Source organism: Actinosynnema sp. NPDC059797, from assembly GCF_042732085.1.
In the GTDB taxonomy this organism is placed as follows: domain Bacteria; phylum Actinomycetota; class Actinomycetes; order Mycobacteriales; family Pseudonocardiaceae; genus Actinosynnema.
Genome location: NZ_JBHWIE010000001.1, coordinates 56526 through 112281, shown reverse-complemented (window position 1 = coordinate 112281; position 55756 = coordinate 56526). Strand labels below are relative to the sequence as shown.

The 55756-nt window shown below is 73.9% G+C and carries 57 protein-coding genes and 1 tRNA gene (1 of these 58 running past the window's edge); 30 read left to right on the top strand and 28 right to left on the bottom strand.

The features are described 5' to 3' along the window. The first annotated feature begins 83 nt into the window (after positions 1-83). A complete protein-coding gene (locus ACFV4N_RS00575; protein ID WP_499670354.1) occupies positions 84-1409 on the top strand; it encodes a UDP-glucose dehydrogenase family protein in 1326 nt (441 codons plus the stop codon). Positions 1410-1495: 86 nt separating this feature from the next. After that, positions 1496-3280, top strand: a complete 1785-nt coding sequence (locus tag ACFV4N_RS00570; protein ID WP_499670353.1) for a gamma-glutamyltransferase family protein — start codon at positions 1496-1498, stop codon at positions 3278-3280. 387 nt (positions 3281-3667) lie between these two features. Here the strand turns inward: ACFV4N_RS00570 and ACFV4N_RS00565 are convergent, their stop codons facing one another. After that, positions 3668-3991 (bottom strand): hypothetical protein, encoded by a 324-nt coding sequence (locus tag ACFV4N_RS00565; protein ID WP_499670352.1) that lies wholly within the window; start codon positions 3989-3991, stop codon positions 3668-3670. A 159-nt stretch (positions 3992-4150) separates the two neighbouring features. On the opposite strand from ACFV4N_RS00565, the gene ACFV4N_RS00560 reads away from it, so the two are divergent. Then, complete coding sequence (locus ACFV4N_RS00560; RefSeq protein ID WP_499670351.1) at positions 4151-5053, top strand: sensor histidine kinase; 903 nt, start codon at positions 4151-4153, stop codon at positions 5051-5053. Then, positions 4950-5609 carry a response regulator gene (locus tag ACFV4N_RS00555; RefSeq protein WP_499670350.1) on the top strand — a complete coding sequence of 220 codons (660 nt, stop codon included), beginning with the start codon at positions 4950-4952 and terminating at the stop codon, positions 5607-5609. The genes ACFV4N_RS00560 and ACFV4N_RS00555 overlap by 104 nt, the downstream gene beginning before the upstream one ends. 178 nt (positions 5610-5787) lie before the next feature. Here the strand turns inward: ACFV4N_RS00555 and ACFV4N_RS00550 are convergent, their stop codons facing one another. Then, positions 5788-6162, bottom strand: a complete 375-nt coding sequence (locus tag ACFV4N_RS00550) for a hypothetical protein (protein ID WP_499670349.1) — start codon at positions 6160-6162, stop codon at positions 5788-5790. A 384-nt stretch (positions 6163-6546) separates the two neighbouring features. On the opposite strand from ACFV4N_RS00550, the gene ACFV4N_RS00545 reads away from it, so the two are divergent. Further along, on the top strand, positions 6547-7848 hold the full coding sequence (locus ACFV4N_RS00545) for an alginate O-acetyltransferase AlgX-related protein (protein WP_499670348.1): 1302 nt from the start codon (positions 6547-6549) through the stop codon (positions 7846-7848). Between the two features lie 18 nt (positions 7849-7866). Here the strand turns inward: ACFV4N_RS00545 and ACFV4N_RS00540 are convergent, their stop codons facing one another. The 3 genes from ACFV4N_RS00540 to ACFV4N_RS00530 are packed head-to-tail and all read right to left on the bottom strand — an operon-like array spanning position 7867 to position 11690. Continuing rightward, positions 7867-9594, bottom strand: coding sequence for a methyltransferase domain-containing protein (locus tag ACFV4N_RS00540; RefSeq protein WP_499670347.1), 1728 nt, complete (start codon positions 9592-9594; stop codon positions 7867-7869). A gap of 12 nt (positions 9595-9606) precedes the next feature. Next, positions 9607-10497, bottom strand: coding sequence for a glycosyltransferase family protein (locus ACFV4N_RS00535; protein ID WP_499670346.1), 891 nt, complete (start codon positions 10495-10497; stop codon positions 9607-9609). Continuing rightward, positions 10497-11690, bottom strand: coding sequence for an SHOCT domain-containing protein (locus ACFV4N_RS00530; RefSeq protein WP_499670345.1), 1194 nt, complete (start codon positions 11688-11690; stop codon positions 10497-10499). Before ACFV4N_RS00530 ends, ACFV4N_RS00535 begins: the two co-directional genes overlap by 1 nt. A 43-nt stretch (positions 11691-11733) precedes the next feature. Here ACFV4N_RS00530 and ACFV4N_RS00525 point away from each other — a divergent pair, with 43 nt between their 5' ends. Further along, positions 11734-12966, top strand: a complete 1233-nt coding sequence (locus ACFV4N_RS00525; RefSeq protein ID WP_499670344.1) for an acyltransferase family protein — start codon at positions 11734-11736, stop codon at positions 12964-12966. Between the two features lie 37 nt (positions 12967-13003). On the opposite strand, the gene ACFV4N_RS00520 is transcribed toward ACFV4N_RS00525, so the two are convergent. The 3 genes from ACFV4N_RS00520 to ACFV4N_RS00510 all read right to left on the bottom strand — a co-directional run bounded on the left by ACFV4N_RS00520 (position 13004) and on the right by ACFV4N_RS00510 (position 14594). Next, positions 13004-13825 carry a hypothetical protein gene (locus tag ACFV4N_RS00520; protein WP_499670343.1) on the bottom strand — a complete coding sequence of 274 codons (822 nt, stop codon included), beginning with the start codon at positions 13823-13825 and terminating at the stop codon, positions 13004-13006. A gap of 260 nt (positions 13826-14085) precedes the next feature. Further along, entirely contained in the window at positions 14086-14346 is a 261-nt protein-coding gene (locus ACFV4N_RS00515; protein WP_499670342.1) for a Txe/YoeB family addiction module toxin, read from the bottom strand. Then, the gene (locus tag ACFV4N_RS00510) at positions 14343-14594 is read right to left on the bottom strand and encodes a type II toxin-antitoxin system Phd/YefM family antitoxin (RefSeq protein ID WP_499670341.1); all 252 of its coding nucleotides are present in this window, start codon (positions 14592-14594) and stop codon (positions 14343-14345) included. Before ACFV4N_RS00510 ends, ACFV4N_RS00515 begins: the two co-directional genes overlap by 4 nt. A 172-nt stretch (positions 14595-14766) precedes the next feature. On the opposite strand from ACFV4N_RS00510, the gene ACFV4N_RS00505 reads away from it, so the two are divergent. Then, positions 14767-16521, top strand: a complete 1755-nt coding sequence (locus tag ACFV4N_RS00505) for an ABC transporter ATP-binding protein (protein WP_499670340.1) — start codon at positions 14767-14769, stop codon at positions 16519-16521. A 10-nt stretch (positions 16522-16531) separates the two neighbouring features. On the opposite strand, the gene ACFV4N_RS00500 is transcribed toward ACFV4N_RS00505, so the two are convergent. From ACFV4N_RS00500 to ACFV4N_RS00480, 5 genes are all read right to left on the bottom strand, one after another. Continuing rightward, positions 16532-17230: a hypothetical protein gene (locus ACFV4N_RS00500; RefSeq protein ID WP_499670339.1), complete on the bottom strand. Its 699-nt coding sequence runs from the start codon at positions 17228-17230 to the stop codon at positions 16532-16534. Positions 17231-17295: 65 nt separating this feature from the next. Continuing rightward, entirely contained in the window at positions 17296-17739 is a 444-nt protein-coding gene (locus tag ACFV4N_RS00495) for a hypothetical protein (protein ID WP_499670338.1), read from the bottom strand. A gap of 102 nt (positions 17740-17841) precedes the next feature. Beyond that, positions 17842-18267 (bottom strand): OsmC family protein, encoded by a 426-nt coding sequence (locus ACFV4N_RS00490; protein WP_499670337.1) that lies wholly within the window; start codon positions 18265-18267, stop codon positions 17842-17844. Between the two features lie 124 nt (positions 18268-18391). Beyond that, positions 18392-18464 (bottom strand) — tRNA-Gly (locus ACFV4N_RS00485). A gap of 27 nt (positions 18465-18491) precedes the next feature. Further along, positions 18492-18890, bottom strand: a complete 399-nt coding sequence (locus tag ACFV4N_RS00480) for a DUF7674 family protein (protein ID WP_499670336.1) — start codon at positions 18888-18890, stop codon at positions 18492-18494. Between the two features lie 206 nt (positions 18891-19096). Between ACFV4N_RS00480 and ACFV4N_RS00475 the strand changes: the two genes are divergently transcribed. From ACFV4N_RS00475 to ACFV4N_RS00455, 5 genes are all read left to right on the top strand, one after another. Next, positions 19097-20620, top strand: a complete 1524-nt coding sequence (locus tag ACFV4N_RS00475; RefSeq protein ID WP_499670335.1) for a sigma-70 family RNA polymerase sigma factor — start codon at positions 19097-19099, stop codon at positions 20618-20620. A gap of 87 nt (positions 20621-20707) precedes the next feature. Further along, positions 20708-21142, top strand: a complete 435-nt coding sequence (locus ACFV4N_RS00470) for a DUF983 domain-containing protein (RefSeq protein ID WP_499670334.1) — start codon at positions 20708-20710, stop codon at positions 21140-21142. Between the two features lie 52 nt (positions 21143-21194). Beyond that, complete coding sequence (locus ACFV4N_RS00465; RefSeq protein ID WP_499670333.1) at positions 21195-22058, top strand: DNA-formamidopyrimidine glycosylase family protein; 864 nt, start codon at positions 21195-21197, stop codon at positions 22056-22058. 90 nt (positions 22059-22148) lie between these two features. Beyond that, positions 22149-22400, top strand: coding sequence for a hypothetical protein (locus ACFV4N_RS00460; RefSeq protein WP_499670332.1), 252 nt, complete (start codon positions 22149-22151; stop codon positions 22398-22400). Between the two features lie 193 nt (positions 22401-22593). After that, on the top strand, positions 22594-23853 hold the full coding sequence (locus ACFV4N_RS00455; protein WP_499670331.1) for a sensor histidine kinase: 1260 nt from the start codon (positions 22594-22596) through the stop codon (positions 23851-23853). A 15-nt stretch (positions 23854-23868) separates the two neighbouring features. Here the strand turns inward: ACFV4N_RS00455 and ACFV4N_RS00450 are convergent, their stop codons facing one another. Beyond that, positions 23869-24036, bottom strand: coding sequence for a hypothetical protein (locus ACFV4N_RS00450; protein ID WP_499670330.1), 168 nt, complete (start codon positions 24034-24036; stop codon positions 23869-23871). A gap of 71 nt (positions 24037-24107) precedes the next feature. Between ACFV4N_RS00450 and ACFV4N_RS00445 the strand changes: the two genes are divergently transcribed. From ACFV4N_RS00445 to ACFV4N_RS00405, 9 genes are all read left to right on the top strand, one after another. After that, positions 24108-24974, top strand: coding sequence for a S49 family peptidase (locus ACFV4N_RS00445; RefSeq protein WP_499670329.1), 867 nt, complete (start codon positions 24108-24110; stop codon positions 24972-24974). A 61-nt stretch (positions 24975-25035) separates the two neighbouring features. Further along, positions 25036-25890 (top strand): LytR/AlgR family response regulator transcription factor, encoded by an 855-nt coding sequence (locus ACFV4N_RS00440; RefSeq protein WP_499670328.1) that lies wholly within the window; start codon positions 25036-25038, stop codon positions 25888-25890. Next, positions 25890-26330: a hypothetical protein gene (locus ACFV4N_RS00435; RefSeq protein WP_499670327.1), complete on the top strand. Its 441-nt coding sequence runs from the start codon at positions 25890-25892 to the stop codon at positions 26328-26330. The genes ACFV4N_RS00440 and ACFV4N_RS00435 overlap by 1 nt, the downstream gene beginning before the upstream one ends. Continuing rightward, positions 26327-28120 (top strand): sodium/solute symporter, encoded by a 1794-nt coding sequence (locus ACFV4N_RS00430; RefSeq protein WP_499670326.1) that lies wholly within the window; start codon positions 26327-26329, stop codon positions 28118-28120. The genes ACFV4N_RS00435 and ACFV4N_RS00430 overlap by 4 nt, the downstream gene beginning before the upstream one ends. A gap of 98 nt (positions 28121-28218) precedes the next feature. Beyond that, the gene (locus ACFV4N_RS00425; RefSeq protein WP_499670325.1) at positions 28219-29097 is read left to right on the top strand and encodes a hypothetical protein; all 879 of its coding nucleotides are present in this window, start codon (positions 28219-28221) and stop codon (positions 29095-29097) included. Positions 29098-29392: 295 nt separating this feature from the next. Further along, complete coding sequence (locus ACFV4N_RS00420) at positions 29393-29743, top strand: DUF485 domain-containing protein (protein ID WP_499670324.1); 351 nt, start codon at positions 29393-29395, stop codon at positions 29741-29743. Next, positions 29740-31347: a monocarboxylic acid transporter gene (locus ACFV4N_RS00415; protein WP_499670323.1), complete on the top strand. Its 1608-nt coding sequence runs from the start codon at positions 29740-29742 to the stop codon at positions 31345-31347. The genes ACFV4N_RS00420 and ACFV4N_RS00415 overlap by 4 nt, the downstream gene beginning before the upstream one ends. A gap of 94 nt (positions 31348-31441) precedes the next feature. Further along, positions 31442-31780, top strand: coding sequence for a rhodanese-like domain-containing protein (locus ACFV4N_RS00410; protein ID WP_499670322.1), 339 nt, complete (start codon positions 31442-31444; stop codon positions 31778-31780). Position 31781: 1 nt separating this feature from the next. Beyond that, the gene (locus ACFV4N_RS00405) at positions 31782-32687 is read left to right on the top strand and encodes a DUF4328 domain-containing protein (protein ID WP_499670321.1); all 906 of its coding nucleotides are present in this window, start codon (positions 31782-31784) and stop codon (positions 32685-32687) included. Positions 32688-32726: 39 nt separating this feature from the next. Here the strand turns inward: ACFV4N_RS00405 and ACFV4N_RS00400 are convergent, their stop codons facing one another. Further along, positions 32727-33389, bottom strand: a complete 663-nt coding sequence (locus ACFV4N_RS00400) for a ribonuclease FAU-1 family protein (protein ID WP_499670320.1) — start codon at positions 33387-33389, stop codon at positions 32727-32729. Positions 33390-33553: 164 nt separating this feature from the next. Here ACFV4N_RS00400 and ACFV4N_RS00395 point away from each other — a divergent pair, with 164 nt between their 5' ends. Beyond that, a complete protein-coding gene (locus ACFV4N_RS00395) occupies positions 33554-34570 on the top strand; it encodes a glycerophosphodiester phosphodiesterase family protein (protein ID WP_499670319.1) in 1017 nt (338 codons plus the stop codon). 91 nt (positions 34571-34661) lie between these two features. Here the strand turns inward: ACFV4N_RS00395 and ACFV4N_RS00390 are convergent, their stop codons facing one another. Together ACFV4N_RS00390 and ACFV4N_RS00385 are read right to left on the bottom strand one after the other, a co-directional pair. Continuing rightward, positions 34662-34931, bottom strand: coding sequence for a hypothetical protein (locus ACFV4N_RS00390; RefSeq protein ID WP_499670318.1), 270 nt, complete (start codon positions 34929-34931; stop codon positions 34662-34664). An 87-nt stretch (positions 34932-35018) separates the two neighbouring features. Beyond that, positions 35019-36251, bottom strand: coding sequence for a cytochrome P450 (locus ACFV4N_RS00385; RefSeq protein WP_499670317.1), 1233 nt, complete (start codon positions 36249-36251; stop codon positions 35019-35021). Between the two features lie 92 nt (positions 36252-36343). Between ACFV4N_RS00385 and ACFV4N_RS00380 the strand changes: the two genes are divergently transcribed. The 4 genes from ACFV4N_RS00380 (at position 36344) to ACFV4N_RS00365 (ending at position 38401) form a co-directional block, all read left to right on the top strand. Next, complete coding sequence (locus ACFV4N_RS00380; protein ID WP_499670316.1) at positions 36344-36748, top strand: glycerophosphodiester phosphodiesterase family protein; 405 nt, start codon at positions 36344-36346, stop codon at positions 36746-36748. After that, the gene (locus ACFV4N_RS00375) at positions 36718-37050 is read left to right on the top strand and encodes a hypothetical protein (RefSeq protein WP_499670315.1); all 333 of its coding nucleotides are present in this window, start codon (positions 36718-36720) and stop codon (positions 37048-37050) included. The genes ACFV4N_RS00380 and ACFV4N_RS00375 overlap by 31 nt, the downstream gene beginning before the upstream one ends. A 15-nt stretch (positions 37051-37065) precedes the next feature. Beyond that, on the top strand, positions 37066-38010 hold the full coding sequence (locus tag ACFV4N_RS00370; protein ID WP_499670314.1) for a DUF5926 family protein: 945 nt from the start codon (positions 37066-37068) through the stop codon (positions 38008-38010). A 64-nt stretch (positions 38011-38074) separates the two neighbouring features. After that, on the top strand, positions 38075-38401 hold the full coding sequence (locus ACFV4N_RS00365; protein ID WP_499670313.1) for a DUF952 domain-containing protein: 327 nt from the start codon (positions 38075-38077) through the stop codon (positions 38399-38401). Between the two features lie 40 nt (positions 38402-38441). On the opposite strand, the gene ACFV4N_RS00360 is transcribed toward ACFV4N_RS00365, so the two are convergent. Both ACFV4N_RS00360 and ACFV4N_RS00355 read right to left on the bottom strand, forming a co-directional pair. Further along, a complete protein-coding gene (locus ACFV4N_RS00360; protein WP_499670312.1) occupies positions 38442-39002 on the bottom strand; it encodes a ferritin in 561 nt (186 codons plus the stop codon). 107 nt (positions 39003-39109) lie between these two features. Next, complete coding sequence (locus ACFV4N_RS00355) at positions 39110-40348, bottom strand: arginine deiminase (RefSeq protein ID WP_499670410.1); 1239 nt, start codon at positions 40346-40348, stop codon at positions 39110-39112. Between the two features lie 212 nt (positions 40349-40560). Between ACFV4N_RS00355 and ACFV4N_RS00350 the strand changes: the two genes are divergently transcribed. Both ACFV4N_RS00350 and ACFV4N_RS00345 read left to right on the top strand, forming a co-directional pair. Then, positions 40561-40914 (top strand): hypothetical protein, encoded by a 354-nt coding sequence (locus tag ACFV4N_RS00350; RefSeq protein ID WP_499670311.1) that lies wholly within the window; start codon positions 40561-40563, stop codon positions 40912-40914. 2 nt (positions 40915-40916) lie between these two features. Continuing rightward, positions 40917-42959 carry a caspase, EACC1-associated type gene (locus ACFV4N_RS00345; RefSeq protein ID WP_499670310.1) on the top strand — a complete coding sequence of 681 codons (2043 nt, stop codon included), beginning with the start codon at positions 40917-40919 and terminating at the stop codon, positions 42957-42959. A gap of 83 nt (positions 42960-43042) precedes the next feature. On the opposite strand, the gene ACFV4N_RS00340 is transcribed toward ACFV4N_RS00345, so the two are convergent. The 3 genes from ACFV4N_RS00340 to ACFV4N_RS00330 all read right to left on the bottom strand — a co-directional run bounded on the left by ACFV4N_RS00340 (position 43043) and on the right by ACFV4N_RS00330 (position 45898). After that, positions 43043-44254: an alpha/beta hydrolase family protein gene (locus ACFV4N_RS00340; protein ID WP_499670309.1), complete on the bottom strand. Its 1212-nt coding sequence runs from the start codon at positions 44252-44254 to the stop codon at positions 43043-43045. 111 nt (positions 44255-44365) lie between these two features. After that, on the bottom strand, positions 44366-45130 hold the full coding sequence (locus ACFV4N_RS00335) for a CPBP family intramembrane glutamic endopeptidase (RefSeq protein ID WP_499670308.1): 765 nt from the start codon (positions 45128-45130) through the stop codon (positions 44366-44368). Between the two features lie 9 nt (positions 45131-45139). Further along, the gene (locus ACFV4N_RS00330) at positions 45140-45898 is read right to left on the bottom strand and encodes a DUF2470 domain-containing protein (protein WP_499670307.1); all 759 of its coding nucleotides are present in this window, start codon (positions 45896-45898) and stop codon (positions 45140-45142) included. Between the two features lie 228 nt (positions 45899-46126). Here ACFV4N_RS00330 and ACFV4N_RS00325 point away from each other — a divergent pair, with 228 nt between their 5' ends. Both ACFV4N_RS00325 and ACFV4N_RS00320 read left to right on the top strand, forming a co-directional pair. Beyond that, positions 46127-46600: a hypothetical protein gene (locus ACFV4N_RS00325; protein ID WP_499670306.1), complete on the top strand. Its 474-nt coding sequence runs from the start codon at positions 46127-46129 to the stop codon at positions 46598-46600. A 62-nt stretch (positions 46601-46662) separates the two neighbouring features. Then, the gene (locus ACFV4N_RS00320) at positions 46663-47127 is read left to right on the top strand and encodes a hypothetical protein (RefSeq protein WP_499670305.1); all 465 of its coding nucleotides are present in this window, start codon (positions 46663-46665) and stop codon (positions 47125-47127) included. A gap of 49 nt (positions 47128-47176) precedes the next feature. Here ACFV4N_RS00320 and ACFV4N_RS00315 read toward each other — a convergent pair whose 3' ends face one another. The 6 genes from ACFV4N_RS00315 to ACFV4N_RS00290 form a co-directional block, all read right to left on the bottom strand. Next, positions 47177-48352, bottom strand: a complete 1176-nt coding sequence (locus ACFV4N_RS00315) for a VWA domain-containing protein (protein ID WP_499670304.1) — start codon at positions 48350-48352, stop codon at positions 47177-47179. A 129-nt stretch (positions 48353-48481) separates the two neighbouring features. Then, on the bottom strand, positions 48482-51127 hold the full coding sequence (locus ACFV4N_RS00310; protein WP_499670303.1) for a DUF5682 family protein: 2646 nt from the start codon (positions 51125-51127) through the stop codon (positions 48482-48484). Continuing rightward, positions 51085-52173 (bottom strand): ATP-binding protein, encoded by a 1089-nt coding sequence (locus ACFV4N_RS00305; protein ID WP_499670302.1) that lies wholly within the window; start codon positions 52171-52173, stop codon positions 51085-51087. Before ACFV4N_RS00305 ends, ACFV4N_RS00310 begins: the two co-directional genes overlap by 43 nt. Then, the gene (locus ACFV4N_RS00300; protein WP_499670301.1) at positions 52170-53597 is read right to left on the bottom strand and encodes a DUF5691 domain-containing protein; all 1428 of its coding nucleotides are present in this window, start codon (positions 53595-53597) and stop codon (positions 52170-52172) included. The genes ACFV4N_RS00305 and ACFV4N_RS00300 overlap by 4 nt, the downstream gene beginning before the upstream one ends. Next, on the bottom strand, positions 53594-54880 hold the full coding sequence (locus tag ACFV4N_RS00295; RefSeq protein WP_499670300.1) for an SWIM zinc finger family protein: 1287 nt from the start codon (positions 54878-54880) through the stop codon (positions 53594-53596). Before ACFV4N_RS00295 ends, ACFV4N_RS00300 begins: the two co-directional genes overlap by 4 nt. A 36-nt stretch (positions 54881-54916) precedes the next feature. Continuing rightward, positions 54917-55756, bottom strand: the 3' portion of a protein-coding gene (locus ACFV4N_RS00290) for a homogentisate 1,2-dioxygenase (protein ID WP_499670299.1). Its footprint extends 336 nt past the window's final position; only the last 840 of its 1176 coding nucleotides appear in the window; the start codon falls outside the window, past its right edge; it ends in the stop codon at positions 54917-54919.

Below are 55756 nucleotides of genomic sequence, written 5' to 3'. Positions count from 1 at the left end.
ACACCCGGGGGACTACCCATCTCACTCTCCGCATACAACTCTCGTTTGACCCGCGGTCAACTGGAACTGACACCGTCAACGTCATGTTCGTCCGGCGGATCGCGGTCGTGGGAACGGGTTACGTGGGCCTGACGACGGGGGCGTGCCTGGCCTCCCTCGGTCATCGGGTCGAGTGCGCCGACGTGGACGCGCTGAAGGTCAACCGGCTGCGCGCCGGTCAGGTCGACATCCTCGAACCGGGGCTGGCGGAGCTGGTCGCCGAGGGCCGGGCCGCGGGCCGGCTGTCGTTCGTCGTGGGCGCGCGGAACGCCGTGGCCGACGCCGAGGTGGTGTTCCTGTGCCTGCCGACGCCCATGGGCGCGGGCGGCGCGGCGGACCTGGGCGCGGTCGAGGCCGTGGCCGCGGAGATCCGGGACGTCCTCCCGCGCGGCGCGGTGGTCGTCTGCAAGTCCACCGTGCCGGTGGGCACCTCGACCCGCGTCGCCCGGCTGCTGGGCCGGGAGGACGTCGCGGTCGTGTCGAACCCCGAGTTCCTGCGCGAGGGCAGCGCGGTCCGCGACTTCCTGCACCCGGACCGCATCGTGGTCGGCTCCGACTCGCCGCGCGCGGCCGAGCGGGTGGCCGCCCTGTTCACCCGGCTCGGCGCGCCCACCGTGCTGATGGACGCGGCCAGCGCCGAGCTGGTCAAGTACGCGGCCAACTGCTTCCTGGCGATGAAGCTGTCCTACGTCAACGCGATCGCCGAGCTGTGCGAGCTGGTCGGCGCGGACGTCGCCGCGGTCACCGAGGGCATGGGCCGCGACCGGCGCATCGGGCGGTCCTTCCTCGCGCCCGGCCCCGGCTGGGGCGGCTCGTGCCTGCCCAAGGACACCCACGCCATGGTCCGGATCGCGGACTCGGTCGGCGTCGACTTCGAGCTGCTCAGGGCCACCATCGAGACCAACCACCGCCAGCAGCGGCGGGTCGTCGACAAGGTCCGCCGGGCGGTCGGCTCGCTGGCGGGCGCGCGGATCGGCGTGCTCGGCCTGGCGTTCAAGGCGGGCACGAACGACCTGCGCGACTCGCCGGCCCTGGCGGTCGCCGAGCTGCTCGCGCTGGAGGGCGCCGTGCTGGTCGCCCACGACCCCGAGGTGGACCGGCCGCTGCCGGGCATGACCGTCGTGGACGACCCGTACGCGGCGGTGCGCGACGCGGACGCGGTGGTGCTGCTCACCGAGTGGCCCGCGTTCCGGACCCTGGACTGGGCGCTGGTCGCGTCCCTGATGGCCGGCTCGACCGTGCTGGACACCCGCAACCACCTGGACCCGGACGCCCTGCGCCGGGCCGGCCTGGTGCTGCGCGGCCTGGGCCGGGAGCCCGGACCGGAGCACCCGACCGCGGGGTTGACCGGCTCGGCCGTCGAAGCGTGAGTGATCATCGACTTCAGTAGATCTTCAGCACACAACCTCCTTAGCGGGGGTAACAAAACCCGTTCGCTGGACGTACGTTGACGACCATGTTCACCACCCGCCCGGAACTCGTGGGCACGCACGGCATGGTCGCCTCGACGCACTGGCTCGCCTCCGGCGCGGGCATGGCCGTGCTCGAGGACGGCGGCAACGCCTTCGACGCCGCGGTCGCCGCCGGCTTCGTGCTGCAAGTGGTCGAACCGCACCTCAACGGGCCCGGCGGCGAGGTGCCGGTGGTGTTCGCCGCGGCCGGCGAGACGGCGCCGCGCGTGCTGTGCGGGCAGGGCGTGTCGCCCGCCGGGGCCACCACCGCCCACTACCGGGACCTCGGCCTGGACCTCGTGCCGGGCAGCGGCCTGCTCGCCGCCACCGTGCCCGGCGCGTGGGACGGCTGGCTGACGCTGCTGCGCGACTACGGCACGAAGACGCTCCGCGACGTGCTCGGCCACGCCATCGGCTACGCGCGCGACGGGTTCCCGGTGCTGGAGCGCGTGTCGTTCACCATCTCGACGGTCGCCGAGCTGTTCCGCGAGCACTGGGGCCCGTCCGCCCGGCTGTGGCTGCCCGGCGGCAAGCCGCCCGCGGCCGGCGCGCGGTTCCGCAACCCCGCGCTGGCCGACACCTGGGAACGGCTGCTGGCCGCCGCCGAGGCCGCCGGGTCGGACCGCGAGGCGCAGATCGAGGCCGCGCGGCGCGCCTGGTCGCAGGGCTTCGTCGCGGAGCGGGTGGACGAGTTCTGCCGCACGGCCTTCCGCGACGACTCGGGCGCCGACCACGCCGGCGTGCTGACCGGCGAGGACATGGCCACGTGGGAGGCCTCCTACGAGGACGCGGTGTCGGTGGACGTCGGCCAGTGGACCGTGGTGAAGCCCGGCGCGTGGACGCAGGGACCCGTGCTGCTCCAGCAGTTGCTGCTGCTGGAGGGCTTCGCGGACCGCCTGGCCTACGTCGACGGCGTGCCGACCGCGGAGACCGTGCACCTGGCGGTGGAGTGCGCGAAGCTGGCGTTCGCGGACCGGGAGGCCTGGTACGGCGACGCCGAGGTGCCGGTGGAGGCGCTGCTGTCCCGCGAGTACGCCGGGGCGCGGCGCGCGCTGGTCACCGAGCACGCCTCGTTCGACCTGCGACCCGGCTCGCCCCTGGGCGTGGAGCCGCTGCTGCCGGCGCACGTGCGGCGCGGACCGGTACCCCCGGACGACGAGCCGGGCGGCGCGCTCGGCGAGCCGACCGTCTCCCGCACGGGCTCGGTCAAGGGCGACACCGTGCACGTCGACGTGGTCGACCGCTGGGGCAACCTCGTCTCGGCCACCCCGTCCGGCGGTTGGCTCCAGTCCTCGCCCACCATCCCGTCGCTCGGCTTCTGCCTGGGCAGCCGGGCGCAGATGTTCTGGCTGGACGAGGGCCTGCCGAACTCGCTGGCGCCGAACAAGCGGCCCCGGATCACGCTGTCCCCGTCGCTCGCCCTGTGCGACGGCCTGCCCACGATGGCGTTCGGCACGCCGGGCGGCGACCAGCAGGACCAGTGGCAGCTCGGGTTCTGGCTCGCGCACACCGTCGGCGGGATGAACCTGCAGGCCGCGATCGACTCGCCGATGTGGCACACGAACGCGTTCCCCAGCTCGTTCTACCCGCGCTCGTGGACACCGGGCGAGGTGGTGGTGGAGTCGCGGTTCACCGGGGCCGACGAGCTGCGCGAGCGCGGGCACGGGGTGGTGGACGCGGGGCCGTGGGCGCTGGGCCGGATGTCGGCGGTGGCCCGGGACTCCCGCGACGGCCTGCTGCGGGGCGCCGCCAACCCGCGCGGTGGACAGGGGTACGCGGTGGGCCGGTAGGCACCGGCCGGGCCGGTGCTGGGTCGGGCCGGTGCTGGGTCGGGCCGGTGCTGGATCGGGCCGGTGCTGGGTCGGGCCGGGCTTGGCGCGGGCCGGGCGGTGCGAGAACCGCCCGGCGCGGGTCCGGCGGCGTGGAGCCGACTCGGACGGAGGTCGGAACGGTCCCGGACCGAGGGGGGAGGGGCCCGGGACCGTTCCGGCTCGTGACCGGCCCTGAGGGCCGGAGCTGACCGCCGCTGACCGCGGCCGACCACGTGCGCGGGGCGCGTCGAGCCGCCCGCCGGCGCCGCGGGCCGGGCCGGGCCGCGCGAGCCGAGCGCGTCGCGCGGTCGGCCGGTCGGTGGTCGGTGGTCGGCCGGTCGGTGTCAGCCGGTCGGTGTCAGCCGGTCAGCGGATCACCCGGACGCCGACGTCGACCGGCAGGCCGCGCTCGATCTTCTCGGCCATCGGGGGCACGACGTCGCGGGCCAGCCGGGCGATGCCCTCAGGGCCGATGTCGCGCGACTTGACCGCCCGCACCAGCCCGTCCACCTCGTTCGTGTCGACGCGGATCACGTCGCCCACGCCCGCCACCCGACCCGGCTCCGCCTCGATGTCCGGTCGCGTCTCCACGCCGACGTCGGCCGCCTGCGCCGTGCCGCCCAGGCCGAGCGCGACGGCGGTGCTGCCGAGGGTGACGGCGACCCCCGCGATGGTCTTCCTGAGGTTCATGGGCGGGAAAGTTTCGCAACCCGGGGCACCGGTTCAAGCTCCGCAATCCTTCCGGGTGGAGTTGTTCACCCGCTCCGGTGGAGTACGACCGCTGTCGTACCCGCAAGGGCCGCTCCCGGACCGATGCCGGCCACCGCGCCCGTCCCGTACCGTCGCCCCATGTCGTGGCCTGCGTGGGTCTGGTTCGCGGCGACGTTCGCGCCGCTGCTGTGGCGCAGGCGCTTCCCCGTGGCCGTCGTCGCGGTCACCGGGGCGTCCACGTGGCTGTTCTACGTCACCGGCCACTGGGGCCCGCTGATCGCCGCGCCCGCCGCCGCCGTCCTCTCGCTGGGCCGGACCCGCCTCGCCGAGCAGCGGGGCCGCCAGGTGGAGGAGGAGCGGCTGCGCATCGCCCGCGAGGTGCACGACGTGGTCGCGCACAGCCTCGCCATGATCAACGTGCAGGCCGGCGTCGCCGCGCACGTGGCCGACCGCCGGCCCGAGGAGGCGGTCAAGGCCCTCCGCGCCATCAAGGAGGCCAGCGGGCGCGCCTTGGACGACCTCCGCGCCACCCTGGGCGTCCTGCGCACCGGCGGCGACGCGGCGCCCGTGCCCGGCCTCGACCGGCTCGACGAGCTGGTCGCGCCCGTGCCCAAGGCCGTGGTCCGGGGCGACCCCGGCGAGGTGCCCGCCCCCGTCGGCGCGGCGGCGTACCGGGTGGTGCAGGAGGCGCTGACCAACGCGGTGCGGTACGCGCCGGACGCCACCGCCGTCGTGGTCGGGTTCCGGCGCGGCGAGCGGGTCCTGGAGGTGACCGTCACCGACGACGGCTCCGGCGGCGCCGACCGGCCGCCGCAGGGCGCGGGCGAGGGGCTGCGGGGCATGGCGGAACGCGTCGGAGCGCTCGGCGGCACGCTGGAGGCCGGCCCGACGGCCGGCGGCTTCGCCGTGCGGGCCGTCCTACCGTGGGAGGTTCGTGGTGATCAGGGTGGTCCTGGCGGACGACCAGGCGCTGGTGCGCGCGGGCTTCCGCCTGCTGCTGGACACCGAGGACGGTTTCGAGGTGGTCGGCGAGGCCGGTGACGGCGCGGAGGCCGTGCGCCTGGCCCACGAGCACCGCCCGGACGTCGTGGTCATGGACGTCCGCATGCCGGGCACGGACGGGCTCGTCGCGACCAGGCGGGTGTGCGCCGAGCTGCCCGGCGTCCGGGTGCTCGTGCTGACCACCTTCGACGTCGACGAGTACGTGTTCGAGGCGCTGCGCGCCGGGGCGTCCGGGTTCCTGCTCAAGGACACCGACCCGGTGGAGCTGCTGCGCGCCCTGCGGGTGGTGGCGCGGGGCGAGGCGCTGCTCGCGCCGAGCGTCACCCGGAGGCTGATCGAGGAGTTCGCGAGCCGCCCGGAGCACCGCCGCCCCGACCCCCGGGCGCTGCGCGAGCTGACCGCCCGGGAGCGGGAGGTCCTGACCCTGGTGGCGGCCGGCATGTCCAACGACGAGATCGCCGACCACCTGGTGATCAGCCCGGCCACGGCCCGCACCCACGTCAGCCGCGTGATGACGAAACTGGCCGCCCGCGACCGCGCGCAACTCGTGGTGCTCGCCTACGAATCGGGATTGGTGTCACCGCGCCGAGGGTGAATATTCCTTGTCCGCACGACGCTCGCGACCCGCTCGCGCGGTCGCCGGGACATCCTTGTGCGGGCTCGTGGAATGCCCCGGAAAAAGTCCACGCAATTGCGCAATAATTACGGAACGTGACGAAAATGCGACAACCCGCCGCATTTGTGTGCGGCGGGTGACGTTAACGGAGGGTGAACTAGGCGATCGCGCCGGGCGGCAGCTTCAGCGTGAACGGCAGCGTGGTCACGACCGCGAGGTCCGACGCCGTCTTGCGCATGAGCGTGGGCGCGTTCCGCGAGCCGGGCTCCGGCAGGTCGAGCAGCCGGTCCACGGCCTCGACCAACGGGCCCTCGTAGATCCACACGGCCTGAGCGGCGCGATTGCTGTCCCGCACGGCGGGCAACCGGCCCGCGCGGGCCTCGGTCTCCGACCAGAACAGGATCGAGTCGATGAACCCGCGGCGCTGCTTGAACGCCATGATGCGGTCCAGCTGCCCGTCCTCGTCCCGGAGGTGGAGGAACTGGAACCCGCTCTCGCGCAGCTCGATGACCTTGCTCAGTGCGAGATCCATGACGCACCTACCTCTGTTCTGAGGTCCCCTAGCAGGCACAGCCCGTACAACGTGAAAATGATCGTACGGCAAGCGGACAATCCGCCATAGGGACTAGGCCGGCGGGGCGGTCTCAATACGGACACCCGTGCCCCTCTTTTGCTTGCGCGCCGCTGGAAGAGAACGGGTCGCGTCGAATATGTACGTGTCCCGCGTGATGAGGGTCACAGCAATCTTCACCGCCTCTCCGGCCGTCGGTACGCGCGTCACCCGACGGGGGACCACCGCGGCCCCCTCGGGTTGGACGTCGCGCACCGCCCCGGGGTTGCACGGATCACCCGCCTTGAACGCGCCGGCGCCGCGAACCCCCGAACGTGCGACGGTCCGGCCGGCTACCCTGCTCGGGTGAGCACCCAGCCGCGCACCGACCGGGGTCGGGGACTGCCGCCGCTGCCGGAGTCGATGCTCCCCAAGGAGCACGCCCTCTACCGGCCCCGGCACAGCGGTCGCCAGCGCGCGGCCGGCATCACGGCCGTCGTCTTCTTCCTGACGCCGCTCCTGCTGTTCGTGCTCGGCGTGCGCCCGCCCGCGTTCGAGAACCGCCAGCTCGCGCGGTTCCCCTCGATCACCGACGGCTGGGGCTTCTTCACCGGCCTGTCCGCGTGGGCCGACGACAACCTCCCGCTGCGGGACGTCGCGGTGCACGCCTACGACGGCATCAGCCGCGGCCTGTTCCGCGAGCCGCCGCCGTTCGGGCAGCGGCACGAGACCCCGCCCGTGCAGGCGCCGGTGCCCAGCCCCGGCGACGAGGATCGCGAGAAGGTCCGGGCCGGCGGCTTCCCCAAGGTCATCGAGGGCTCCGAGGGCTGGCTCTACCTCGGCTACGACGTGCTCGGCGCGTGCCTGCCCGAGCGGCCCGTGGACGACGTCATCGGCGCGATCGCGGAGCTGCGGCGGGCCGTGGAGGACTCCGGGCGGCAGTTCGTCCTGGTCGTCGCGCCGGACAAGAGCACGATGGTGCCCGAGTACCTGCCCGCCGAGTTCGTCGGCGAGGAGTGCGCGAAGGAGGCCCGCGACGCGTTCTGGCGCCGGGTCGTCGACGAGGGCGGCGCGCTCGACATCCGGCCCGCGCTGCGCGTCGCCGCCGAGCGCCGCGGCGCGCCCGTGTACTCCGCCCTGGACACCCACTGGACGCACGAGGGCGGCCTGGCCATGACCCGCGCGCTGGCCGAGGCCGTGCGGCCGGGGGTGACCGCCTCGTGGAAGGCCACCCCGGCGACCGTCCTGCAACGGGACGCCGACCTGCCGCCGCTGATCGGCAGGACCGGCCAGTTCCCGATCCAGACCTACGACCTCGCGCCGGACGGCAGGACCGTGCAGAGCCGCGTCATCGACAAGGCGTTCCGCGAACCGCTGCACCTCACCGGGGCGACCGGCAGGGGGGTCGTCGACGCCGAGGTCGGCATGGTCGCCGACTCGTTCACGCTGTTCGCCACCCAGTACCTCAGCGGCGGGTTCGCCGACGCGACCGTCGTGCACAGCGACACCGCGGGCACCGACCCGTCCGTCGTGGCGGGCGTCCTGGCGGACAGCGACGTGGTGGTGGTGGAGGCCGCCGAGCGCAGCCTCGTGTCCGGCATCAACCCGCTGCTGTCCCGCCAGGCCCTCGACGCGATCAAGTCCGAGCTGGCCCAACGCCCCCGGTAGGGACCGGCGGGCGGGCGACTAGCGGAGCCTGCGCCGCAGCTTCCGGGCCACCCGACCCGCCACCCGCACCGGCGCGCTGATCCGCCACGACGTGGAGTGGCGCAGCTCGTGCAGCGCGTGGTGGGCGTTCGCGGACACCTGCTCGACCTGCGCCAGGTACTGCCGCACCGCGGTCACCTCGGCCTCCAGCGCCGCCACCCGGTGCTGCGCCAGCTCGGCGCGCTCCAGCGCCCGGTCCAGGCCGCGCACGCTGCCCGGCGGCAGCAGCAGCGGCTGCTGGTCCAGCGCCACGTGCACCACCGTGCGCATCGCGGTCCACTCGTCGGACGCCACCGCGTGCGACGAGGACTTGTCCGACCACTTGTTGTAGACGCTGGTCATCTGCTCGGTGTCGTGGACGCCGCACCAGGACGCCGCGCGCAGCAGGAACTCCCAGTCCTCGCACACGGTCAGCGACTCGTCGAACTCGAAGCCCAGGCTCACCAGCACGCGGGGGAACGAGAAGCAGTGGAACGGCGTCTCGTTCTGCCGGATGTGCCGGGTCAGGTCGAACCGCGTCGCGTACTGCGGGGTGAGCGGGCCGGTCGCGGTGTGCGCGGCGAGCGAGCCCGGCTCGTGCCAGGTGCGCCGCTGCTCGGCGGCCCACCACCGGATCACCTTGCCCGGCGCGGAACGGGCGCCGGCCTTGATGTTCTCCACCCAGTTCGCGGTGACGAAGTCGTCGTCGTCCAGGAACACGACGTACTCGCCGGTCGCGGCGCGCAGGCCCACGTTGGCGGGGCGGCTGCGCGTGCCGCCGTCGCACGGCACCACGCGCACCCGGTGCGCCAGGTTGCCCTCGAACAGGTCGACCAGCTCGGTCACGCCGCGCGCCGCGGTCGAGTCGTGCACCACGAGCACGACCTCGAAGTCCAGGTCGGTCTGCGCGCCCAGGCAGCACAGCACGTCGACCAGCGAGTCCGGCCGCCGGCCCTGGGTGCGCAGCACCACGCTCAGGAACGGCCCGCCCTCCTCGGCCGCGACCGGCTGCCGCACCGCGCCCCGGTGGTAGCGCCGCACGAACTGGTTGACCTCGCCGTGGCCGTCCGCGCCGGCGCGGACACCGCGGACGAGCATGCCGAGCGTCGCGCCGTTCTCGAACAGCGGGTGCCCGGCCTCGTTCTGGTCGGACCGCTCCAGCCGGAAGTCCTCGCGCGCGGCCTCGTACCAGCCGGTCGACACCATCAGCTCGGTCAGCGTGCGGTCGGTGAAGAACCGCAGGTGGGTGCGGTCGAGCAGGCCCGAGTCGGTGAGGTCCCAGTGCCCGGCGAGCAACTGCCGCGCCAGGTCGAGGTGCGCCACGTTCGGGATGCTGACGACCAGCTCCGCCGCCGGGTTCCGCTCGGTCACGGCGTTCAGCCGGAGCAGCACCTCGCGCGGGTCCGGCACGTGCTCCAGCACGTCCAGGCACAGCACGGCGGCCAGCTCCCGGCCGTCCAGGATCTTGGTCAGCAGCTCGTCCAGGCCGGGCTGGGTGAGGTCCACCAGGTGGCTCTCGAAGCCCCGCTCGGCGAGGCCGCGCACCGACTCCTCGTCGACGTCCAGGCCGATGTACGTCGCGCCGCGCGCCCGCAGCGGTTCCGCCACCGACGCGGCGCCGCAGCCGAGGTCGAGCACCACGCGCCCGGCGGGGTCGGTGTCGGCGAGCAGCCGCACCGCCGCCCCGTACGGGCCGTGCTCGTTGTAGTGGAACTCGTAGTTGCCCATGTGCCCGTCCCCTCAGAAGCGGCGGCGGCCGTACTCGCCGTCGACGAACTCGGCGACGGCGTCGGCGGGCACCCGCGCCGGCAGGCGGTCGGCCTCGACCCGGCGCTCGTACTCCTCCAGCGCCCGCCGCTGCTCGTCGCTGCCGTGCACCCGCATCACGTCGACGGTCTCGGTCACGATGTCCGGCCGGCCGTAGCGGGTGGCGAGCATGAGCCTGCCCAGGATGCCCTCGTACGGCTCGATCGCCGTGGTGCGCACGTGCGCCTCGGCGTCCAACCGCTTGTCGTGGAACAGCACGGCCCGCGGCTGGTGCACCACGCGGTGCCCGCGCAGCCGGATGCGCCAGCTCAGGTCGACGTCGTTGACGTAGGACGGGAACCACTCCGCGTCGAACCCGCCGACCTCGTGGAACACCGGCGTGCGCACGACCAGGCACGCGCCGCTGGCCCAGCTCTGCTCGCCGGTCCTCGGGTCGAAGTGCTTCGGGTGCTCGCACGGGACCTGCCGCGCGTCCGCCGCGCCGACCGCCGGGTCCCGCAGCGACGCCAGCAGGTGCACCAGCAGCGTCGGCGCGACGTAGCTGTCCGGGTTGAGGAACAGCACGGCGTCCTCGGTCGCGCCCTCGGCCAGCGCGTTGCTGCCCGCGCTGTGGCCGAGGTTGGCGCCGAACCAGCGGTAGTCCAGCGTGACGCCGGCGCTCGCGTTCGCGGTCAGGTCCGCCAGCTCGGACTCGTTGACGAGCGCGCGGTCCGAGCAGTCGCCGAGGCTGATCGCCACGGACGCCAGCCCGGTGCCCGCGATGGCGTGCTCCGCGGCGCGGTTGAGCGCGCGGACGCAGCGCCAGATCTCGCCGAGCGGGTTGTGGTACAGGACGATGGCGACGCGGAGCGTGGTGGGGAGCATCACTTCTTGGGGGCTTGGTGGTCGAGCTGCTCGGCCAGCACGGCCTCGAAGCGGTCCTGCGCGGCGGGCTCGTCGACGGCGAAGGCCTCCACGCGGATCACCTCGGTGTCGGTCGCGTAGTGCGTGCGGAACACCGTGATGGTCTTGTTGTTGCTCGTCTGCGTGGACTTGAAGACCGGCACGCCCTCCTGCGAGGTCTGCGGGTCCTCGGTGAAGCCGAACCGCTGCTGGTCGGTGGTGATCGCCTCCAGCAGCGCGGCCGGGTCGGCGGACTTGAACGCCCACATGCTCGTGGTGACCTCGTTCTCCACCACGACGACCGAGCGCGCCTCGGTCGTGCCCGCCTGCTTGAGGACCACCAGGTCCGGGGTGGGCAGCGGCTTCACGGTGGCGAGCTGCTCGGCGGTGTAGGTCTTCGGGCCGGACGTGCGGCCCTCGGGGACGACCAGCGTGCCGAACGGGTCGGGCTTCTTCTTCGTGGTCGTGGTGGGCGCGGAGGACGAGGGCGTGTCGGTCGTCGCCGTGTTCTCGCCGCCCCCGTTGTCCTTGAAGACGAAGAAGTACAGGCCGACGGCGACGAGCAGCACGACCACGGCCGCGGCGACCGCGATGACCTTGCCCTTGCCGCCCTTCTCGGCCTCCTCGAAGACCTCGGGGCCCTGCACGTTGAAGCCGCTCCACTGCGGGGACTGGAAGTCGCCCTCGCCGCCCCACGGCGGGGAGTAGCCGCCCTGCTGCTGTTGTTGCTGCTGCTGCCAGGGCGCGCCGCCCTGCTGCTGTTGCTGGCCCGGCCAGGCGCCGCCCTGCTGGCCGCCGACGGCCTGGGGCCCGGTCTTCGGCACGACCTGCGTGCGGTCGGCCTGGCCGCCGGAGTTCGGCACCACCTGGGTGCGGTCGGCCTCGGTCGGCGGCGTGGCCGGCCGGATGTACTGGGTGGACTCCGAGCCGGTCTGCTGGGGCTGGCCCTGCGGGGGTTGTCCCTGCTGGGGCTGCCCCTGCTGCGCCGGCGACTGCGCGCTCCACTTGAACGGCGCCGGGAACGGGTCCGAGTTCGGGCCCGTCTGCTGGGGTTGCTGCGTGCCGCCCTGCGCGCGGTACAGCAGCTCGTCGCGTTGCCGCCGGTAGTCCTCCGCGGAGATGGAGCCGGCTGCAAGCGCTGCGTCGAGCTGTTGAAGCTGCTCCTGCCAGGTCACCGCAGTCCTCCCTGTAGATCTTCGATCCCGCCCGTGCGCACGGATGGAACCCGGCGACCCCCGCGGTTCGCTTATCCTACGGTCCGCCGACGAGAGGTCGGCCGGAGGAGGTTATGCGGTGTCCATCTGGGGACGTCGGCGTTCCGAACCGGTTGCGCCGAACGGGCGCACCAAGGCGACCGACGGTTTCGGCACCGTCCGCCTGTTCGCCGCCTTCTTCGTCATCATCGATCACGCGGCCCCGTTGACCAAGTCCGGTGGCAGCATTCTCCCGACTCGGTTCGGTGTCGATTTGGGCGCGGTCACGGTGTCCGCGTTCATGGCGATGAGCGGTTACCTGGTCATCCGCAGTTGGGAGCGGGACCCGAACCTGTGGCGGTTCGCCGTCCGCCGCGCGCTGCGCATCCTGCCCGGCCTGGTGGTCGTGGTGTGCCTGAGCGCGTTCGTGCTCGGCCCGGTGCTCACCACGCTCTCCACGGCGGCCTACTACGACCACCCCCTGACGTGGAGCTACGTCTACGACAACGTCCGGGTCTTCCCGCAGCAGTACGTGCTGCCCGGGGTGTTCGCCGACAACCCGTACCCCAACGCGGTCAACGGGTCGCTGTGGAGCCTGCCGGTCGAGGTGCTCGGCTACGCGCTCATCGCGGTGCTCGGCCTGGCCGGCGCGATCCGGCGGCGCTGGATCGTGCTGCTGGCGGCGTTCGCGCTCGCCGTGGTGTTCCAGCGGCTGCTGACCCGGCAGCTGGAGCTGCCGAAGGTCCTGCTGATGGTGCCGACCGTGCCGCTGGTGCAGTACCTCGCGGTCTACTGCGTCGGCATGCTCGCCTACCTGTACCGGGACAAGATCCGGTACAGCTGGTGGGGCGTCGCGGTGTGCGTCGGCGTCGAGTACGTGATGCACGCCTCGGCCATGACCGAGGTCACACGGCTGGTGACCGTGCCGTACGTCGTGCTGGCGATCGGCACCCTCCTGCCGAAGCGGCTGTGGCTGCCGTCCTCGGTGACCATGGCCAGCTACGGCGTCTACCTCTACGGGTTCCCGACCGAGCAGTTCGTGGTGCACATGGGTGCCGGGTCGAAGTGGCTCGTCGCCCTGCTGTCGGTGCCGATCGCGTTCGCGCTCGGGATGCTGTCGTGGCACCTGGTGGAGTCGCCGGCCATGAAGCTGCGCAAGGTGCTGCTGCGCCGCCCGAAGCGGGAACGGCCCGCGGCGCCCCCGCCCCCGCCGCCGGCGGAGGAGCCCGTGGCGGCCGGTTCGGCGGGTCCGCGCTAGTCCCGGCGGGGCGGGCTCGGCGCTCCGGGCTCGGCGCTCAGCGCTCCGGGAACGCCTCGCGCACGTCCGCGAGCACCTGCGCCAGCTCGGCGGTGGGCGCCTGGTCCCCGGCCCGCGCCGCGCCCACGCGGACGACCGCCTCCCCCGAGCGGTAGACGGCGCGCAGCACCGTGTTCCGCGGCGAGGTCTTGGCGAGGTGCTGCTCCGGCGTCTCGGTGTAGCCCGCGCCGACCAGGTACCCGACCAGGCCGTCGGCGACCCGGTCGGCGCGCTCGACCGAGTCGGTGCGCGCGACGAGGACGGCGAAGGACGTGCTGCCCGAGATGGAGCCGGAGAACAGGATCTCGTCCACCCCGCTGCCGCCCAGGACGTCCGCCTCGTCCGCGGCGAGCAGCTTCAGCCGCACCGCCTCGTCCACGCTCAGCACCGGACCGTGCTCGCCGGGTTCGCCGGGCAGCGGCGGGATCGCCGCCGGGGCCGCGGCGGGCGTGGAGGTCGGCGGCGAGGACGAGGCCGCCGACTCGTCGGCCCGCCCGCCCGTGAACCACCAGACCCCGCCCGCGACGACGGCCAGCACCACGACCAGCACCGCGATCCGGGCGCCGGTGCGGCGCGGCTTGCGCGCGTCGGCGAACACGGAGGCCCCGTCCAGCGACGGCGCGCGGTGCTGCTGCGGCGTGAAGAACGACTGCGGCCGCTCCTCGACGCGGATCTTCATCGTCGAGTCCGGGTCGCCGGCCGGTCTGCGGGACGCGGCCTCCGCCAGGAGCTGGTCGCGCCGCTTGACGTGCTCGGCGTACGTGATCCGGCCCGCGGCCAGCTCCGCGTCGAGCCGCCGCAACGTCTCCTGCCACTCCATCCCGTCCGCCCTCTCACTCGATCAGGTGAGCGCATCCTCGTGCATGGGCGTGCGGGCGGACACCCCGGACCCGGTTGGTGACGGCGCGTGCGCGTGGAGTAGGCCGAAGCCGACCCGACCGGGCGGGCCGCCCGACCCCGCCGGTCCGGCCTGCGGAAACGCGGCGAACCCCCGGATTCGACTCGCGTTCGGCGCCGAGCCGTCGGGTGCGGCAACCTGCGATCGGCTACCGCGCTCGGGTCGGCGAGGGCGTGCCGCCGTCATCTCCCGTAGTGGTAGCGGCAAGCGGCGATCTTGATCGCATCTTCCTCGATCTTGTAGACCAAGCGGTGCTCATCGGTGATCCGGCGGGACCAGTACCCCTGGAAACCGTGCTTCAGGGGTTCCGGCTTGCCGATGCCCTCGTTGCCGTTGCGCCCTATGTCCTTGATCAGCTCGTTGATGCGCCTGAGGACCTTGCGGTCCTCGGACTGCCACCAGAGGTAGTCCTCCCACGCGTGCTCGGCCCAGACGATCTTCATTCGGCGAGCTCGTGCGGCGCTCCGCCGCCGGATTCCAGCTGCTCGATGGCCGTGATCAGGCGTCGGGCGTTCTCCGGGCTCCGCAGCAGGTACGCGGTTTCCTTCAGCGACTGGTAGTCGTCCAGTGACACGATCACCACCGGTTCGTGCCCTGCCCGGGTGATGACGACTTCCTCGCGGTCGTTGATCACGGAGTCGAGAGTCTCCGCGTACTTCGCGCGGGACTCGGAATAGGTCATCGTCTTCATCGACCCTCCTCCTGGTTGTACAAGATACTGTACAAGCAGGAGGAGGGTCTGACCACCTGCTCAGCCTGCGAAAACGCGGCGAACCCCCGGACCCGGCGCACCTAGGATGTGAGAGCGCTCCCCCACACGGCGCGGTGTGGGCGTCACGTGCCCACCCCCCGAGGAGCCCCGCATGTCCCACGGTCCCCTCGACCACCGCTACCGCGGCGAGCACCCCATCCACACGCTCCTCTACCTCTACCGCGAGGACCGGACCCGGCTCGCGCTCGGCGCCGCCGCCTTCTTCGTCAAGCACAGCCCCACCTGGCTGACCCCCGTCATCACCGCCCACGTGATCGACGTCGTGGTGGAGCACCGGCCGCTCGCCGGCATGTGGGTCGGCGCGGGGCTGCTGCTGCTCATGCTGGCGCTCAACTACCCGTTCGCCATCCTCTACACGCGCTGGTGGTACGGCAGCGCCCGCCGCACGGGGATGCGGATGCGGTCGGCGCTCAGCCGCCGGATGCAGCAGCTCTCGATCGGCTACCACGCCCGGGTCAGCGCGGGCGTGCTCCAGACCAAGGTCATCCGGGACGTGGAGAGCATCGAGACCTCCACCCAGCAGGTCGGCGACCAGGGGCTGTCGGCGCTGGCCACGCTGAGCGGCGCGCTGGTCGTGATCTCGATCGGCGCGCCCGCGTTCCTGCCGGTCTTCCTGCTCGTGGTGCCCGCCGCGTCGGTGCTGGTCATGTGGTTGCGCGGGCGGTTGCGCGCGTACAACGAGTCGTTCCGCCAGGAGGTCGAGCGGCTGTCCTCGCGGGTCGGGGAGATGACCACGCTCATCCCGATCACCCGCGCGCACGGCCTGGAGCGCACCGCCCTCACCCGCATGGACGGCACGCTGCGCCAGGTCTTCCACGCGGGCATGAGGCTCGACGGCCTGAACGTCCGCTTCGGCGCTCTGGCCTGGATCCTGCTCAACGCCCTGGGCGTCGGCTGCCTCGCGGGCGCGGCGCTGGCCGCCTACCACGGCTGGCTCGCCGTGACGCCCGGTGACGTGGTCATGCTCAGCGCCTACTTCGCCTCGCTGACCGGCGCGGTCACCACCTTGATGAGCCTCACCCCGCTGATCAGCAAGGGCCTGGAGTCCGTGCGCTCGCTCGGCGAGGTGCTGGAGGCGCCCGACGTCGAGCACAACGAGGGCAAGGCGCAGGTCCGCGCGGTCGAGGGCGGCGTCCGGTTCGAGGGGGTCCGCTACGCCTACCCCGACGCGCCGCGCGACTCCATCGGCGACTTCACCCTCGACGTGCGGCCCGGCGAGGTGATCGCCCTGGTCGGCGCGTCCGGCGCGGGCAAGTCGACCGCGCTGAACCTGGTCATCGGCTTCCTCCGGCCGACCGGGGGCCGGATCCTGCTCGACGGCGTCGACATGGAGGAGCTGGACCTGCGCAGCTACCGCCGGTTCGTGTCGGTGGTGCCGCAGGAGTCGGTCCTGTTCGAGGGCACGATCCGGGACAACGTCGCCTACGGCCTGGAGGACGTGCCCGACGACGTGCTGCGCCGCGCCCTGGCCGACGCCAACGCGCTGGAGTTCATCGACCGGCTGCCGGACGGCCTGGACACCGTGGTCGGCGAGCGCGGCGCACGCCTGTCGGGCGGGCAGAAGCAGCGGCTGGCGATCGCGCGGGCCCTCATCCGCGACCCGCGCGTGCTCGTGCTGGACGAGGCGACCTCGGCGCTGGACAACAAGTCCGAGGCGCTGGTCCAGCAGGCGCTCGGCCGGCTGGTGCGCGGGCGGACGGTGTTCGTCGTGGCGCACCGGCTGTCCACGATCCGCAACGCCGACCGCATCGTGGTGATGGAGGACGGGCGGATCGCGGAGGTCGGCTCCCACGACGAACTGCTCCGCTCGGGTGGGCTCTACGCGGCCCAGGCCCGGTCCGCGTAGGCCCCGGGGGTCAGCCCTTCTTCGTGAGCAGCGTGGGGCCGACGATCTTGCGCGCGATGCGGCGCCACCGGCTGCGCGGCTGGGCGGGCGCGGTCGGCTTCGCGGCGGGCACGGCCGGTGCCGCGGGCGCGGCGGGCGTGGTGGGTGCCGCGGGAGCGGTGGGCAGGGCGGCGGTGGCCTGCTCGGGCGCGGGGACGCCGGGAGCCGGTGCGCCGGGAGCCACGGCGCCGGGCATCGGTGCGCCGGGCATCGGTGCGCCGGGCATCGGTGCGCCGAGAGCCGTGGTGCCGGGCACCGGTGCGCCGGGCACCAGGGCGCCGGGAGCGGGCGCGCCCGGGGCCGCGGGCGGCGCGACGGGCGTGAGGAACGCGGTGGGCGCGCCGGGGGCGGGGACGCCGAAACCCGCGGGAGCACCCGGCGGCACCGTCGCGGACTGCATCGGTCCGGCCTGCACTGGCCCGGACTGCACCTGCCCGGCTTGCGTCGGCCCGGACTGCTCGGGCACGGCCGGCAGCACGCCGGGCGCCCCCCGACCGGCCGGCGGCACGACGACCGGCTCCAGCTTGGTGGTGACGGCCGCGACGGGGGTGAGGTCCGTCGCGGTCATGGGCTCGGAGGTCGGCCACGCGGGCTCGACCACGGGCTGGATGCGCATGGTGGGGGTGTCGTTGCTTCGCTGGGGCTGGGTGGGCACCTGGCTGGACGTCACGCCTCGATCTTGCCAAAGCACGATTGGTCACCCTTTCGTGGGCAATCGACAGGTGGTCGGCACGGTCAGCAGAAGATCAGCCCGCACGGCCTGCGGGTCGTCGTCGTGGTGGTCGTGGTGGTCGGTCTGCGCGAGGTGGTGGTCGGCCTGGTCGTCGTGGTGGGCCGAGTGGTGGACGTGCGGGACGTCGTGGGGATGCTCGGAGTGGTGCTCGTCACCGAAGTGGCGGAGGACGACGCGGAGCCGGCCGGGGACGAGGACCCCGACGTCGTGGACGACGTGGTGGCGCCCGCGGTGCCGGAGGTGCTCGACGCCGCGGTGACCGGCGCGGCGGCGGTGGGGCTCGGCTGGTCGCGGCCCTTCACCACCACGATGTGCCCCACGTCGGAGGGGGTGGACCGCGACGGCGCGGGCTCGGCGGCCGTCGAGAAGCCGACGAGGGCCGCGAGCGCCGAACCGACCAGCGCGCCCAGGGCGAGCCGCCCCGGGCCGCCCGACTCGGTGAGCATCCACCACGACTACCGGGCATCACCCGAGCGGGTCAAATCGAGTGCGATAACTGGCACCGGCCCGACACTTCGGGTATCAGGCCGGTACCAGCGGCACGCCGCTCAGCCCAGGTTGGCGGTCAGCGTGATCTCGGTGCCCGCCAGCGCCTGGCTGACCGGGCAGTTCTTCTTGGCGTTCTCGGCGGCGGCGGCGAAGCCGTCCGCGTCCAGGCCCGGCACGACCGCGGTGACGGTCAGGTGGATGCCGGTGATGCCCTTGCCGGGCTGGAACGTCACCTCGGCGGACGTGTCGACCGTCTGCGGCGGGGTGCCCGCCTGGGCCAGGCCGTGCGACAGCGCCATGGAGAAGCAGGACGAGTGCGCGGCCGCGATCAGCTCCTCGGGGCTGGTCTTGCCGTTGGCCTCCTCCGCGCGGGAGGGCCAGCTCACGTCGTAGGTGCCGATGCCCGACGACTCCAGGGCGACGGTGCCCTTGCCCTCCAGCAGGTTGCCTTCCCAGTGCGTGGTCGCCTTGCGGGTGGTGGCCATGTCAGAAACTCCGTCTTCGACGAGGGAAACCCTTCGGCACCAACCTAGTGGTCGAGTCGCCCCGCCGCCGCCGGTGTGATCAACGACGAAGAAGGCCCCGGTGCGAGCACCGGGGCCTTTCGAGAGCGGATGACGAGACTCGAACTCGCGACCCTCACCTTGGCAAGGTGATGCGCTACCAACTGCGCTACATCCGCCTGACACGAAGAACTATAGACCATCCCTCAAACGGGGGTTGAACCGGGGGGTGCCGCACCGGCCAGCAGGCGGTCCACCTCGGTCAACCGCTCCTTGGGCCACCGCCACTCCCACAGCGGCCGGACCCGCTCGACGACCTCGGCGGGCAGCCACGGCGCGACCTCGTCCCGCAGCTCCCACTCGTCGAACACGTGCTCGTAGAAGCTGACCACCGAGGCGTCCGACAGGAACCGCTCCGGCTGCCGGAAGCACCAGTGCGCGAACTCGTAGACCCGGCGCAGCACCTCGTCGTCGCCGTCCCGGTGCGCCTCCAGGGCGAGCTGCCACAGCTCGGACAGGAAGACGTGGCACGACCACGACTCCCGCTCCACGACGGCGCTCAGTTCGGGGAAGAGGGCGGAAGCCCTCGTGCGCCAGTCGACCACGCGGCAGGAGGTTACCCGCCACCCGGCGCCGCGCCGCGCGGTCGCCCTCCACCCGACGCCCAGACGTGACCGCCCCGTCACCGAACGCGAGCGCGTCATCTGCGAAAGGCAGGCGTGCCGCGTAGGCCGAACGGCCCACGCCGGCCGGGGGGTCTTCGGTATCGGGTCGCTATCGCTTCGGACGCGCCACCACCGGTTGTGGCATCTTGGCCAACGGACCACTGGGCGTGCGGGAGGTGCCGGGCGAGATGGCCGGAGATGCCGATTTCGACCGGGAACTGCTCGCCAGGGTCCGCGCCGGCGACGACAGCGCGTTCGGCGAGCTGTTCACCCACCACGCCGACGCCGTTCGTCGGTTCGCCCTCCGGCACGTGCGTGAACACGCCGAGGCCGACGACCTGACCGCGGAGGCGTTCTTCCGCGTGCTCCAGGCGATCCGCCGGGGCGCCGGCCCGACCGACCACGTCCGCACCTACCTGCTGACCGTCGCGCGCCGGGTGGCGTGGGAGTGGAGCGGTCGGCGGCGCGACGTGCCGGTGGAGGACGAGGAGCTGAGCAAGCGCGTCGAGCCGTTCCCGGACGCCACCGCGAACCGGCCGGAGCACGTCCTGATCTCCCGCGCGTTCACCAGCCTGCCGGAGCGGTGGCGCACGGTGCTGTGGCAGGTCGAGGTGGAGGGCGCGCGGCCGGCGGCGGTCGCGCCGAGCTTCGGCCTGAGCCCCAACGCGATGGCGGCGCTGGCCCGCCGCGCCCGGGAGGGCCTGCGCGCGGCCTACCTCCAGGCGCACCTGGCCGAGGACACCGGGCCGCGGGCGTGCAGCTCGGTGGTGGCCAAGCTCGGCACGTACGTCGCGGGCGGCGTGCAGGGCGCCGAGCAGCGGCGCATCCGCAAGCACCTCCAGACCTGCTCGTCCTGCAACTCCCTGCACGCCGAGCTGACCGAGGTGTGCTCGACGCTGCGGGCCCACGCAGCGGCCATCGCCGTGCCGGTGGCCGCGGTGGGGCTGTTCGCGCCCGCGGTGCTGGGCAAGGCGGCGGTGCTGACCGGCCGGGTGAAGCTGGTGCTGGCCGCCGCCGCGTCGGCCGCCGCGGTCGGGCTGTTCGGGGTGCTGGCGGGCACGTTCACCGGCGCGCCCGGCCCCGCGCTGCTCCAGCCCGGCCCGGACGGCGCGCCCGGCGAGAACGTGCTGGCCCTGTGCTCGCCCGAGGTGACCGCGACCGGCACGGCGACCAGCGAGCCCTCGCCCGCCGCCGCGAAGCGGGCCGTGCACGTCGGCACCCCGGCGCGGGCGGTGCGGCCGACCGGGCCCGCGCCGACGACCACGTCCGACGGCGCGCCCCCGGTGCTCCTGGTCGACGGCGGGGCCACCCCGCCCGCCGGCGAGCGGTCGGTGCCGGTCACCGGCGCGTCCGGAGCCGCGTCCGCCACCGACCCGTCCGACCCGGCGCCGCTGGGCACCACGTCGACGGGCACCACGTCGGTGGGGACCACCAGGAGCGAGCCCGTCCAGTCCGCGTCCACCACCACCGGCACGTCGAGCGGCCCGACCACCACCGACCCCGCCGGGCCGGAACCGACGAAGCCGGAACCCACGAAGCCGGGACCCGCGGAGCAGGGACCCACCGGGCCGGAACCCGCCGAGTCCGCCCCCACCGGGCCCGACCCCGTCGAGGCCGGGTCGGCCCCCGGGCCGGGCCGGACGACGCCGGGTCGGCTGGAACCCGCGTAACTGCGGGTTTTCACCCGCGAGGTGCAAGACTTTGCCGGTAGCGTGGAACACGCTCGGTGATCGCTCGACGCCTTGAGGGAGACGGTGATGACGCGGCTGGTGCGCGGCGCGGACGGCCGGATGTGGACGGTGCGCAGCCAGGTGCAGTGGCGCAACCCGGCGGCCGACGCGGATTTCGAGCACGACGTGAGCGGCGGCGCCGGACCGGGCGTGCTGATGCTGTCCTTCGTGGTCGTGATGGCCGTGGTGCTGGTGGCGTGGACGCCGGCGGACGTCGTCGTGCCCGCCTGGCTGGTGGTCGCCCTGGTGCTGGTCTTCCTGTTCTTCCCGGTGCGCTGGGTGGTGCGGCGGCCGTGGGTGGTGGCGGCGGAGTCGAAGAAGACCGAGGAGCTGCCGCCGGAGCGGTGGGTCGGCACCGTGCGCGGGTTCCTGACCGTCCGGGACGAGGTGCGCAACGTCGCCCGCAAGATCGAGATGTACTCGCTGCCCGACCTGGACGGCCCGCTCCAGCCCGTCGACTAGCGCTCAGGCCGGCGTGGTCGACTGATCGCCGTTCGCGGGCGACACTGGTCCGATGCCGGAACTGCCCGAGGTCGAGGCGCTCGCCCACCACCTGCGCGAGCACGCGGTCGGTCTCCGCGTGCACCGGGTGGACGTCGCGTCGTTGCAGGTGCTGAAGACGGTCGCGCCGCCGTGGACCGACCTCCAGGGCCGGGAGGTGACGGGCGCGGGCCGGTTCGGCAAGCACCTGGACCTCGACTGCGACGGCCTGCACCTGGTGGTGCACCTGGCCCGCGCCGGGTGGCTGCGCTGGCTCACCACCCTGTCGGTCGCGCCGCCGAAGCCCGGCCGGGGGCCGCTGGCGCTGCGCGTGCACCTGGGACCGCCGGGGCAGGGGCCCGGGTTCGACCTGACCGAGGCGGGCACCAAGAAGGGCCTGGCCGCCTGGGTGGTGCGCGACCCGGCGGAGGTGCCGGGCATCGCGCGCCTGGGCCCGGACGCGCTGTCGGTGACCCGCGCGCGGCTGGAGGACCTGTTCGCCGGCCGGACCGAGCGGCTCAAGACCGCGCTGACCGACCAGACCGTGCTCGCGGGCATCGGCAACGCCTACTCCGACGAGATCATGCACGTGGCCCGGCTGTCGCCGTACGCGACCGCGGGCAAGTTGACCGGGGACGCCCTGGACCGGCTGCACGAGGCGGTCACGACCGTGCTGGCCGACGCCGTGGCGCGGTCGGTGGGGCAGTCGGCGGCGACCCTGAAGGGTGAGAAGCGGTCGGGCCTGCGGGTGCACGGCCGGACCGGTCTGCCGTGCCCGGTGTGCGGTGACGCGGTGCGCGAGGTCTCCTTCGCGGACAAGGCTTTCCAGTACTGCGCGACGTGCCAGACGGGCGGCCGGCCGCTGGCCGACAGGCGCCTGTCGAGGCTGCTCAAGTAGGTCACCCGACCGGGTGCGCTTGGCCGGGACGCGCTCCGCGCGGCCGGTCGGGGGAACTCCTCCGGTGTCCACACGACCACTGGAGGAGCTGTGAACAAGCGCATCGCCGCCGCGCTGGCCGGTATCGCGGTCGGGGTGACGACCCTGACGAGCGTGGCCCTGGCCACGCCCGACGAGGAGCCTCGGGAGCTGCGGGAGCCCGACGAGACCCGCGCGATCATCTGCCGCATGCTGGAGGAGTTGGACCAGCTGGAGGGCGTCGACCTGGATGACGTCCTCATCGACCTCAGGTGCGATGAGGACCCGACCACCACGACGACCACCACGACGACGACGAGGTAGTCGGCCGCGAGCGGTGGCGGACCGCTGAGGGGCCACGGGCGCGACCCCACGGGGTCGCGCCCACTTTCAGTTGAGCGGACCGCCGGTCATCACCCGATCGGGTATACGCTGCGTCACTCTCGTCGCCAAATCGCCGGTTGCGCGGCCCGACGGCCCCGCCCGCCCTTGCCTAGCGACCCCCCAACGGCACAGCATGGACGCCGTGCGTGACCTCCTGACCGAGCGCGCCGTCCTCGGGCTCATCGCGACCTTGGCCGTCCTCGGCCTGTTCGTGATGCTGTGCCGTGCCCGGCGGGTGAGCACGTCCGTCGAGGACGCCGTGATGGACATGCTGCACCGGATGTCCAAGGCGTCGGCCGACCTGCGCGAGGGCCTGACCGAGGACGCCGCGAACAAGGCCACCCCCCACCTGCGGGAGATGCTGCGCTGCGTCGCGGTCGGCATCACCGACGCCGAGGGCACGCTGCTGTCCTGGGACGGGGAGGCGAACGACCACTACGAGTTCCTGCGCCCGTTCATCGAGCACGCGATCGGCGGCGGCCACAAGGAGCACGTCGAGCACCGCAAGCTGGACTGCGAGCTGCCCGGCCCGTGCCTGCTGCACACCGCGGTGATCGTGCCGCTGGAGGTGGAGAACGACGTCGCGGGCACGTTGATCGTGGTCAGCGGCGTGCCGAACAAGCGGCAGATCCGGATGGCCGAGGAGACCGCGCGGTTCGTGTCGACGCAGCTGGAGCTGGAGGTGCTCCAGAAGTCCCGGCAGGCGCTGGCGCAGGCCGAGGTGAAGGCGCTGCGGGCGCAGATCTCACCGCACTTCGTCTACAACGCGCTGAACACCATCTCGTCGCTGATCCGCACCGACCCCAAGCACGCCCGCGAGCTGCTCCAGGAGTTCGCCGAGTTCACCCGCTACTCCTTCCGCACCGACGGGTTCTTCACCACGCTCGCCGACGAGCTGACCAACATCCACCGCTACCTGACCATCGAGCAGGCGCGGTACGGGTCGCGGCTCAACGTGCGGCTGAAGATCGCGCCCGAGGTGCTCCAGGTCGTGCTGCCGTTCCTGGTGCTCCAGCCGCTGGTGGAGAACGCCGTCCGACACGGCCTGGCCAAGAAGCCCGGCGGCGGGCTGCTCACCATCATCGCCGAGGACAACGGCGCGGAGGCGCTGATCTCGGTCGAGGACGACGGCGTCGGCATGGACCCGGACCGCCTGTTCGAGGACCTGAAGGACGCCCACCAGACCGGGGCGCACGTCGGCCTGGGCAACATCAACCACCGGATGCGGGCGGTGTTCGGCGACGACTACGCGCTGGTCGTGGAGACCGCGCCGGACGCCGGCATGAAGATCATCCTGAAGATCCCCAAGTACAGCCGGGGCGTGCAGACCAACCTGCCGCTGGTGCCGCCGAGGCTGGAGGACACCGCCGAGCAGGCCGCGGTCCGCGCGTGAGGTCCCGGGCCGCGGTCAGGCGGCGGCCACGGCCAGCACCGCGACCACCATCACCGCGCACAACGACCACGTGACCCACATCCAGTAGACGTGCATCGGGCTCGGGCCGTCGGCGTTCTGGCGCCCCCGGTCGTCCCACCACTCGACGTAGCGTTCGAGCCACCGGATCGGGTTGAACGTCACCGGCCGATGTTAGCCCCGTCCCCGGCGGTTCCGGGCGCGCTGATCCACTGGGCACCCGTAAGGTCGTGGGCATGAGCGTGACGGACAAGATCGCTGCCCGGCTGCCCCGGATCGTCAGCGAGCGGACCGAGCGCGGCCCGGTGGTCGCCGCCGTCCGCCTGCACGGGGTGATCACCCCGACGCCCAGCCCGATGGCCCGCAACACGATCAACCTGCAGAACGTCGAGACCGCGCTGACCCGCGCGTTCGAGCACGACCGCCTGGTCGCGGTCGCCCTGCTGATCAACTCGCCGGGCGGCGCGCCCACCCAGTCCGCGCTGGTCGCCGACCGCGTCCGGGAGCTGGCGGCGAAGAAGCGGGTGCCCGTGCTGGCGTTCTGCGAGGACCTCGCGGCCTCCGGCGGCTACTGGCTGGCGTGCGCGGGCGACGAGATCTACGCCCACGGCACGTCCCTGGTCGGCTCGATCGGCGTGGTCAGCGCCGGGTTCGGCCTCAACGGCCTGATCGAGCGCTTCGGCGTCGAGCGCCGCGTCTACACCGCGGGCGAGAACAAGGTGCGCCTCGACCCGTTCCGGCCGGAGAAGGCCGAGGACGTCGAGTGGCTCAAGGGCCTCCAGGAGCAGCTGCACGAGCAGTTCGCGGCGTGGGTCAAGGAGCGGCGCGGGACCAAGCTCAAGGCGGGTGACGACGAGCTGTTCAACGGCGAGGTGTGGACCGGCGCGAAGGCCGTCGAACTCGGCCTGGTCGACGGCATCGGCACCCTGCGCGGCGTGGTCGCGCAGCGCTACCCGGACGCCGAGATCTCCGTCGCCGAACCGCGCCGCCCCTTCCTGGCCCGCCTCGGCCTCGCCGGCGCAACCACCCGATCGGGCGATCTCGTGCTGGAGGGGTTGGCGGCGCTGGAGGAGCGGGCGCGCTGGTCGCGATTCGGCTTGTGAGGTCACGGGCCCGGCGCGGTCCGGGCGCCGGCGTAGACAGCGACCCCGCTCGGTGGGCAAGATGCGCGGCACAGTGAGTACACCGAAGAACCCCAGCGACAACGCCGGCCTCCTCGTTCTGGCGGTGGACGACGAGGCACCGGGCCTGTCCGAGATCAAGTACCTGCTGGAGAGCAGCCCGCACATCCGGCGGGTCCTCACGGCCTTCGACGCGGCGGAGGCCCTGCGCATCCTCCGGGGCGACTACGACCCCGAGGTGATGGACCGCCAGAACGCCGGCCTGCCGCCGGTCGACGCGGTGTTCGCGGACATCAACATGCCCGGCTTGAGCGGCACGGACCTCGCGCGCGTCCTCGGCGCGTTCCGCGCGCCGCCGGCGCTGGTGTTCGTCACGGGCGTCGAGCACTCGGAGGCCGTGGTGGCCTTCGAGGTGGGCGCGCTGGACTTCGTGACCAAGCCGATCAACGAGGACCGGGTGAACAAGGCGATCTCGCGCGTCGTCGAGCGCGTGGCGGCGACGCCCGCCCTCAGCCCCGAGCCGCTCGCCGCCGAGCCGCAGGACGACGAGGTCATCCCGGTCGAGCTGGGCGGCACGATCAAGCTGGTGCCCCGGGCCACCGTCCGCTACGTGGAGGCGCAGGGCGACTACGCCCGCCTGCACACCGGCGACGGCGCCAGCCACCTCGTGCGCATCCCCCTGGCGCAGCTGGAGGAGCGCTGGGGCAGCGCCGGGTTCGTGCGCATCCACCGCTCGTTCCTGGTCGCGCTGCCGCTGGTGACCGAGCTGCGGATGACGTCGAACGGGTACGCGGTGGTCATCGGCTCGGGCGAGGGCGCCAAGGAGCTGCCGGTCAGCCGGCGGCACACGCGGGAGCTGAAGGAACGGATCGTGCGGCCGCCCAAGAGCGGTTGGTGATGAGCAGGCACTCAGGCCCGCCAGGCCAACCGGACCAGCCGCAGCCGGCGGCGCGGGACACGCCGCAGTCGACACCGCTGCGCAAGAACCGCCGCCGGCGCGTCGTGCTCGCCGACCCGCGCGGGCGAGGCCGGGTGCTGCGCACGATCATCGAGCTGGAGGAGCAGACCAGCGTCGGCGAGAAGCTGATCCGCGACCTCATCCGGCAGCAGTTGCGCACCGGCCTGGCGCTGGGCGGCGGCACGCTGGCGTTCCTGGCGCTGATGCCCGTGGTGTTCTACTCGTTCCCCGTGCTGTCGGACGTGCAGTGGTTGGGCGTGCGGCTGCCGTGGCTGCTGCTGGGCCTGCTGCCGTTCCCGCTGTGCTACGGCGTGGGCTACGTCTACCGCAGGCTCGCCGAACGGCACGAGCAGGACTTCGTGAACTCGGTGGACCGGTGATCCAGAACGCGTGGAGCCTGGTCCTGGTCGTCGTGGTGGCGGCGCTGACCTTCCTGCTCGGCTACGTCGGCTCCCGCCGGGCCAACACCACCCCGGACTTCCTGGTGGCGCGCCGCGCCGTGCCCGCCACCCGCAACGCCGCCGCGATCTCCGGCGAGTACCTGTCCGCCGCGTCGTTCCTCGGCGTCGCCGGGCTCGTGCTCAAGGACGGCATCGACGCCCTGTGGTACCCGATCGGCTTCACCGCCGGCTACCTGGCGATGATGCTGTTCGTCGCCGCGCCGCTGCGCCGCTCGGGCGCGTACACGCTGCCGGACTTCGCCGAGGTGCGGCTGGGTTCGTTGCGGCTGCGCAAGTTCTGCACGTTCTTCGTGATCTGCATCGGCGTGCTGTACCTGGTGCCGCAGCTCCAGTCCGCCGGGCTGACCCTCAACACGATCACCGGCCTGCCCGTGTGGCTCGGCGGCGCGCTGGTGACGGCGATCGTGGTCGTCAACGTCCTCGGCGGCGGGATGCGGGCGATCACGCTGGTGCAGGCGTTCCAGTACTGGGGCAAGCTGTTCGCCATCGCCGCGCCCACGTTCGTGCTGTTCACGCTGTTCCTGAGCGGGCCGGGCAACGGCGCGCAGTCGGTCGACGAGGACGGCGTGCTGCGGTTCCACGAGGACGTCGCGGTGACCACGGTCGACCCTGTCCGGGTGCGCGTGGAGCAGGCGCTGGAGCTGTCCGCCACCGGCGAGGTCGACGGCGCGCGGGCCGACGGCGAGGTGTACTGGACGCCCGGCGCGTACGAGGTCGGCGCGGACACCGAGCTGCGGTTCACGGCCGGTTCGCCGGTGCCGGTGGTCGAGGGCTCGCCCGCCGAGAACACCGACTGGCTGCGGCCGCAGGCCACGGGCTGGACGGGCCTGTTCGAGACGTACTCGCTGATCTTCGCGACGTTCCTGGGGACCATGGGGCTGCCGCACGTGCTGGTGCGGTTCTACACCAACCCGGACGGCCGGGCGGCGCGGCGGACCGCGCTGCACGTGCTGTACCTGCTGGGGCTGTTCTACCTGTTCCCGACGGTGCTCGGGGTGATCTCCCGCCAGTACCTGCCGCAGCTGCTGGTGACCGGCAAGACGGACGCGGCGGTGCTGCTGCTGCCGACGACCATGCAGCCGAACGCGCTGGGCCAGGTGCTGGGCGCGATCGTGGCGGCGGGCGCGTTCGCGGCGTTCCTGTCCACGTCGTCGGGGCTGGTGGTGTCGGTCGCCGGGGTGGTGTCGACGGACATCCTGCCGGGCAAGGTGCGCGACTTCCGGTGGGCGACGGTGCTGACCGGGGCGGTCGCGATCGGGTTGGCGCTGCTGCTGCCCAGGTCGGACGCGTCGCTGACGGTGGCGATGTCGTTCGCGCTGGCGGCGTCCACGTTCTGCCCGCTGCTGCTGCTGGGCATCTGGTGGCGCGGGCTGACGTGGGTGGGCGCGCTGTCGGGCATGGTCGTCGGCGGCGGGCTGGTGATCGGCTCGCAGGTGGTGACCGTGATCAGCTCGTACACGGGCGACTGGGCGCCGTCGCTGCTCTCGCAGCCGGCGCTGGTGACCGTGCCGGTGGCGTTCCTGGCCATGGTGATGATCAGCAAGCTGACGGCGCGGCGGCGGCCGGAGGACGTGAACCAGATCCTGCTGCGGTTCCACGCGCCGGACCCGCTGGGCTTCATGCGGGACCGCGACGTGCAGCGCTTCGGCACGGCGGAGGAGCGGACCCGGCTGGAGGAGGGCAAGCACCGCGACGGGACCCACCACTGAGGTCGGCGGCACCCCGCAGGTTCGTCGACGCCGGCCTGTCCCCGGCGCCCGGCCGCCCGGCACACTCGTCGTGGCGGATCGACGGGACGGGGTGCGACGTGCGGAAACCGGTGTGCGCGCTGGTGGCGGCAGTGGCCGCGGCGGCGATGATCACGGCTCCGGCGGTGGCGGCCCCGGCCCCGGCGGGGGCCCCGCGGGCCGCGGTCACCTGCGGCACGGGCGTCCCGGTCGCCACGACCGGCGGCTACCGGGTGCTGCTGAACTGCCCCGGCGTGGGCTACGTCAGCGGCGCGGGCACGACGGCCGCCGACGCCGACGCGAGGGCGCGGGCCCTGGCCAACACCTCGGCCGCCACGGGTCGCGCCTGCACGACGGGCGCGGTCAACACCACCACCGGCGGCTACCTCGCCGTGGTCGAGTGCGGCGGGCTGCCGTGGGTGTTCGGCAGGGGCACGACCCTCACCGACGCCGCCTACCTGGCGCACCTCCAGGCCACCGACGCGATGGCGCACGGGAAGGTGTGCAGCACCGTGGCGAGCAACACCACGCCCGGCGGCTACCTGGCCACGATCGAGTGCACCGGCCTGGACCGGCTCATCGGCCGCGGCACCACGCTCACCGAGGCGGCGTCCTTCGCCCGCGCCCTGGCCGTGGACGCGCTGGCGAGCGGGCGGCCGTGCGGCAGCAGGGCGAGCCTCGCCACCGCGGGCGGCTACCAGACCGACCTGGGGTGCCGCACGCTCACCGGTTCCCTCTCGGTCCTCGCGGTCGGCACGACCCTCACCGACGCGGCGTCCGAGTCGCGGGTGCTGGCGATCAACGCGCTGGCCACGGGCCGGGTCTGCACCACGGTCGGCAACGTCGCCGTGGCCGCCGGCTACCGGGTGACGCTGAACTGCGGGTCGGCCGGCTGGGTGTCCGGCGAGGGCCCGACGCTCAGCGAGGCCGCCCGGGTGGCCCGGGGCAACGCGTTCTGACCGCCGGCGCGACCCGTGCCGAGCCCTTCATTGCCGGTCACCGGCTGATCGGGCTTTGATCTCGAACGGGTGAAGAAAGACCCACCTATCCGGTTACCGGTGATTTCGATCACCCGAGTGGCAGTTCGTCTCGGCATCACTACCGCTCATCGCATCACTCGACTGTTGAGCGCAAGTCCGCGCCCAAGGTCTTTCAGGCGTGACCCACGTCTCCCTACGGTGCACGGCGAACCAGGAACGGACCAGGAGGCTTACGTGCCGTTCACACCGTCGTCAAGCACGCGAGGAGGGGACCGTGAGCACCTCTGAGCAGCACAACCCCGCCGACACCAACGGCGCTCACAACTGGGCGGAGGTGCAGGCCAGCGAGGACTTCCGGCAGCTCCGCCGCCGGCTGCGCAACTTCGTGTTCCCGATGGCCGGCCTCTTCCTGGCCTGGTACCTGCTCTACGTACTGCTCGCCGACTACGCCCACGGCTTCATGTCGACGAAGGTCCTCGGCAACATCAACGTGGGCCTGATCCTCGGCCTGCTCCAGTTCGTGTCGACGTTCGCGATCACCACGCTCTACGTCCGGCACGCCAACAAGAACCTCGACCCCACGGCGGAGAAGATCCGCAACGAACTGGAAGGGGGTCGCCCGTGAGCCAGAACGCCCTGCTCAACATCGGCATCTTCGCTCTCTTCGTCGTCGCCACCCTGGTCGTCGTCATCCGCGCCAGCCGCAACACGAAGACGGCCGCCGACTACCTGGCCGCCGGCCGCGCGTTCACCGGCCCCCAGAACGGCGTGGCGATCGCGGGCGACTACCTGTCCGCCGCGTCCTTCCTGGGCATCGCGGGCGCGATCGCGCTCAACGGCTACGACGGCTTCCTGTACTCCATCGGCTTCCTGGTCGCGTGGCTGGTCGCCCTGCTGCTGGTCGCCGAGCTGCTGCGCAACACCGGCAAGTACACGATGGGCGACGTCCTCAGCTTCCGGATGCGCCAGCGCCCGGTGCGCGCCGCCGCGGCGACGTCGACCATGGCCGTGTCGTTCTTCTACCTGCTGGCCCAGATGGCGGGCGCGGGCGGCCTGGTCGCCCTGCTGCTCGGCATCACCGGCAAGCTCGGCCAGGCGATCGTGATCGCGATCGTCGGCGCCCTGATGATCGCCTACGTCCTCATCGGCGGCATGAAGGGCACCACCTGGGTGCAGATCATCAAGGCGGTGCTGCTGATCGTCGGCGCCGGCGTGATGACGCTGTGGGTGCTCGGCAAGTTCGGCCTGAACCTGTCCGCCCTGCTCGGCGCGGCCGTGGACAACGCGCCGAAGGCCGGCGAGAAGCTGCTCGGCCCGGGCCTCCAGTACGGCGCGACCGGCACCTCGAAGCTGGACTTCCTGTCGCTGGCCCTCGCGCTGGTGCTCGGCACGGCCGGCCTGCCGCACATCCTGATGCGCTTCTACACCGTGCCGACCGCGAAGGAAGCGCGCCGCTCGGTGGTCTGGGCGATCTGGCTGATCGGCCTGTTCTACCTGTTCACCCTCGTCCTGGGCTACGGCGCGGCGGCCCTGGTCGGCCCCGACAAGATCCGGGCGGCGCCCGGTGGGGCGAACTCGGCGGCTCCGCTGCTCGCCGAGGCGCTCGGCGGCCCGCTGCTGCTGGGCCTGATCGCGGCGGTCGCGTTCGCGACGATCCTCGCCGTGGTGGCGGGTCTGACGATCACCGCGTCGGCGTCGTTCGCGCACGACATCTACGCCAACATCATCCGCAAGAACGGCCACGAGGGCGCGGTCAAGGACAAGGCGGACGAGGAGGCCGAGGTCAAGGTCGCGCGCCGCACGGCGATCGTGATCGGCATCGTGTCGATCCTCGGCGGCATCGCGGCCAACGGCCAGAACATCGCGTTCCTGGTGGCCCTGGCGTTCGCGGTGGCGGCGTCGGCGAACCTGCCGACCATCCTCTACTCGCTGTTCTGGAAGCGGTTCAACACCTCCGGCGCGCTGTGGAGCATCTACGGCGGCCTCGTGGTGACGATCACCCTGATCGTCCTGTCGCCGGCGGTCTCGGGCAAGCCGACGTCGATGTTCCCGAACGCCGACTTCGACCTGTTCCCGCTGTCCAACCCGGGCATCGTGTCGATCCCGGTGGCGTTCCTGCTCGGCTACCTCGGCACGGTGCTGTCGAAGGAGCAGGACGAGGAGAAGTACGCGGAGATGGAGGTGCGGGCGCTCACCGGCGTCGGCGCCGAGAAGGCCGTCGCGCACTGACCCACGTCCACGCCCCGCCGGCCGTCATCCTTTCGGGGAGGGCGGCCGGCGTGCTCTTAACCTGGATTTGAAACGACCGTGGCAGCATGTCCACGTGACCGTTCCCAGCGTTGAAGTGTCCGAGGTGCCCGACCAGCTCGCGGACGGCAAGGTGCTGCTCGACGTGCGCGAGGCCGACGAGTGGGTCGCGGGCCACGCCCCCGGCGCCCTGCACATCCCGATGAGCGAGCTGGCGGGCAGGCTCGCCGAGCTGCCCCAGGACGGCGAGGTCTACGTGGTGTGCCGCGCGGGCGGGCGCTCCGCGCGGGTGACGCAGTACCTGAACGCCAACGGCTGGGACGCCACCAACGTCGACGGCGGCATGCAGGTGTGGGCGGCCAGCGGCCGCCCGCTGGTCGCCGAGGTCGACGGCGCGGAGCCCGAGGTCATCTGACGTGGCGTTGCGGCCGATGCGCGTGGACTGGGTGGCGACCCCTCCACCGGGCGCCTACCCCCACCGCAGGCTGGGCGCGCCACCCAGGCCCTACGCCGGGCCGCCGTCCTACCCGGTGCCGCCGCGCTGGGGCTTCCCGCTGCTGGCCTGGCGGTGGCCCACGTCGGTGGCCACCGACGACGAGCGGCCCGCCGACGCGGTCGACCACGTCCAGCGCCTGGCCCGCACCGCGTCCCACGCGCTGGGCCTGGCCGCGCTGACCTCGCTGTGGGCGGCGGGCAGCGAGATCTGGCGCTACGCGCTGCTGCTGCTCAGCCGCCACGGCGCGCTCTCGGAGACCACGGTCGGCGTCTCGGACGCCATGGTCGTGGCGTCCGCCGTGGTCGCGGTCGTGACCGGTGTCCTGGGCCTGGTGTTCACCCTGCTGTGGCTGCGCCGGGCCCGGAACGCGGCGGCGCTGGCGGCCGGCTACGCCCCGTCGCGCTCGGAGACCGAGGTCCTGGTCGGCCTGGTCGTCCCCGGCGTGAACCTGTTCGTCCCCGGTTCGGTGCTGGCCGAGCTGGAGCACGCGGCGCTGCGCCAGCCGGCCGACGCCCGGCCCCGCCCCTCCCGGCTGCTGCGCTGGTGGTGGGGCCTGTGGGCGGGCGCGGCCCTGTTCGCGGCGTTCACCACCGCCTGGTCGTTCCGCTCCAGCGTGCAGGCCATGGCGGACGGAGTGCTGCTCCACGCCGTCGCGGACCTCCTGGCCGCCGCCGTGGCCGTGGTGACCGCCGTGGTGGTCCGCCGCGTCACGACCCTGCTGCTCCCGGTCGACCCGGCCGCCCTCCGCCGGATGCGGGTGGTGGGCCTCAAGGACGCCCCGCCCCCCGCGCTCCGCACCGCCCGCCCCTCCGGCTCCCCCCGCTGACCTCGCGAGTCGTACGCCCAGACCACGCGAGTCGTACGTTCAGGTCGCGCGAGTCGTACGTCCGGGACCCCCGAGTCGCACGTCCAGGACACCGGCGGGCAGCGCGGGCGCGGGCCGGTCGGGCGACCACCGCCACCCCGCCAGGTCGTCGAACGGCGGGCCACCGGCCGCCACCAGCGCCAGGGCCTGGTCCCGGGCCGCCTCCACGGCCCGGTGCTCCGCGTCGGACACCACCCCGAGCCGCCGGCCCTGCGCGTACTCGTCCTCGTCCTTCCACCGCGACCGGGACAGGTCGGGCGCCACGACCAGGTCCAGCAGCAGGTCGAAGGTGTCGAACCCGATCGGGGTCCGGGTCCACGGCCGCTGGAAGTTGACGTACCAGTGGGACAGCCGGTGGTCGGCCGCGTCGAGGAACGCGTTGACGCTGAACCACGTCCCCGGCGGGTTCCACGACAGCAGCGCGGTGTCCCGCCACGCCCACGGCTCCAGCTCCCAGCGGCCCGCCGCGAGGTTCGGCAGCGCCCGCGCGCGCACCTCCTCGTCCCCGGTGCGCAGCCAGTGGGTCCAGGTCGTCGGCGACAGCAGCTCCGCGCCCGGCCCGCACGCCACCACCAGCGCCTCGTCGGCGTCCTCGACCAGCTCGAACGCGTGCGCCGTCCACACCGAGCCCCGCAGCACGTCCCGCCGCACCACCGTCGTCATCCGTCCCCCTCGTCGGCGCCCCCGCGCGGGGACCCGCTCCGGAAGACGTCCACCGGGCCGGACGGGTTGGCCCCGCCGGGACCGGGGCCGGCGTTCCCGTCCGTTCAGCGGCAGTTCGTCGTTCGGCGGTTGGGCGGCCGGCCCGCGCGTGCCACCGTGTCCCCATGCGGGCACTCGTGGTGGCACTGGTCCTGTCGCTCCTGCTCCCCGGCGTGGCGAGCGCCCACGACCGGCGGAAGGCGTTCGACCTCCAGGCGCACCGGGGCGGTCTCGGCCTGACCGTCGAGGGCACCCTCGCCGCCTTCGCCAAGGCCCTCCGGCTCGGCGTCACCACCCTCGAACTGGACGTCCAGATCACCAAGGACGGCCGCGAGGTGGTCACCCACGACCGCAGGACCAACCCGGCCAAGTGCGTCGACACCGCGCCCGCGTTCCCCGGCGACCCGGCGTTCCCCTACGCGGGCAAGTACGTCAAGGACCTGACGTTCGCGCAGGTCCGGACCCTGGAATGCGGGTCGCGGCGCCTGCCGCAGCACCCGGGCCAGGAACTCTCGCCGGGCGCGCGGATGCCCACCCTGGCCGAGGTGTTCGAGCTGGCCCGCCGCCACCGCGCGCACGGCGTCCGCTTCAACGTCGAGACCAAGGTCGAGGCCGCCGCGCCGCACGAGACCGCGCCGCGCGAGCAGTTCGTCGATGTCACCCACCGCGAGATCCTCAGGTCGGGCTTCTTCCGCAACGTCACCGTCCAGTCGTTCGACTGGGGCACCCTGATGCTGTGGCGCGAGAAGGACCGCCGCATCCCGCTCGTCGCCCTGACCCAGCCGGAGTTCCTGCGGCCGGGCTCCCCGTGGACGGGCGGCCTGGACCTCGCCGACTTCGGCGGCAGCGTGGTGAAGGCCGTGAAGAGCTTCGGCGCGTCCGCCCTGTCCCCGGTCCACGGCAACCCGCAGAACGGCACGGTCGCCGACCCGGACTACGTCCCGTTCACCACGAAGGCCCTGGTCGACGAGGCCCACGCGCACGGCCTCAAGGTCATCCCCTGGACGGTCGACGACAAGCCGACCATGAACAAGCTCATCGACGACGGCGTGGACGGCATCATCACCGACTACCCGGACCGCCTGCGCGAGGTCATGGCCGCGCGCGGCTTCAAGCTGCCCAAGGCCTACCGGGCGCGCTGAGCGCCCCGCCGCCCCGCCCACCGGCTCCGGTGGAAGATCGGGTCCTGCCCGACGATGTCGAGCTCGTCGTCGGGTCCGCCGAACGCCGAGGTCAGGCCGTCGAGGTGGGCGACGCCGCGGCGGTGCACCCACCTGCTGGAGGCCCGGTCCCCAGCGGCACGTGCACGGCGCTGTGCCGGCTCACGGCGGCCAGGCGCACCAGGGCGCCCAGGCGCAGCAGGTCCGCCCGCGACCCGGTGAGCGGCACGCACCGGTGGTCGGTCGACCCCGCCCGCGTGTCGCGCAGCCGCGCGGCCGGCACCAGGACGCGGTGCAGCGGCGCGCGGTGCACCACCGGGTGCGCGATCACCGACGAGCGCACGTCACCGCTGCCGGGGCGGCGTCCGGCCGTCGCCGGGTTGGTCGGGGTTGACCGGGTTTTCGGGGGGTCGGGAGCCGGCCATCGGCGCTACGCGTCCGCCAGCGGCAGCTCGTGCAGCCCCCGCATGACGAACTCCGCCTTCCGCCGCGGCCGGACCGCCAGGCACGCCCCGGGCAGCTTCCGCGTCAGCGCCGACAGCGCCGCCTGCACCTCGATCCGCGCCAGCGGCGCGCCGAGGCAGTAGTGGATCCCCGCGCCGAACCCCAGGTGCGGGTTGGGGTTGCGGCCGATGTCCAGCACGTCCGGCTCGGCGAACACCAGCGGGTCGCGCGCCGCCGCGCCCAGCAGCGCCGCGATCTTCTGCCCCGGCTCCACCCGGTGCCCGGCGACCTCCACCGGCGCCGTCGCCGTCCGCTCGAACAGCTGCAGCGGCGAGTCGTACCGGATCAGCTCCTCCACCGCCGTGGGCAGCAGCGCCGGGGAGTCGACGAGCCGCCGCCACTGGTCGGGGTGCTCCATCAGCGCCAGCACGCCGTTGCCGATGACGTTCACGGTGGCCTCGTGGCCGGCCATCAGCAGCAGCACGGAGGTGGCGACCAGCTCGTCCTCGGTCAGCTTCGCGCCGTCGGTGTCGGTGACCGCCACCAGGTCCGACACCAGGTCGTCGCCCGGGTGGACCCGGCGCAGCGCGACCAGCTCGCGCAGGTACGCCGTGAACTCGGCGGACGCGCGCTCGGCCGCGGCCTGCTTCTCGTCCGGCAGGCCGTACTCGTACATCTTCACGATGGCGTTCGACCACGGCTGGAGCAGCGGCCGGTCCGCCGCGGGCACGCCCAGCAGCTGGGCGATGACCTCGACCGGCAGCGGCGCGGCCACGTGGGACAGCACGTCGGCCGACCCCTCGGACCTGACCTTCGCCACCAGCTCGTCCACCAGCCGGTCGGCCAGCTCCGCGATCCACGGCCGCAGGCGCTCCACGTGCCCGCGGCCGAACGCGGCGGCCACCAGCCGGCGCAGGCGGGTGTGCGTGGGCGGCTCGTTCTCCAGCATCGAGTTGCGGTGCAGCAGGTTGAACGCGGTGAACCGCTCGACCGGCGCGGCGTCCGACCAGATGCGCCCGAGGGACCGGTGCCGCAGCACCGCCGACGCCGCCGAGTGCGACACCGCCACGGCGAGCCCCAGGCCCTCGTGCCAGTGCACCTCGCCTTCCGCGCGCAGGGCGGCGAAGGCGGGGTACGGGTCCGCGATGAAGGCGGGGTCGTGCTGGTCGAACGACGTCACGGTCACGGACGGTAGGTCGTGGGCTCGTTTCAAGTCCATCCGAGTGTGGTTGTTCTTGCAAACGTTCAGGGAGTCGTGACATGGCGTGGTCGAGTTGCCCCATCCCGGCTCGACCAGAAGCATCAGCCGGTGTGCCACCCGAGATCGTCGCCCACCGGGGCGCGTCCGCCCGCCGGCCCGAGCACACCCTCGCCGCCTACGAACTGGCCCTGGACGAGGGCGCGGACGGCCTGGAGTGCGACGTTCGCCTGACCAGGGACGGCCACCTCGTCTGCGTCCACGACCCGGTGATCGACCGGACGAGTGACGGCACGGGGAGGGTGAGCACGATGGCGCTCGCCGACCTGCGGCGCCGCGACTTCGGCTCCTGGCACGGCGGCGAGCCGGCCCGCGTGCTGACCCTGGCCGAGCTGCTCGGCCTGGCCCAGGACCGGGGGGCGCGCGGTTCGTCGAGACCAAGCACCCCGTCCGGTACGGGGGGAGGGTCGAGCGCGCGCTGGCCGAGGTGCTCGGCGCGCACCGGGTGGAGGCGGTGATGATGTCGTTCTCCGTGCTCGCCGTGCACCGGTTCAAGGAACTCAGGCCGGACGTGCCGACCGTGCTGCTGCACGACCGGCTGTGGCCGGGGCGCCGGCCGCGCTTCGCCGATTACGACGGCCCCGGTGTTCACCTGCTCAGGCGTCACCCGGACCGGGGACAGAATGCCTATGTGTGGACGGTCGACGAGCCGGCCGACCTCGCCCTGTGCCGCGAGCGCGGCGTTCGGTTCGTCGCCACGAACAACCCGGGGGAGACGCGCGAGCGCCTTGCGGCTAACTTGACGCCCGACCAGCCCTGACCACGAGGAGGCGCGGTGGCGAAGCGGACGGCCGTGAAGAACAAGCCGGCGGACGGGACCAACCCCCGCCGGCCGTGCCCGTGCGGCTCCGGCAAGCGCTACAAGGCGTGCCACGGCGCGGCCGGCGGCGCGGCGGACGTGATCGTCTCCCGCCCGTTCGAGGGCCTGGCCGCCGAGGCCGAGCTGATCGCGCTGCGCGAGTTCGTGCCCTCGGCCACGGCGAAGCTGCCGGTCAAGGACGCGGCGCGCGAGGTCGTCCTGGCCACCGTGCTGCCGATGGCCGCCGCCGGCCTGGTCCGCGCCGACGGGACCGCGTTCGTCGGCCTCCAGGTGCAGGTCCGCTCCGGCGACATCAGCCGCGACCTGGCCCGCGCCGTGCAGTGGGCGCTGACCGCCGAGACCGGTGACGCGCTGGCCGTCGTCGGCCCCGACACCGGCGAGCAGCCCGGCCGGCTCCAGGACCTGCTCGACACCGAGGCGACGCTGAGCCCCGAGCTGCACGCCGACTTCGCGTGGTGGCTGCCGCCGGAGACCGAGCCCAGCGGCGACGTCGCCCTGTCCCTGGAGCGCGCCAACGCCGCGATCCTGCCGACCGAGCGCCTGGACGCGCCGGGCGTGCGGGCCGCGTACTGGGTCGACGCGGGCGACAAGGCGCACCTGCGCTGGGTCCGCCCGGAGCCGGAGGAGAAGCTGCTCGCGGCGCTCGCCCGGCTGTCCGTGCGCGGCGAGCTGGACCTCGGCGAAGGCTCCCGCTACGCGGGCTCGTTCCGCGCCCACGGCCTGCTCGTGCCGGTGTGGGACCTGGACCGCGAGCTGCACTCCAGCGAGTGGGCGCCGGGCGCCGAGGCGCTGGGCAAGCGCCTGGACGACGCCCTGACCAGCCTCGACGCCGAACCGCTCGGCGAGGCCGAGCGGCGTTCCCGCGACGGCCTGCGCGGGCGGCAGATCACGCTGCGCTGACCCGGCTGTCCACAGGCGTCACCTAACCTGTCCACAGGGACCTGTGGACAACTCGGGAGGTCGTGTGATCCTGCGGATCAGCGCCAGGGAGGACTGGGCGCGCGATCGCGAGGCGGGCGCGATCCCGCTCGACCCGGACGGGTTCGTGCACTGCTCGGACCCCGGCACGGTGCACCTGCCCGCGAACCGGCTGTACGCGGGCAGGCACGACCTCGTGCTGCTGGTGGTCGACCCCGAGGGGCTGCCGGTGCTGTGGGAGCCGGGCGACGGCGACGAGTCCGGGCCGTGGTTCCCGCACGTCTACGGGCCGATCCCGACCGACCACGTGGTGGCCGTGCACGAGTTCACCCCGGACGCCGACGGCGCGTTCCGGCCGGCGCCCGTGCTGTGATGCGGCGGGAGCCCCCGGCCACCGGGGGCTCCCGCGCGGCTCAGAGCGCGCCGCCGGCCGTGCGCGGCGCCGTCGGGTCGGCGCCCTCGCCCACGACCTCGCGGGCCAGGAAGTTCTCCACGTGGAACAGGTTGCCCTCGGCCCGGTCGACCACGGTGAGCAGCGTGCTCATCGAGGCGACCTCCTCGACCTGCTCCTTGAGGAACCACTGCAGGAACTGCTCGCCGAGGTAGTCGCCCTCGTCGCGGGCGGTCTTGGCGAGCGCCACGACCTGCTCGGTGACGGTCTTCTCCTGCTCCAGCGCGAGCGCGACCGGCTCGCGCGGGGAGGCGAAGTCGTTGCGCACCTCGTCCACCCCGGGAATGGTCACCGGCAGCCCGTTGTCCAACAGGTACTGCACGATCATCATCGCGTGGTTGCGCTCTTCGAGGGCCTGCTTGTAGAAGTGCGCGGCCAGCCTCGGCAGGTCGTTGCCGTCGTACCAGACCGCGATGGCCACGTACTGCTGCGAGGCGGTGAACTCGTTGCGGACCTGTGCCCGGAGCAGGTCGTGGAACTTCGACTCGCGCGAGGAGGAAATCTTCGTCAAGTTGAGGGCCATGACTCGAAGAATAACGCGCGATGCGTTTTAATGCATTAAAGGCAAGGCTCTGCAAAATAAGGGAAGGGTTGCCGAAGAAAGCTTAGGCAACCCTTCCGGGCCTTGTTTCACCCGAGTGGCGCGCGGTCGATCGGGCACGACAGGCAGCGCGGTCCGCCGCGGCCGGAGCCCAGCTCGGAGCCGCTGATCCGGAGCACCTCGACGCCCTCGTCCTCCAGGCGCGCGTTGGTCTCCACGTTCCGCTCGTAGGCCACCACCAGGCCGGGCGCGACGGCGAGGGTGTTGTTGCCGTCGTCCCACTGCTCGCGCTCCGCCGTGACCGGGTCCAGGCCGGTGTCGATGACGCGCAGCCGCTCGATGCCCATCGCCTCGGCCGCCGCCTCCAGGAACGGCCGCCGGTCGTCCACCACGACGCCGCCCGCGCCGTCCGACCGCACCGGGTAGGCGTCCAGGTTGTCGCGCACCGCCGGGTACATCACCACGGCGTCCCGGTCGACCATCGTGCACACCGTGTCCAGGTGCATGGTCGCCCGCTCCTGCGTGATCGGCACCGCCAGCACGGTGTGCGCGAGGCCGTCGGCCAGCGCGGACCGGGCGAACGACTCGGCGCCCGCGGGGGTGGTGCGCTCGCCGACCCCGATCGCCAGCACGCCCGGCGCGAGCAGCAGCACGTCACCGCCCTCGACCGGCGCGGAGTGCGCCCCGTACGCGCGGCCGGTCTTGCGGAACCGCGGGTGGTAGGCGTAGATCAGGTCGGTCAGCGCGGTCTCCCGGTCGCGCGCGGGCAGCGCCAGCGACGTGATCGCCACCCGGTCGCCCACCCACACCGACGAGTCGCGGGTGAACAGCAGGTTCGGCAGCGGGTCCACCGCGAAGTCGTGCGGGTGGTGCATCTTGCGCACCAGGGACGCGCCCTCGGCCGCGGGCAGCTCCTCGAACGTCATGCCGGTCATCAGCGCGGTCGCCAGCTGCTCCGGGCCGACGGAGGACAGGTGGGAGCGCAGCGCGTCGGCCAGGTCGATGCCCAGCCGCCGCTCGTTGACCGCGCTGTGGATGCCCGCGATCCGCGCCCGGTCGTCGTGCAGGGCCTTGACCAGCAGGTCCGCCAGCAGCAGCACCTCGACCCCGCGCCCGCGCAGCACCTCGGCGAACGCGTCGTGCTCCTCCTGGGCGCGGTCCACCCACGGCACGCCGTCGAAGAGGAGCTGGTCGTTGTTGCGCGGGGTCAGCCGCTTCAGCTCGGCGCCGGGGCGGTGCAGCAGCACCGTGCGCAGGGGGCCTACCTCGCTGTCGACCCGGGGCGCCGGTGCGGGGTCGGCCCCGGGCTGGGTCTCGGTCTGTGCGATGTGCGCGGTCACGCTTCCGAGGGTAACCCGGGGCCGGCGGTAACAGCAGCTCGGAGCGGCCTCTTTCGGCGAGATTGAACGCAAACCGGCTTGCGAACGGCGGTTTGTTGCGTGATCAGTGCTTCTCACCGGATGAACGTTGCTTCCTGGGGTGGGTCGTGCGGCGGCGCCCGCGCCTGGAGGATGATCGGAATCGACGAGGGGGAGGCCCGGTGGCGGATTTCCGCGTGACGGTCGACGCGCCCGCAGGGGTGGCGTCCGCGACGAACATGCTGCTCCAGGAGCTGGTCCGGGGCGCCCGGGTGGACGCGCGGCCCGCGCCCGCCGACCTGCCCGAGGGCGCCAAGAGCGGCGCCGGCGCGTCCATCGCCGAACTCGTCCTCAACGGCACGCTCACCGCGGCCGCGGCGGGCGCGGTGGCGTCGGTGGTCACCGCGTTCGTGCAGCGGGGCAGCGCGCGCAAGGTCACCATCAGGTCCGGCGAGGACGAGATCACCGTCGAGGGCCTGGACGCCGGGTCGCAGCGGGCGCTGCTGGAGTCGTGGCTGCGGGAGCGCGAGGGCTAGGGGTGGGTCGGCACGCGCTCCTGGTCGCCACCGGCGAGTACGACGACGCGCGGCTGAGCCGGCTGCGCGCGCCCGAGCAGGACGTGGAACGGCTCGCCGCCGTGCTGGAGGACCCCGACGTCGGCGGGTTCACCTCCGTCGAGGTGCTGCGGGACCGGCCCGACCACGAGGTCCGGCGCGCGGTGGAGGACCTGCTGGCGCCGCGCGGGCCCGACGACCTCGTGCTGCTGTACTTCTCGTGCCACGGCATCGTCTCGCCCTCCGGCCGGCTGTACTTCGCCGCGGCCAACACCGCGCAGGACCGGCCCGCGGGCACCGCCATCCCCCGGTCGTTCCTCAACGAGCAGTTGGAGGACTGCCGCGCCGCCGGCCGGGTGCTCGTGCTCGACTGCTGCTTCAGCGGCGCGTTCGTCGAGGGGTTCAAGGGCGCCGCCGGGGCCGTGCTGGACGACGTCGGCGAGGGCTACGTGGTGATGACCGCGTCCAACGCCTACGAGTACGCCTTCGAGCAGGACTCGCTGTCCCTGGACGCGCCGGTGGCGTCGCTGTTCACCGACGTGCTGATCGAGGGCCTGGCGGGCGGCGACGCCGACCTCGACGGCGACGGGTGGGTGGACGTGGCCGAGCTGTTCGCCCACGCGCGGGAGCAGGTGCGCGCCCGCCGCCCGGACCAGACGCCGCAGTTCTTCGCCCACGGCGCCTCCGCCCCGCTGCGGATCGCGCGAGCCGGGGGTCGGTCGGGGCGGGGGCGCGGGACGCGGCGCACCGCCTCGTACACGCCCGGCCAACTGCTGGTGGCGCGCGGCTTCCGCGCCGCCGCCGAACCGGTGTGCCGGACGCTGGGCCCGATGGGCAGGCGGGCCGTGGTGTTCGTCGACCGCCGACCGGTGGAGCTGGCGGACTCCTCCGCCATCGCGGCGGCGTACCAGCCCGACGACCCGCGCGACTCGCTGGGCGCGGCCTACGTGCGCGACCTGGTCGAGGAGGTGCGGCGGGAGGCCGGCGACGGCGCGGCGTCGGCGGTGGCCGTGGCCCGGGGCGCGCTCGCGGGCCTGGTCGACGCGATGCGCGAGGGCCACAACCCGGTGCGGCTCCTGCGCGGCGTCACGGCCGCGGCCCGGCGCGCGGCGGAACTGGTCGTCGAGGCGGCCGAACCGCTGCGGCCCCGGGACGTGGGGTCCCTCGCCGCGACGGCGGCCGGTGACGAGGTGGTCGGCGAGGCCGTCGCGCACGTCACTGCGGTCATCGGTGAGGGCGGGCCGATCCTGGTCGAGGAGGGCCAGGGCTTCGAGCTGGAGCACGAGTTCGGCCGCGGCCTGAGGCTCGGCGCCGGCTACGCCTCGGCGCAGTTCGCCACCGGCCCGCGGCGGGAGGCGGTGCTGGCGCACGCGCGGGTGCTGCTGTTCGCCGGCACCCTCCAGGGCCGGCCGGACGTGCTGGGCGAGGTGCCCGAGGACGACGTGCTCGTGGTGTGCGAGGGGCTGGCGCACGCGGCGCTGACCGAGCTGCTGCGACGCGGCCGGGCCGTCGCCGTGGTGGTCGGTCCGGCCGCGCTCAACCGCCTGCACGACCTGGTGAAGGGCGTGCTCCTGGACGAAGACCTGGTGGCGGCGGCGACGGCCGGGTCCCTCGGTCACGCCGAGAAGGTCGTGGTCACCTCGGACGAGGCGGTGGTGTTCACCGGGCGGACCTCGGCGAAGCACCCGGCGGCCCTGATCCGGGCGAGCGCGGGGCAGGTCGCGCGGGTGGAGCGGGCGGTGCGCGCGGTGCACAGCGCGACCACCGAGGGCGTGGTCCGGGGCGGCGGCGCGGGCCTGGCCGCGATCGGCGCGCAGCTGGCGGACGAGGCGACCGGCACCGAGGAGGAGGTCGCGGGCTGGCGGGCCTTCGCCACCGCGCTGGCCGAGCCCGCGAACCGGGTCGCGGAGAACGCGGCGGTCCCCGTGGCGGCCCTCGACCCGTCCCTGCTCGACTCGGCGGGCGTCGCGCGGGTCGTGGTGGCCGCGGCGGCACGCACGGCGTGCCGGTTCCTGCTGGTCGCCTGACCGGCGGTCCACGCCCACCGCGCGGTGGCCGAGGACGCGGAGCCGTCGTCGTCACGGGCCGGGTACACGACCCCGGCCCGGGTTCAGCGGATGAACCGGACGTCCGGGTAGCGCGGCGAGTCGCCCCGGAACAGGTGGGTGTGCCGGCCCTTCAGGTGCAGGTCGAAGTACGCGGCCAGGTAGTCGCGCTGCGCGCCCAGCGACCGCTCCGGGTCGATCTCGCCGACGATCGCCGCCCGCTGCTCCGGGCTGAACAGCGGGTCGAGCTGCGGCACCGCGAACTGGAGGTCGGTGAAGCTGTAGTGCGAGCTGCGCTCGAAGAACAGGTCGCGCTTCCAGCCGCGCTGGTTGGGCCAGAAGTCCGCCCACGTCGGGTCGATCGAGCGCTCCCGGTGGCTGTGCGGCAGCCGGGCGCCGGTGTCCCCGTCCACCAGCTCGCCGCCGACGAGCATGAACGGCCGGTCGAGGCCGCGCGTGACCACCTCGCCGGGCCGGTAGTCGCTCCCGCCGAACGAGTGGGCCATGGCGCCGTCGAGGTTGACGCCCGCGTCGATGCGCCGGTCGTGCACCATCGCCTCGCCCGCCGCGTAGCCGCCGTACGAGTGGCCGAACGCGCCGACCCGCGACAGGTCCGCGTAGTCCAGCCGCGCGAGTTCGTCGAGGACGAACCGGGTGTCGGCGACCCGCGCGTCGATGGCGGTCCGGCGGTCCCCGACGTCCTCCACGTCGGCCAGCGGCGGTTCGACGCGCCCGCCGGGGAACTCGACCGCGACGGACTCGTGCGTGTGCGACATCGACACCACCACGTACCCGCGGGAGGCCAGGTCGTCGGTGACGCCCACGTGCAGCTCGCGCACCGAGCCGAACCCGGGCGAGAACAGCACGACCGGCCACCGGCCGCGGGCGGGCGCGGCCCCGGTGCGGGCGTGCCGCCGGGGCGCGGCCCAGTCCACCGCGCCCGGTGGCGTGCCGAAGTACGTCGAGGCCAGCCGGTCCACGCCCGCCGCCACGCCCGGCGTCATCCACGGCGCGCGCGGGGCGTGCGAGCGCTCGGCCGGGTAGGAGACGGTGACCATGACCTCCCGCGCCTCCCCGGGCCGCCACGGGTCGGGCCGGTCGTCGACCAGGTGCAGCTCCACCGTGCCGACGGGGTGGCGGCCGGTCGGCGCCGGGATGGCGACCCGCGCGCCGGTCGAGTCCCGGGCGACCGGGTCGGGGGCGGTGGCCGTGGCCGGGGCGGCGGTGGCGAGTGCGGCCAGGACCGCGACGACCGCGGCCGGCGCTCTGGTGCGCATCAGGGGTTCCCTTCGTCGGTGGCGGCTCCCGACGGATGCTGGCCGACCCCGACCCCCGCGCGCGTCAGCCCCGGGTCGCGGCGCGCGTACTCCGCTGGTCTACCGGCCGGCCTACGGCAACCACGACACGTGCCCGCGCAGCAGCGTGTAGCCCACGAACGCGACCACGTCGAGCAGCGCGTGCGCGACCACCAGCACCCACAGCCGGTTCGTCCGCTGCCACACCTTGCCGAACACCAGGCCCATCACCACGTTGCCGACGAACCCGCCGAAGCCCTGGTACAAGTGGTACGAGCCGCGCAGGACGGCGCTCGCCAGCAGGGCCGCGTTCGGACCCCAGCCGAGCTGCCGCAGCCGGGTGAGCAGGTACCCGACGACCAGCACCTCCTCGGCCCACGCGTTGCCGATGGCGGACAGGACCAGCACCACGCTGCGCCACCACGCCTCGTCGAGCGTCGACGGCTGCACCGCGAGGTTGAGCCCGAGGTCCCACGCCACCAGGTAGAACACCAGGCCGGGGATGCCGATGACGGCGGCCAGCCCGAGGCTGCCGAGGGCGTCCGGGCCGAGGCGGGTGCGGTCCAGGCCGAGCGCGCCCAGCCGGATGCCGCCGCGCCACAGCAGGTACAGGCCCAACCCGCCCCACGCCGCGAGCTGGAGCACGCTCAGCAGCTGCGCGATCAGGTCGAGCAGGTCGAACCTGGCCTGCGGGACGTTGATCGCGACCTTCTGCTCGTTCAGCGGCACCGGGTTCAGCAGGCTGTCCAGCAGGCGGACCAGGCTGCGCAGCCCGGACAGGCCGAGCGTCATCGCGAAGACCAGCAGCAGTTCGACCTGGTAGCCGCGGCGCTCCCGGACGTCGAGTGGTTCGATCACCCGCGTACGTTAACGGCGCTGGGCGAGGAAGGGGCAGCCCATCAGCCGGCGCAGCTCGACCGCCAGCTCCTGCGCGGTGCCGACGGACCGCGAGAACGCGATCCGCACGTCGTGGTCCTCGTCGGACATCTCCACCCGCAGCCGCAGGCCGAAGCGGTCCAGGCCCAGCGGGCGGACGTGACCGCCCCGCAGGTGCTCCGGCAGGTGCTGGGAGAGCAGGCCGACGACGTCCCGGTGCGACAGCTCCAGGTGCCGCAGCCAGTGGTCCTCGTGCGCGGCGAACGGGTCGGGCTCGGCCTGCGCGAACAGCTCCGGGCGCAGCGACGTGGTGCCCTCGGCGTCGGCCACCACCAGCGAGGCCGGGCTCAGCCGGAGCACGCTCACCCCGTGCCCGACGTCGAGCAGGCGCGGGTCCGGTCGGTCGTCGGCGACCTCCAGGCCCGCCTCCCGGGCCTCCCGCGGGTCGAGCGTCCGCAACCAGCCGGTGATCCACAGCAGGCCGCGCACGGGCTCCCGCAACTGCACCGGCGCGTGGTCGGCGACCTCCAGCATCGCGGTCAACTCGGCCCGGCGACCGGCCTCGACCAGCGGGTGCTCGTCGGGCAGCAGGATCGTCACGTCGCCGCGCGGGTGGACGTGGTGCAGCACCGGCGTGACCCGGCCCTCCGTGCCATCCGACGGCAACAGGGCCGCGCGCCCACCCCGGGCGGCGATCGTGCGCGCTCGCTCCGCCGGGTGCGGGGCGGGCGGTCGACGCGTCTCGTTCACCGCTCACCTCCCAACTTAGGGCAGCCTAACTTGGCGGGACCCGGCGGCGGAAGTCCCACCACCGGTGTACTGCTCCGGGCTCGCCCACACCCACCGGCCACGGTAACGACCGCGCGCCGACCCGCACAGCGGCGGAGCGACCGGTCCGAACCCCGGGACCGGGGCCGGCCGTTCCCCGACCCGACCCCGCCGCCGTAACCTGGTCACGCCCCCTGGCGGAGGTGACCCGTGGTCGTGCCGAACAAGCCGTCCACCGAAGGCACGGCGCTCGATGACCCGTGGACCCGGCACTGCCTGGAGAAGTCCGGCCGCCGGGCGTTCGGCTGGGTCGTCCTGGCCGTGCTCGCCTTCCTGCTCCACCTCTCCCTCCTCTTCGCCCTCGACGAGTCCTCCTCGCTGCCACCCGTGCTGCTGGGGTTCTCCGCGCTCGTCCTCGGGCTGAACCTCACCCGGCCCCAGCCGTTCACCCGGCTCCTGGGCGACCGCGCGTGGGTCTACGTGCGCGTCCACTGGCGCGGCGGGCGCCTCGTCGTCCACGGCACGCGACCGCTCGTGCTCGACGTCAGCGCCGGACCGCTCGCCCGGGGCCGCATCAGCCGCCACCGGCGGGCCTGGGTCGTGCCCCCCGACCGGACCGGCAACACCGCGGTGACGTTCCGCGGCGTGCCCCGCCTGTTTCCCGCGAAGGTGTCGCGCGGCTGAGTTTCGCCGGCGCGCGAACCGGAAATCCCCAGGTGGGAGATCCTGGCTTGCGGGGAGCAGCGGTGGGTGAGACGTGGGTGAGCAAGTGCCTGACCCGGGCGGACCGTCGCGCCGTCGGGTTCATCGGCATCGCCCTGCTCGCGTTCGTCGTGCTGTGGCTCGTGTCGGAGTGGATCGGGTCCCGGTGGGTGTTCGTCCTCAGCCCGCTGTGCGTCGAGTTCGCCGTGCCCGGCCTGCGGCACTTCTGCTCGCGCCGCAGCCTGAGGCGGCTGCTCGCCACCTACCCGAGGCACCCCGTGTCGGTGAACTTCGTGCCCGGCCGCGCCCGGGTCGGGTGGCAGGCGTACCTGGAGACCGAGGGGTCGGACCGCACGTTCCTGCGGCTGCCCGAGATCCCCGAGCGCGTGCGGGAGAACATCCGCCGCGGCGGCCAGGTGTGGCTGGCCGGGCCAGACCCGCGGGGGCGCGCGGTCGTGCTCACCCGCGGCGCGCCGTTCCTCACGCTGGGCCGCGTCGTCATCCGCTGAGTCCGCGGGGTCGTCGTCCGCGGCGTCGTCGGCTCATCGGCTCCTCGGCTCAACGACCGACCGGGATGCCGCTCTGCTCGGCCCAGGCACCGACGTCCTCCCGGCGCAGCGCGGTCGCCAACAGGTCCGGGAACCGGTCCGGCGTGCAGGCGAACGCGGGCGCGCCCAGCTCCGACAGCCGCGCCGCCAACTCGTGGTCGTAAGCCGGGGTGCCGCTGTCGGACAGCGCGAGCAGCACGACGACCGTCACCCCGCCGGCCACCAGCTCCCGCACCCGGCGTTGCAGCTCGCGCGCCACGCCGCCCTCGTACAGGTCGCTGATCAGCACCATCACCGTGTCCGTCGGCCGGCGCACCAGTGACTGCCCGTAGGCCACCGCGCGGTTGATGTCCGTGCCGCCGCCCAGCTGCGTGGCGAACAGCAGGTCGACCGGGTCGTCCAGCTCGTCGGTCAGGTCGACCACCTCGGTGTCGAACACGACCAGCCGAGTCTCCACCGACTTCAGCGACGCCAGCGAAGCGCCCAGCACCGCCGAGTAGACGACCGACTCCGCCATCGACCCGGACTGGTCGACCAGCAGGATGACGTCCCGCAACGAAGCCTGCCTGCTGCGACGGCTGTTGCCGACCAGGTCCTGCACCACGACCGTGCGCTGCTCGGGCTGGTAGTGGCGGAGGTTGGCCCGGATCGTGCGACTCCAGTCCACATCGGACAGCCGGGGCCGGCTCGTGCGGCGGGAGTGGTCGACCGCACCCCGGACGGCCGACAGCAGCCGGTCGGCCAACCGGCGCTCGATGTCCTCGACGACCCGGCGCACCACGGCGCGGGCGGTCTCGCGCGTGCGCGCCGGGATGGCGCTGGAGAGCGAGACGAGCGTGCCGACCAGGCTCACGTCCGGCTCGACGCTCGACAGCAGTTCCGGCTCCAGCAGCAGTTGGCGCAACCCGAGGCGCTCCACCGCGTCCCGCTGCATGACCTGGACGACCGAACCGGGGAAGTAGGTGCGGATGTCACCCAGCCACCGGTGCAGGACCGGCGACGAACCGCCCAGCCCGGCACCGCGCTTGCCACCGGCCTCGACCGCGTCACCCCCGCCGCCGTAGAGCCCGGTCAACGCCCCGTCCCGCCGCTGGTCGTCCTGGCTGAGGGCCCCGAGGTCACCGGCCGCGCCCCCGAGCAGCAACCGCCAGCGCCGCTCGCGCTCACCTGCGATATCGTGATTCACGAGCCCTCCCCGACAGACACGATCGGGTGATCATCGGCCGAAAATGTACGGAAACGGCGTCCTCGTTCATCGGTTGGAACATGAGGAACGCCGACCACACCCCGCGTCACCCGCCCACCTCCACACCCATCACGCCCCCGACACCCCCGACGCCGCCCCAGAACTGCGAGCCGCGGCCCCGGCACCGGCCCCAGCCCCCGACACCCCCGCCAGCAACGCCCGCACGTGCCCGGCCAGGCGACCCGCCAGCGCCTCGTCCCAGTCACCCGAGCCCCCCGAGCCGCCCGGACCGGTGGACGAGCTGGCTGCCGTACCCCGGACCCGGTCACCGAGCATCCGCCGCTCCGCCGGGCTGAACTCGGTCACGGCCCGGCGCAGCAGCGGCAGCGCGGCCTCGAAGTCCGCGCCGGGCAGGCCGGTCAGCCACTCGTCGACCACGCCGAACAGCCGCGGGTCCGCGGTGAGCAGCGCCGCCGACCCGCGCAGGAAGCCCGCCACGAACGCCGTGGCACCCGTGGAGCCGCCGCCTGTCGAGCCGCCGCCCATAGAGCCGCCGCCCGTGGAGCCGCCCGTGGAGCCGCCGGTGGAGTGAGGGCCGGTGGAGTGAGGGCCGGGGGAGCCGCCACTCGATGGGCCGCCGCTCGATGGGCCGGTGCCTGACGGGCCGCTTGTCGGGCCGGTGCCTGGTGGGTTGACGGGGGGCGGGGTGGTGCCGGTGGGCTGGGGGGTGGCGCCTGTCGGGCTTCGCCTGCCCGCACCCGCCGCGCCCGCCGAGACCGCTCGGTGCAGGCGTGCGGCGACCGCGTCGGAGTCGAGCACGCCCGTCTCCCACAGCAGCCGGGTGGCGCGGCCGGTCGGCAGGCCGTGGGCGTCGGGCATGGCCACCAGTGACCGCAGGGCCCGCTGCCACGTGTCGCGGTGCTCGTCGTCGGCTGCGAGGCGGACCGCGTCCTCCGCGCCGTCGAGGGCTTTGAGGGCCCGTTCGGCCGTGGGGTCGTCCACGCCTCGGCACGCCAGCGGCAGGCCGACCGCGCCCCGGGCCAGCAGGCCGTGCAGGGCCACGCGCAGCAGGTCGGGGTCGGTGCCCCGGACCGAGCCGTAGCGGACCGTGGTGGCCAGGTTCGGCAGGGCGGCCAGGAGTTCCAGGGCGTCGGTCGCCGCCGCGGCGCAGCGGTCCAGGGCCTGGCGCGCCGCGGTGACCGCCTCGGGGATCTCGCAGCCCACGGCGAGGCCGAGGACTTCGGCGGCTTCTACGACCCGGGTCGCTTCGGCGGCGCGCGTGGTCAGGACCTGCCGGGCGGCTGCCTCGACGGTGGTGCCGTGGCGGGCGGCGACGGCCAGGGACACGGCGAACTCCGGCTGCCAGTGCAGCTGCCAGGCCTCGGCGAACGTGCCGAGGGTGCGCGTGCCGTCCGGGGTGCCCCAGGGGATGTCCAGGACTTCCAGGCGGCGCAGGAGCTTCGAGCGCTCGCGGTCGGTGTCCTTGCGCAGGTCCAGGCGGATCGCCTTGCGCATGGCGGGCGGTGGCATGCGGAGCCTGCGCCGCAGCCGGACCAGGTCGGCGGCCAGGGGGGACTGGGGCACGCCGTCGCCCACCTCGCCCAGGCGTTCGCTGATGACGAGCTGGTCGTGGATCAGGCGCAGCGGGGTCTCGTCGCCGCCGCACAGGACCGCCAGCGCCGCCTCCATCACCTCGGACAGGCCCGGTGACGGGCGGCCGCGCAGGGCGGCGAGGGTGTCGGCCAGGCGGACCGCCTCCACCGCGCTCGCGGTCGACGCCTGGAGGTCTTCGGAGCGCAGCACCGCGCACGCGCGGGCGAACCAGCGCGGCACCGCGTCGCCGCGGTCGGCGCACTCCCACAGGTGCGCGTACCAGCCGGGTGAGGCCACGCCCGCGCCGTAGCCGGAGGCGGTGGCCAGGCGGCCGTGGCTCCACGGCACCCAGGTGCCCGAGACCTTCTTGCGCGGCAGGCCCTTCAGGGCGGCGGCGTCGGTGGTGGCGGGCGGGAGGGTGCGCAGCGCGGGGACGTGCCAGGCGCCGGCGACGACGGCGATCGGGCCCGGGAAGTCCTTGAGGGCCTGGCGCAGGTTCTGGCGCATCGCGGCCTCGCGGCGCAGCGTCCGGGCGTCCACCTGGTCGGCGAACTCCTCGCGCAGCGCGGACATCGCCTCCGCCACCGCGGCCGGCAGGTCCGCCGGGTCGGTGTGGTGCTCGACCACGTCCTCCCACCAGCGCTCCGGGTCGTCGAAGCCCGCCGCCTCGGCCAGGATCCCCAGCGGGTCCAGGGACGCCAACGCCGCGGGGGCGCGGTCCTCGGCCGGCTCGGACGGCTCGGACGGCTCGGCCGGTGAGTCGGGGTCGTCGGGATGAGCCGGCGACGGGGGAGAGGGCGGGGCGTCGGCCAGGGACGCGGCGGCCGGCGGGTCGAAGAAGCGGACCGGCACGTCGTGCTCGTGCGCCCACGTCATCGCCCGCCACTCCGGGGAGAACTCGGCGAACGGCCAGAACGCCGCCCGCGCGGGCTCCGCCTCGTCGTGCAGCAGCAGCGCCACGGGTGGCGTCAGCCGGGGCACGTGCGGCAGCAGGGCGTCGCCCTCCGGCGGCCCCTCGATCAGCACCACCTCCGGCCGCACGGCCTCCAGCGCCGCCGCGACCATGCGCGCCGACCCGGGGCCGTGGTGCCGGATGCCGAGCAGGGCGACCCGCTCGGGCAGGGGCTGCTCGCGCGCCATCAGCCCACCAGGTCCCGGCACGCCCGGTACAGGTCGCGCCACTCGGCCCGCTCCTTGACCACGGCCTCCAGGTACTCCTGCCACGCCGCCGCGTCCGACACGCGGTCCTTCACCACGGCGCCGAGCAGGCCCGAGGCCAGCTCGTCCGCGGTGATCCGGCCGTCGCCGAAGTGGCCGGCCAGGGCCATGCCGCTGGTCACCACCGAGATCGCCTCGGCCGTGGACAGGCTGCCGCTGGGGCTCTTCAGCTGCGTCCGGCCATCCACGGTGGACCCGTTGCGCAGCTCGCGGAAGATCCGCACGACCCGGCGCACCTCCTCCAGCGCGGGCGGCTCGGCGGGCAGCTCCAGCGCCCGGCCCAGCTGGGCCGCACGCGCCGACACGATCTCCACCTCCGCGTCCTCGGTCGCGGGCGGCGGCAGCACGACCGTGTTGAAGCGGCGGGCCAGCGCCGACGACATCTGGTTCACGCCGCGGTCCCGGTCGTTCGCGGTGGCGATCACCGTGAACCCGGGCACGGCCCGCACCTGGGAGCCCAGCTCCGGCACGGGCAGCGTCTTCTCCGACAGGATGGTGATGAACGAGTCCTGCACCTCGGCGGGCATCCGGGTCAGCTCCTCGACGCGCGCGACCGCGCCGGTGCGCATCGCGGTCATCACCGGGCTCGGCACCAGCGCCGCTTCGGACGGCCCCTCGGCGATCAGCCGCGCGTAGTTCCAGCCGTAGCGGACCTGGTCCTCGCCGGTGCCGGCGGTGCCCTGGACGACGAGCGTCGAGTCGCCGCTCACGGCCGCCGCCAGGTGCTCGGACAGCCACGACTTGGCCGTGCCGGGCACGCCGACCAGCAGCAGCGCCCGGTCGGTGACCAGCGTGCCGACCGCGACCTCGACCAGCCTCCGGTCGCCGACGTACTTCGGGGTGATCACGACGCCGTCCGGGGTGCGGCCGCCGAGCACGTAGGTGACCACGGCCCGGGGCGACAGCCGCCAGCGCGGCGGGCGGGGCCGGTCGTCCGAGGCGGCCAGGGCGGCCAGCTCGTCGGCGTACTGCTGCTCCGCGGCGGGCCGCAGCACGGTCTCGGTGGTCACTGGCTTGCCTCCCGGTGGTTGAACGCCTCGCGCAGCTGCACGCGCAGCCGCAGGACGTCGAGGTCGACGGTGTGCTCGGGCCACCGCTCGGTGATGCGGGCCCAGTTCGCGCCGAGCACCTCGGCGTCGCCCCTGGCCAGCAGCACGGGGGGCGGCCTGCCGGCGCGCCACCTGGGCGCGCGTGCCGCCGCGTAGCGGTCGAGCAGGTCGGCGGTCGCCCGCGGGCCCCACGGCGCGGGCAACTGCGAGCAGGCGTGGTCGAGCAGGTCGTAGTTCCACTGCTCGGACACCTCGACGACCGTGCGCGCGGCCAGCTCGGCGGGCAGGCCGGCCAGCATCTCCAGCTGCTCCATGCCGGTGAGCGCGCGGGTGGCCGCGATGGCCCACGGGCGGGGGTCGTCGGCGAGCCGCAGGTTCTGCGCCACGCCGCGCAGCAGCTCGCCCGCCCACGTGCCGCGCGCCAGTTCCGCCGCCGCGCCCTCGTCGTCGGTGCGCAGGCGGCTCGTCCAGTGCCGCGGCGGCACGCTCGACGCCGCGCCCCGGATGCGCCCGGCCACGCCGGTCTCCGAGCCGTCCTTGAGCAGGTCGCGCGCCTCGTCCGGCTCGGGCCGGTCCTCGGCCCACAGCTCGTCGCTCTGCACGTCGAACCCGTCGGCGGTCAGCCACAGGCCGCGGTGCAGGCGTTCGGCGGCGCGTTCGGCGAGCTTCGACCCGGGCAGGGTGCGCAGCAGCCGCAGCGCCTCGTCGTGCACGCCGATCGCGCGGTCGTCCAGGGCGTGTTCGAGGAGCGGTTCGTCGTCCGGGCCCAGGTTGGTCTCCAGGGCGCCGACCAGCGCCTGGCGGTCGGTGGCGCGGCGCTGCCCGTCGAACCGGGCGGCCAGGAACTCCCGGGTGCCCGCCGGGTCGCGGGTGCGGGCGCGGCGCAGCGCGGCCTGCCGGGCGGGGCCGGGCAGGTCCAGGACCTCGTCGAGGGGCACGTCCCCGTCCGCGCCCCCACCGACCGCCCACGCCCAGGCCGGTCGCAGCCCCGCCAGCCACCGGCCGCGCGCGCCGAGCACGGCGGTGATCGCGGGGCGCAGGCCGGGGTGGGCGGTGCCGAGGCCGAGGAGGGCGGGCAGGTCGCGGTGGTCGGCGACCGCGCCCGCGGCCTTGGCCAGGCCGCACCACTCGGTGAGCAGCACCTGGTCGTCCAGGGCCAGGACCTGCACGAGCACGGCCCGCGCCAGCCGGTGGACCGGCACGTCGCCGGACCCGGGCGCCGGTTCCAGCGGCGGCCCGTCCACGACGGGCGGCAACCGCGCGGCGTGCGCGGCCAGGCCCAGTTCGGCGCACCGGTCGAGCAGCTCGGCGGACGTGACGCCGGACCGCCGCGCCCCGACCAGGACGGCCTGCACGGTGCCCTGCCACGCGTCCTGGAGGCTCATCCGACCACCTCCGGCGCCCCGCCGGGCCGCGCGACCGCGCCCAGCCGCAGCTCGCGCCCGTCCCACAGCCCCCAGGCGTCGAACACCCGGCCGCCCGTCACGGCCAGCGCCTGGTCCAGCGCCAGGTCGGCCCGCACCGGCACGCCGCGCCCCTCGTCGTCCACCAGCCACGCGGTGTCGCGGGTCGGCCGCACCGAGGCGCAGCCGAGCGGGTGCAGGCGCTGCCACGGGTCGGCCCTCAGCGGCTCCTCCAGGGCCGCCAGCGCCTCCCGCCACGTCCCCGGCACGGGCACCGGCCCCGGCGGCTGCTCCAGCAGCACCTCGCCGACGGCGACGCGGCGCGGCGGCGCGCCCGGGTAGGGGTGCAGCACCCCCTGGACCTGCACCCCGTGCGCCATCGGCGGCACCGGGCGCGCCCCGCCGCCCGCGTGCCGCACCGCCACCACCCAGCCGTGGGCGCGCCCCCACGCCCACTGCCGCACGGTGCGCACCAGCCCGTCGTCCGATTCGAGCTTCAGCAGCGGCGCCCAGTGGTCCGACCAGCCCTCGCCGGCGCGGACCTCCTCCTCCGACACCGAGAACCCGATCCGGCGGCGGACCACGTCGGCCAGTTCGGCCGGCCCGGTCGAGTCGGCCAGCCGCGCCAGCAGGTGCAGGCCGCCCAGCCGGTCGGCGGCGTCGTGCGCCCACGTCGGCCCGCCGGCGGCGACGACGTGGCGCACCTCCTCCACGGCCGAGGCCAGCCCCTTGGCCTGCGCGTCGACCATGCGCGCGCCGATCGAGCGCCACCACTCCGCGTCGCGCGCGGGCAACCCCGCGATGCCCGCGTCCGCCACGTCGGCCAGCCAGTCGGCCAGCCCGGCCACGCCCGCCCGCACCGCGTCCCGCCGCGCCAGCGCGGTCTTCTCCTTGGCCTTCGCCCGCCGCGCCACGGCCTCCGGCGAGTCGTCCGGCGCCGCCTCCGCGCGCCGCTGCCGCCGGGACAGCCAGTCCGCCACCCACCCCGGCGGCGACGCGACGGGCAGCGCCTCGCGCGCGTGCCGCAGTTGCAGCGCGAGCGCGTGCTTGCAGGGGAACTTCCGCGACGGGCACGAGCACTTCGACGCCCGGTCGCCCAGGTCGACGCACACCTGGTACGGGTCGGCCCCGCTGCCCGCGCACAGGCCCCACAGGGCCGCGTCGTCACGACCCGTCGCACGCCAGCCGGAGGACCCGGCCAGCCGGGTGGCGCTGCTCGCCACCCGGCTGTCCGGAGCCTGCTCCAGCACCGCTCGCGCGTCCATGTCGGCAGGTTAGGACCACCCACCGACAAAAGTGGATCAATCCAGGTCAGGACCCCTGCGAGCCCACGACCAGGCGTACTTGGGGTCCTCGGCGGCCAGGGCCGCCTCGCCCAGCTCCAGCGGCCGGAAGGTGTCCACCATGACCGCGGTCTCGTCGAACCGCTCGGCGCCCAGCGAGGCCTCCACCGCGCCCGGCTGCGGCCCGTGCGTGCAGCCCGACGGGTGCAGCGACAGCGAGCCGATGCCGATGCCGGAGCCCTTGCGCGCCTCGTAGTTGCCGCCCACGTAGAACATCAGCTCGTCCGAGTCCACGTTCGCGTGGTTGTAGGGCACCGGGATCGACAGCGGGTGGTAGTCGACCTTGCGCGGCACGAACGAGCACACCACGAAGTTCGGGCCCTCGAAGGTCTGGTGCACGGGCGGCGGCTGGTGCACGCGGCCCGTGATCGGCTCGAAGTCGCGGATGTTGAACGCCCACGGGTACAGGCAGCCGTCCCAGCCGACCACGTCGAACGGGTGGTTGGCGTAGGTGAACCGGGTGAGGCCCGCGCGGTGCCGCACCAGCACGTCCACGTCCTCGCCGTCGACCAGCAGCGGTTCGACGGGGCCGCGGAGGTCGCGCTCGCAGTACGGCGAGTGCTCCAGGAACTGGCCCTTGTTCGACAGGTAGCGCCGCGGCGGCCCGACGTGCCCGGTCGCCTCCAGCACGAGGATGCCCATCGGCTCGGCCGGCACCACCCGGTAGGTGCACGAGGTCGGCAGCACCACGTAGTCGCCCTCGCCCACCGGCAGGGCGCCGTAGATGGTCTCGACCACGCCCGAGCCGGTCTGCACGTACAGCAGCTCGTCGCCCGCCGCGTTGCGGTAGAGCGGGCT

Bases quoted from the DNA above. Each gene is read 5' to 3' on its own strand.
- ACFV4N_RS00575 (WP_499670354.1), top strand. From the start codon at position 84: ATGTTCGTCCGGCGGATCGCGGTCGTGGGAACGGGTTACGTGGGCCTG.
- ACFV4N_RS00570 (WP_499670353.1), top strand. From the start codon at position 1,496: ATGTTCACCACCCGCCCGGAACTCGTGGGCACGCACGGCATGGTCGCC.
- ACFV4N_RS00565 (WP_499670352.1), bottom strand. From the start codon at position 3,991: ATGAACCTCAGGAAGACCATCGCGGGGGTCGCCGTCACCCTCGGCAGC.
- ACFV4N_RS00560 (WP_499670351.1), top strand. From the start codon at position 4,151: ATGTCGTGGCCTGCGTGGGTCTGGTTCGCGGCGACGTTCGCGCCGCTG.
- ACFV4N_RS00550 (WP_499670349.1), bottom strand. From the start codon at position 6,162: ATGGATCTCGCACTGAGCAAGGTCATCGAGCTGCGCGAGAGCGGGTTC.
- ACFV4N_RS00540 (WP_499670347.1), bottom strand. From the start codon at position 9,594: ATGGGCAACTACGAGTTCCACTACAACGAGCACGGCCCGTACGGGGCG.
- ACFV4N_RS00535 (WP_499670346.1), bottom strand. From the start codon at position 10,497: ATGCTCCCCACCACGCTCCGCGTCGCCATCGTCCTGTACCACAACCCG.
- ACFV4N_RS00525 (WP_499670344.1), top strand. From the start codon at position 11,734: ATGGAACCCGGCGACCCCCGCGGTTCGCTTATCCTACGGTCCGCCGAC.
- ACFV4N_RS00520 (WP_499670343.1), bottom strand. From the start codon at position 13,825: ATGGAGTGGCAGGAGACGTTGCGGCGGCTCGACGCGGAGCTGGCCGCG.
- ACFV4N_RS00515 (WP_499670342.1), bottom strand. From the start codon at position 14,346: ATGAAGATCGTCTGGGCCGAGCACGCGTGGGAGGACTACCTCTGGTGG.
- ACFV4N_RS00510 (WP_499670341.1), bottom strand. From the start codon at position 14,594: ATGAAGACGATGACCTATTCCGAGTCCCGCGCGAAGTACGCGGAGACT.
- ACFV4N_RS00505 (WP_499670340.1), top strand. From the start codon at position 14,767: ATGTCCCACGGTCCCCTCGACCACCGCTACCGCGGCGAGCACCCCATC.
- ACFV4N_RS00495 (WP_499670338.1), bottom strand. From the start codon at position 17,739: ATGCTCACCGAGTCGGGCGGCCCGGGGCGGCTCGCCCTGGGCGCGCTG.
- ACFV4N_RS00490 (WP_499670337.1), bottom strand. From the start codon at position 18,267: ATGGCCACCACCCGCAAGGCGACCACGCACTGGGAAGGCAACCTGCTG.
- ACFV4N_RS00470 (WP_499670334.1), top strand. From the start codon at position 20,708: ATGACGCGGCTGGTGCGCGGCGCGGACGGCCGGATGTGGACGGTGCGC.
- ACFV4N_RS00465 (WP_499670333.1), top strand. From the start codon at position 21,195: ATGCCGGAACTGCCCGAGGTCGAGGCGCTCGCCCACCACCTGCGCGAG.
- ACFV4N_RS00455 (WP_499670331.1), top strand. From the start codon at position 22,594: ATGGACGCCGTGCGTGACCTCCTGACCGAGCGCGCCGTCCTCGGGCTC.
- ACFV4N_RS00445 (WP_499670329.1), top strand. From the start codon at position 24,108: ATGAGCGTGACGGACAAGATCGCTGCCCGGCTGCCCCGGATCGTCAGC.
- ACFV4N_RS00440 (WP_499670328.1), top strand. From the start codon at position 25,036: ATGCGCGGCACAGTGAGTACACCGAAGAACCCCAGCGACAACGCCGGC.
- ACFV4N_RS00435 (WP_499670327.1), top strand. From the start codon at position 25,890: ATGAGCAGGCACTCAGGCCCGCCAGGCCAACCGGACCAGCCGCAGCCG.
- ACFV4N_RS00400 (WP_499670320.1), bottom strand. From the start codon at position 33,389: ATGACGACGGTGGTGCGGCGGGACGTGCTGCGGGGCTCGGTGTGGACG.
- ACFV4N_RS00395 (WP_499670319.1), top strand. From the start codon at position 33,554: ATGCGGGCACTCGTGGTGGCACTGGTCCTGTCGCTCCTGCTCCCCGGC.
- ACFV4N_RS00385 (WP_499670317.1), bottom strand. From the start codon at position 36,251: ATGGACTTGAAACGAGCCCACGACCTACCGTCCGTGACCGTGACGTCG.
- ACFV4N_RS00360 (WP_499670312.1), bottom strand. From the start codon at position 39,002: ATGGCCCTCAACTTGACGAAGATTTCCTCCTCGCGCGAGTCGAAGTTC.
- ACFV4N_RS00340 (WP_499670309.1), bottom strand. From the start codon at position 44,254: ATGCGCACCAGAGCGCCGGCCGCGGTCGTCGCGGTCCTGGCCGCACTC.
- ACFV4N_RS00300 (WP_499670301.1), bottom strand. From the start codon at position 53,597: ATGAGCCTCCAGGACGCGTGGCAGGGCACCGTGCAGGCCGTCCTGGTC.
- ACFV4N_RS00295 (WP_499670300.1), bottom strand. From the start codon at position 54,880: ATGGACGCGCGAGCGGTGCTGGAGCAGGCTCCGGACAGCCGGGTGGCG.